Annotated in this window: 56 protein-coding genes (1 of these 56 running past the window's edge); 55 read left to right on the top strand and 1 reads right to left on the bottom strand. The window is 29.5% G+C overall.

What is annotated here, in order from left to right:
* From rpmF to rnhB, 17 genes are all read left to right on the top strand, one after another.
* Window positions 1-179: 50S ribosomal protein L32 (gene rpmF / locus Q1J60_RS10630; RefSeq protein ID WP_300262168.1), on the top strand; the 179-nt coding region annotated here is incomplete at its 5' end.
* Window positions 180-234: 55 nt separating this feature from the next.
* The gene (gene plsX, locus Q1J60_RS10635; RefSeq protein ID WP_300261953.1) at window positions 235-1,254 is read left to right on the top strand and encodes a phosphate acyltransferase PlsX; all 1,020 of its coding nucleotides are present in this window, start codon (window positions 235-237) and stop codon (window positions 1,252-1,254) included.
* Window positions 1,255-1,330: 76 nt separating this feature from the next.
* A complete protein-coding gene (acpP, locus tag Q1J60_RS10640; protein WP_003458423.1) occupies window positions 1,331-1,561 on the top strand; it encodes an acyl carrier protein in 231 nt (76 codons plus the stop codon).
* Between the two features lie 98 nt (window positions 1,562-1,659).
* On the top strand, window positions 1,660-2,373 hold the full coding sequence (rnc, locus tag Q1J60_RS10645) for a ribonuclease III (RefSeq protein WP_423249130.1): 714 nt from the start codon (window positions 1,660-1,662) through the stop codon (window positions 2,371-2,373).
* Entirely contained in the window at window positions 2,352-3,425 is a 1,074-nt protein-coding gene (locus Q1J60_RS10650; RefSeq protein WP_300261958.1) for an elongator complex protein 3, read from the top strand. Before rnc ends, Q1J60_RS10650 begins: the two co-directional genes overlap by 22 nt.
* 92 nt (window positions 3,426-3,517) lie before the next feature.
* A complete protein-coding gene (locus Q1J60_RS10655; RefSeq protein ID WP_300261961.1) occupies window positions 3,518-3,613 on the top strand; it encodes a DUF4044 domain-containing protein in 96 nt (31 codons plus the stop codon).
* A 16-nt stretch (window positions 3,614-3,629) separates the two neighbouring features.
* Window positions 3,630-7,187 carry a chromosome segregation protein SMC gene (smc, locus tag Q1J60_RS10660; RefSeq protein ID WP_300261964.1) on the top strand — a complete coding sequence of 1,186 codons (3,558 nt, stop codon included), beginning with the start codon at window positions 3,630-3,632 and terminating at the stop codon, window positions 7,185-7,187.
* Between the two features lie 13 nt (window positions 7,188-7,200).
* On the top strand, window positions 7,201-8,115 hold the full coding sequence (gene ftsY / locus Q1J60_RS10665; protein WP_300261967.1) for a signal recognition particle-docking protein FtsY: 915 nt from the start codon (window positions 7,201-7,203) through the stop codon (window positions 8,113-8,115).
* 166 nt (window positions 8,116-8,281) lie between these two features.
* A complete protein-coding gene (locus Q1J60_RS10670; RefSeq protein WP_300261969.1) occupies window positions 8,282-8,620 on the top strand; it encodes a putative DNA-binding protein in 339 nt (112 codons plus the stop codon).
* 11 nt (window positions 8,621-8,631) lie between these two features.
* On the top strand, window positions 8,632-9,990 hold the full coding sequence (gene ffh / locus Q1J60_RS10675; RefSeq protein WP_300261972.1) for a signal recognition particle protein: 1,359 nt from the start codon (window positions 8,632-8,634) through the stop codon (window positions 9,988-9,990).
* 33 nt (window positions 9,991-10,023) lie between these two features.
* Window positions 10,024-10,269, top strand: a complete 246-nt coding sequence (gene rpsP / locus Q1J60_RS10680) for a 30S ribosomal protein S16 (RefSeq protein ID WP_300261974.1) — start codon at window positions 10,024-10,026, stop codon at window positions 10,267-10,269.
* Window positions 10,270-10,312: 43 nt separating this feature from the next.
* Window positions 10,313-10,540, top strand: a complete 228-nt coding sequence (locus Q1J60_RS10685; protein ID WP_300261977.1) for a KH domain-containing protein — start codon at window positions 10,313-10,315, stop codon at window positions 10,538-10,540.
* Window positions 10,541-10,595: 55 nt separating this feature from the next.
* On the top strand, window positions 10,596-11,093 hold the full coding sequence (rimM, locus tag Q1J60_RS10690) for a ribosome maturation factor RimM (RefSeq protein ID WP_300261979.1): 498 nt from the start codon (window positions 10,596-10,598) through the stop codon (window positions 11,091-11,093).
* Window positions 11,083-11,793: a tRNA (guanosine(37)-N1)-methyltransferase TrmD gene (gene trmD, locus Q1J60_RS10695; protein ID WP_300261980.1), complete on the top strand. Its 711-nt coding sequence runs from the start codon at window positions 11,083-11,085 to the stop codon at window positions 11,791-11,793. Before rimM ends, trmD begins: the two co-directional genes overlap by 11 nt.
* Window positions 11,794-11,913: 120 nt before the next feature.
* Window positions 11,914-12,261, top strand: a complete 348-nt coding sequence (gene rplS / locus Q1J60_RS10700; RefSeq protein ID WP_003449446.1) for a 50S ribosomal protein L19 — start codon at window positions 11,914-11,916, stop codon at window positions 12,259-12,261.
* Window positions 12,262-12,406: 145 nt separating this feature from the next.
* Window positions 12,407-13,252: a ribosome biogenesis GTPase YlqF gene (gene ylqF, locus Q1J60_RS10705; protein WP_300261982.1), complete on the top strand. Its 846-nt coding sequence runs from the start codon at window positions 12,407-12,409 to the stop codon at window positions 13,250-13,252.
* 15 nt (window positions 13,253-13,267) lie between these two features.
* Window positions 13,268-14,086 carry a ribonuclease HII gene (rnhB, locus tag Q1J60_RS10710; RefSeq protein WP_300261984.1) on the top strand — a complete coding sequence of 273 codons (819 nt, stop codon included), beginning with the start codon at window positions 13,268-13,270 and terminating at the stop codon, window positions 14,084-14,086.
* Here rnhB and Q1J60_RS10715 read toward each other — a convergent pair whose 3' ends face one another.
* Window positions 14,087-14,455, bottom strand: coding sequence for a YraN family protein (locus Q1J60_RS10715; protein WP_300261987.1), 369 nt, complete (start codon window positions 14,453-14,455; stop codon window positions 14,087-14,089).
* Between the two features lie 128 nt (window positions 14,456-14,583).
* Between Q1J60_RS10715 and Q1J60_RS10720 the strand changes: the two genes are divergently transcribed.
* From Q1J60_RS10720 to Q1J60_RS10905, 38 genes are all read left to right on the top strand, one after another.
* Window positions 14,584-16,107, top strand: a complete 1,524-nt coding sequence (locus Q1J60_RS10720) for a YifB family Mg chelatase-like AAA ATPase (RefSeq protein WP_300261991.1) — start codon at window positions 14,584-14,586, stop codon at window positions 16,105-16,107.
* The gene (dprA, locus tag Q1J60_RS10725; protein ID WP_300261994.1) at window positions 16,108-17,190 is read left to right on the top strand and encodes a DNA-processing protein DprA; all 1,083 of its coding nucleotides are present in this window, start codon (window positions 16,108-16,110) and stop codon (window positions 17,188-17,190) included. It abuts the gene before it with no gap.
* Window positions 17,191-17,234: 44 nt separating this feature from the next.
* Window positions 17,235-19,337 (top strand): type I DNA topoisomerase, encoded by a 2,103-nt coding sequence (topA, locus tag Q1J60_RS10730; protein WP_300262004.1) that lies wholly within the window; start codon window positions 17,235-17,237, stop codon window positions 19,335-19,337.
* Between the two features lie 140 nt (window positions 19,338-19,477).
* Window positions 19,478-20,254: a GTP-sensing pleiotropic transcriptional regulator CodY gene (gene codY, locus Q1J60_RS10735; protein WP_300262006.1), complete on the top strand. Its 777-nt coding sequence runs from the start codon at window positions 19,478-19,480 to the stop codon at window positions 20,252-20,254.
* A gap of 379 nt (window positions 20,255-20,633) precedes the next feature.
* The gene (gene rpsB, locus Q1J60_RS10740; RefSeq protein ID WP_300262008.1) at window positions 20,634-21,335 is read left to right on the top strand and encodes a 30S ribosomal protein S2; all 702 of its coding nucleotides are present in this window, start codon (window positions 20,634-20,636) and stop codon (window positions 21,333-21,335) included.
* An 80-nt stretch (window positions 21,336-21,415) separates the two neighbouring features.
* The gene (gene tsf, locus Q1J60_RS10745; protein WP_300262009.1) at window positions 21,416-22,327 is read left to right on the top strand and encodes a translation elongation factor Ts; all 912 of its coding nucleotides are present in this window, start codon (window positions 21,416-21,418) and stop codon (window positions 22,325-22,327) included.
* 92 nt (window positions 22,328-22,419) lie between these two features.
* The gene (pyrH, locus tag Q1J60_RS10750; protein WP_300262011.1) at window positions 22,420-23,133 is read left to right on the top strand and encodes a UMP kinase; all 714 of its coding nucleotides are present in this window, start codon (window positions 22,420-22,422) and stop codon (window positions 23,131-23,133) included.
* A 13-nt stretch (window positions 23,134-23,146) separates the two neighbouring features.
* Window positions 23,147-23,704 (top strand): ribosome recycling factor, encoded by a 558-nt coding sequence (gene frr, locus Q1J60_RS10755; RefSeq protein ID WP_300262013.1) that lies wholly within the window; start codon window positions 23,147-23,149, stop codon window positions 23,702-23,704.
* Window positions 23,705-23,769: 65 nt separating this feature from the next.
* The gene (gene uppS / locus Q1J60_RS10760) at window positions 23,770-24,531 is read left to right on the top strand and encodes an undecaprenyl pyrophosphate synthase (RefSeq protein ID WP_300262015.1); all 762 of its coding nucleotides are present in this window, start codon (window positions 23,770-23,772) and stop codon (window positions 24,529-24,531) included.
* A gap of 13 nt (window positions 24,532-24,544) precedes the next feature.
* A complete protein-coding gene (locus Q1J60_RS10765; protein WP_300262017.1) occupies window positions 24,545-25,339 on the top strand; it encodes a phosphatidate cytidylyltransferase in 795 nt (264 codons plus the stop codon).
* Between the two features lie 361 nt (window positions 25,340-25,700).
* Window positions 25,701-26,855 (top strand): 1-deoxy-D-xylulose-5-phosphate reductoisomerase, encoded by a 1,155-nt coding sequence (locus tag Q1J60_RS10770; RefSeq protein ID WP_300262019.1) that lies wholly within the window; start codon window positions 25,701-25,703, stop codon window positions 26,853-26,855.
* Window positions 26,856-26,866: 11 nt separating this feature from the next.
* Window positions 26,867-27,874, top strand: coding sequence for an RIP metalloprotease RseP (gene rseP / locus Q1J60_RS10775; protein ID WP_300262021.1), 1,008 nt, complete (start codon window positions 26,867-26,869; stop codon window positions 27,872-27,874).
* Window positions 27,875-27,893: 19 nt separating this feature from the next.
* A complete protein-coding gene (gene ispG, locus Q1J60_RS10780; protein ID WP_300262023.1) occupies window positions 27,894-28,943 on the top strand; it encodes a flavodoxin-dependent (E)-4-hydroxy-3-methylbut-2-enyl-diphosphate synthase in 1,050 nt (349 codons plus the stop codon).
* A 78-nt stretch (window positions 28,944-29,021) separates the two neighbouring features.
* The gene (locus Q1J60_RS10785) at window positions 29,022-33,371 is read left to right on the top strand and encodes a PolC-type DNA polymerase III (RefSeq protein WP_300262026.1); all 4,350 of its coding nucleotides are present in this window, start codon (window positions 29,022-29,024) and stop codon (window positions 33,369-33,371) included.
* Between the two features lie 232 nt (window positions 33,372-33,603).
* Window positions 33,604-34,068, top strand: a complete 465-nt coding sequence (rimP, locus tag Q1J60_RS10790; RefSeq protein ID WP_300262028.1) for a ribosome maturation factor RimP — start codon at window positions 33,604-33,606, stop codon at window positions 34,066-34,068.
* A gap of 18 nt (window positions 34,069-34,086) precedes the next feature.
* Window positions 34,087-35,187, top strand: coding sequence for a transcription termination factor NusA (gene nusA, locus Q1J60_RS10795; protein ID WP_300262031.1), 1,101 nt, complete (start codon window positions 34,087-34,089; stop codon window positions 35,185-35,187).
* A 27-nt stretch (window positions 35,188-35,214) separates the two neighbouring features.
* Window positions 35,215-35,481, top strand: coding sequence for an RNase P modulator RnpM (rnpM, locus tag Q1J60_RS10800; protein WP_300262034.1), 267 nt, complete (start codon window positions 35,215-35,217; stop codon window positions 35,479-35,481).
* The gene (locus Q1J60_RS10805; RefSeq protein WP_300262036.1) at window positions 35,474-35,776 is read left to right on the top strand and encodes a ribosomal L7Ae/L30e/S12e/Gadd45 family protein; all 303 of its coding nucleotides are present in this window, start codon (window positions 35,474-35,476) and stop codon (window positions 35,774-35,776) included. Before rnpM ends, Q1J60_RS10805 begins: the two co-directional genes overlap by 8 nt.
* Window positions 35,777-35,805: 29 nt before the next feature.
* Window positions 35,806-37,845, top strand: a complete 2,040-nt coding sequence (gene infB, locus Q1J60_RS10810) for a translation initiation factor IF-2 (protein WP_300262039.1) — start codon at window positions 35,806-35,808, stop codon at window positions 37,843-37,845.
* Window positions 37,846-37,866: 21 nt separating this feature from the next.
* Window positions 37,867-38,217, top strand: coding sequence for a 30S ribosome-binding factor RbfA (gene rbfA, locus Q1J60_RS10815; protein WP_300262042.1), 351 nt, complete (start codon window positions 37,867-37,869; stop codon window positions 38,215-38,217).
* A 2-nt stretch (window positions 38,218-38,219) separates the two neighbouring features.
* A complete protein-coding gene (locus Q1J60_RS10820) occupies window positions 38,220-39,173 on the top strand; it encodes a DHH family phosphoesterase (RefSeq protein ID WP_300262045.1) in 954 nt (317 codons plus the stop codon).
* A 3-nt stretch (window positions 39,174-39,176) separates the two neighbouring features.
* Entirely contained in the window at window positions 39,177-40,061 is an 885-nt protein-coding gene (truB, locus tag Q1J60_RS10825) for a tRNA pseudouridine(55) synthase TruB (protein ID WP_300262048.1), read from the top strand.
* 3 nt (window positions 40,062-40,064) lie between these two features.
* A complete protein-coding gene (locus Q1J60_RS10830) occupies window positions 40,065-40,994 on the top strand; it encodes a bifunctional riboflavin kinase/FAD synthetase (RefSeq protein WP_300262051.1) in 930 nt (309 codons plus the stop codon).
* A gap of 115 nt (window positions 40,995-41,109) precedes the next feature.
* Entirely contained in the window at window positions 41,110-41,373 is a 264-nt protein-coding gene (gene rpsO, locus Q1J60_RS10835) for a 30S ribosomal protein S15 (RefSeq protein WP_300262054.1), read from the top strand.
* A 92-nt stretch (window positions 41,374-41,465) separates the two neighbouring features.
* Window positions 41,466-43,574: a polyribonucleotide nucleotidyltransferase gene (locus Q1J60_RS10840; RefSeq protein WP_300262057.1), complete on the top strand. Its 2,109-nt coding sequence runs from the start codon at window positions 41,466-41,468 to the stop codon at window positions 43,572-43,574.
* A gap of 133 nt (window positions 43,575-43,707) precedes the next feature.
* Complete coding sequence (locus Q1J60_RS10845) at window positions 43,708-43,983, top strand: YlmC/YmxH family sporulation protein (RefSeq protein ID WP_003459765.1); 276 nt, start codon at window positions 43,708-43,710, stop codon at window positions 43,981-43,983.
* A 13-nt stretch (window positions 43,984-43,996) separates the two neighbouring features.
* Window positions 43,997-45,193 carry an aspartate kinase gene (gene dapG / locus Q1J60_RS10850; protein ID WP_300262060.1) on the top strand — a complete coding sequence of 399 codons (1,197 nt, stop codon included), beginning with the start codon at window positions 43,997-43,999 and terminating at the stop codon, window positions 45,191-45,193.
* Between the two features lie 53 nt (window positions 45,194-45,246).
* A complete protein-coding gene (locus Q1J60_RS10855) occupies window positions 45,247-45,936 on the top strand; it encodes a ClpP family protease (RefSeq protein ID WP_300262064.1) in 690 nt (229 codons plus the stop codon).
* Window positions 45,937-46,066: 130 nt separating this feature from the next.
* Window positions 46,067-48,457 (top strand): FtsK/SpoIIIE family DNA translocase, encoded by a 2,391-nt coding sequence (locus Q1J60_RS10860; protein ID WP_300262067.1) that lies wholly within the window; start codon window positions 46,067-46,069, stop codon window positions 48,455-48,457.
* Between the two features lie 68 nt (window positions 48,458-48,525).
* A complete protein-coding gene (rimO, locus tag Q1J60_RS10865; RefSeq protein ID WP_300262069.1) occupies window positions 48,526-49,863 on the top strand; it encodes a 30S ribosomal protein S12 methylthiotransferase RimO in 1,338 nt (445 codons plus the stop codon).
* Complete coding sequence (gene pgsA / locus Q1J60_RS10870; RefSeq protein WP_300262072.1) at window positions 49,847-50,437, top strand: CDP-diacylglycerol--glycerol-3-phosphate 3-phosphatidyltransferase; 591 nt, start codon at window positions 49,847-49,849, stop codon at window positions 50,435-50,437. The genes rimO and pgsA overlap by 17 nt, the downstream gene beginning before the upstream one ends.
* Before the next feature lie 135 nt (window positions 50,438-50,572).
* Entirely contained in the window at window positions 50,573-51,631 is a 1,059-nt protein-coding gene (recA, locus tag Q1J60_RS10875) for a recombinase RecA (RefSeq protein WP_300262075.1), read from the top strand.
* 338 nt (window positions 51,632-51,969) lie between these two features.
* Window positions 51,970-53,505: a ribonuclease Y gene (gene rny / locus Q1J60_RS10880; RefSeq protein ID WP_300262078.1), complete on the top strand. Its 1,536-nt coding sequence runs from the start codon at window positions 51,970-51,972 to the stop codon at window positions 53,503-53,505.
* Between the two features lie 218 nt (window positions 53,506-53,723).
* Window positions 53,724-53,984 carry a stage V sporulation protein S gene (locus Q1J60_RS10885; protein ID WP_003459803.1) on the top strand — a complete coding sequence of 87 codons (261 nt, stop codon included), beginning with the start codon at window positions 53,724-53,726 and terminating at the stop codon, window positions 53,982-53,984.
* 153 nt (window positions 53,985-54,137) lie between these two features.
* Window positions 54,138-55,325, top strand: coding sequence for a pyridoxal phosphate-dependent aminotransferase (locus tag Q1J60_RS10890; protein WP_300262081.1), 1,188 nt, complete (start codon window positions 54,138-54,140; stop codon window positions 55,323-55,325).
* A 104-nt stretch (window positions 55,326-55,429) separates the two neighbouring features.
* Window positions 55,430-55,690 carry an HPr family phosphocarrier protein gene (locus Q1J60_RS10895; RefSeq protein ID WP_300262084.1) on the top strand — a complete coding sequence of 87 codons (261 nt, stop codon included), beginning with the start codon at window positions 55,430-55,432 and terminating at the stop codon, window positions 55,688-55,690.
* 242 nt (window positions 55,691-55,932) lie between these two features.
* Window positions 55,933-57,363, top strand: coding sequence for an adenylosuccinate lyase (gene purB, locus Q1J60_RS10900; protein WP_300262087.1), 1,431 nt, complete (start codon window positions 55,933-55,935; stop codon window positions 57,361-57,363).
* 258 nt (window positions 57,364-57,621) lie between these two features.
* Window positions 57,622-57,671: the start of a single-stranded DNA-binding protein gene (locus tag Q1J60_RS10905; protein ID WP_300262090.1), read on the top strand. The gene runs 280 nt beyond the window's last position; 50 of the gene's 330 nt are visible here — the first part of the coding sequence; it begins with the start codon at window positions 57,622-57,624; the stop codon falls past the right edge of the window.

Raw genomic sequence — 57,671 nt, forward strand, 5'->3', positions numbered from 1 at the left:
GAAATCCAGCTAGAAAAACGTTCAGAGCAAAAAGAGATTCAAGAAGAGCTCAAACTTTCAAGGCAAGCTTACCAGGTATCGTAGAATGCCCACAATGTCATGAAATGAAAATGGCTCATAGAGTATGCAAAAACTGCGGACACTACAAAGGTAAAGAAGTAGTATCAGTTGAAGAATAAAAGAAAGTCTTATGACTTTCTTTTCTTTATATATAGGAAAAAAGGAGTGAAACTGATGAGAGTTGCTGTAGATGGAATGGGTGGAGATCATTCCCCAGGTGCAGTAGTTGAAGGGTGTGTTCAGGCATTAGAAGAATTTAAAGATATAGAAATATATATAACTGGACAAGAAGATGTCTTAAAAGAAGCTTTTTCTAAGTTTAAATATGATAAAGAAAGAGTTACTTTTATAGATGCTAAAGAAGTAATAAGTACTAATGAGCATCCTGCTATGGCTATTAAGAAGAAAAAAGACTCAAGTCTTGTTAAAGCTCTTAGACTTGTTAAAGATAATGAGTGTGAAGCAGTTATATCAGCTGGAAGTACAGGTGCATTTTTAACAGGATGTACACTTATTGTAGGAAGAATAAAAGGAGTTGAAAGGCCTGCTTTAGCGCCAGTTATGCCAGGTGAAAATGGTCCTTTTATGATAATTGATGCAGGAGCTAATGTTGATTCTAAACCTTCTTATTTAGTTCAATTCGCTAAAATGGGTGAGGTTTACTTTAAGTCTGTTATGGATGTTAATAACCCTAAGGTAGGACTAGTTAATATTGGAGAAGAAGAAGAAAAAGGTAATGACCTTACAAAGGCTACTTATCAACTTTTAAAAGAAGAAAAAGATATTAACTTTATTGGAAATGTTGAACCAAGAGAAGTTTCAACAGGAGATGTTGATGTTTTAGTTTGTGATGGATTTGTTGGAAATACTGTTTTAAAAATGTATGAAGGTGTAGCTTCTACAATATTAAGTATGATTAAATCAGAAGTTAAATCATCATTTTTAGCTAAATTAGGAGTACCATTCTTAGCGCCAGCTTTAATGAATCTTAAGAAGAAAATGGATTATAAAGAATATGGTGGGGCTCCGTTCTTAGGTGTAAAGGGAATATGTGTAAAAGCACATGGTAGTTCTGATGCAAAAGCTTTTAAGAACGCAATAAGACAGGCGAGAAAGTTCTATGAAAATGATTTGATTGGAAAATTAAGTAATGAAATTGTGAAAAAAAGCTTTGATAATCAAAAAAATATTTAAAAATTATGTCATTCGTATTGACTATACATTTTATATATAATAATATTTTATTAGATTAACTTAGGAGGTGAATTGAATGTTTGATAAATTAAAAGAAATTATTGCTGATAAATTAAGCGTAAACGAAGATGAAATAACTATGGAATCAACATTTATAGATGACTTAGGTGCAGATTCTCTTGATATAGTTGAATTAATAATGGCTCTTGAAGAAGAGTTAGAGATGGAAATCCCAGATGAAGATGCTGAGGGCTTCAAAACAGTAGGAGATGTAGTAGAATACATTACAGAGCATACAGAGAAGTAATAAAGTCCCGCAATAAGCGGGATTTTTAATTTAAGTTTATTCTTGAAGTTGTTTCAAAAACAACTTGAAGAATAAACCTTAAGGAGATGAATTTTAAGGTGAAAGATATAAATTTAATAGAAGTTGAAAAACTTATAGGAATTGAGTTTGAAAACAAAGGGGTGCTTATAACAGCATTAACGCATAGTTCATATGCAAATCAATTTAAAGATGTAAAATATAATGAAAGATTGGAGTTTTTAGGAGATTCAGTTTTACAGCTTTGTGTTACAAAATATTTGTTTAATAATTACAAAGATAAATCTGAAGGTGAATTAACAAAAATAAGAGCTTTAGTAGTTTGTGAAAATTCTTTGCATAAAATTTCAAAAAAATTATCACTAGGTAAGTATATAAGAATGAGTAAAGGTGAAGAACTAACTGGAGGAAGAGAAAGAACTTCAATACAAGCTGATGCATTAGAGGCAGTAATTGCTGCAGTTTATTTAGACAAAGGAATTGAAGTTGCAAATGACTTTATTTTAAAAAACTTTAAAGATGTTATAGATAAGGCTATAAATCAAGAAATAATCTTAGACTTTAAAACTAGATTACAAGAAGTTCTTCAAAAAAATGGAGAAGTTAATATTGTTTATAATTTAGTTAAGCATGAAGGACCTCCTCATAGAAGGAAATTCTTTACAAATCTTTTAATTAATAATGAGATTATGGGTCAAGGGGTTGGATTTAGCAAAAAAGAATCAGAGCAAAATGCAGCTAAAGCAGCACTGCAAAGGTTAGGTGAAATTAAATGGGAAAAAGACACTATATAATCCCAATTTTTGTTCCTCATGAAGGATGTCCTCATGATTGCGTATTTTGTAATCAAGGAAAAATAACTGGAGAAAATAAAGAGATTATATTAGGACCAAAGTACAAGCAAGAAAACAAGGTTAATAGTGATTTTGTAAGAAAGACAATTGAAGAATATATAGAAACAATTGGTCAAGGTGATAGAATATTAGAGGTTTCTTTTTTTGGAGGAACTTTTACTGCTATTGATATAAATAAGCAAAGAGAACTATTAGCTGTCGCAAAAGAATATAAAGACAAAGAAATTATAGATTATATAAGGTTATCTACTAGACCAGATTATATTGATGAGTTCATTTTAGATCATTTAAAAAGTTATAAAGTTGACATAATAGAACTTGGAGTTCAGTCTTTAGATAAGGAAGTATTACATAAATCAGGTAGAGGTCATGGTTACGATGAAGTTTTAAAAGCTTCGAAGTTAATTAAAGAATATGGCTTTACTTTAGGGCATCAAATAATGGTAGGTTTGCCAGAGGACACTTTTGAGAAGGATATAAAAACAACAAAAGAGTCTATAAAGATGAAACCTGATATATGTAGAATATATCCTGCCCTTACAGTGAAAAACACTCCTATGGAGGATATGTACTTAGAGGGAACTTATAAGCCATATACTTTAGAAGAGGCTGTCTCTATAAGTGTTAAACTTTATAAGCTATATAAAGAAAATAATATACAGGTTATAAGAATTGGTTTGCAGCCTACAGATAATATAGCTTTAGGTAAGGATATTGTAGATGGACCTTTTCATCCTGCTTTTAGAGAATTAGTAGAGAGTAGTATTATAAATGAAAATATATATAATATCTTAAAAGATAAAAGTGGAGAGGTAACTATAAGAATTAGTAATAAATCAGTTTCTAAGCTTTATGCTGATAAAAAGAGATACTTCAATGAACTTAAAGACAAGGCACAAAATTGTAATTTGAAGGTTAAAGTAGATAATTCTATGGAAGTAGATAAAATAAATATAGAAGTAGAATCAAAAGTATATAAAATAGATTTATAATTATTATATGCCTTGGAGTTAATCTCTAAGGCTTTTTTTATTGATATTTTAATTAGCATAATATAAACTTATACCATGAGGAGTGAAGTAAAGTGAGAAAAACTACGAGAGACAGAGTTATAAAAATTACTATTATTTTTGTTGTTATATGCTTTTTAGCAACTTTATTACCAATTATGTTTATATAAGGATAGGAGTGAATATATGTTTTTAAAATCTCTTGAGATAAGGGGATTTAAATCATTTGCTGATAAAACAGAATTAAATTTTAAAAAAGGAATAACGGCTATAGTTGGGCCTAATGGAAGTGGAAAAAGTAATGTATCAGATAGCGTAAGATGGGTTTTGGGAGAACAAAGTGCTAAAACCTTAAGAGGAGCTAAGATGGAAGATGTAATCTTTACTGGTACAGAATATAGAAAGCCTATAGGATATGCACAGGTTTCTTTAACTTTAGACAATTCTTCAGGGGAACTCCCTTTAGATTATTTAGATGTAAAAGTTACTAGAAAATTATTCCGTTCTGGAGAAAGCGAATATTTAATAAATAATTCTCCTTGTAGATTAAAAGATGTTGTAAACCTATTTATGGATACGGGAATAGGAAAAGAAGGGTATTCGCTTATTGGTCAAGGTAAAATAGATAGTATTTTAAGTGGCAAGCCAGAAGAGAGAAGAGCTATTTTAGAGGAAGCTGCAGGTATTGTAAAGTTTAAATCTAGAAAAGTTGAAGCTGAGAAAAAGTTAAAGAATACAGAAGAAAACTTAGTTAGAATAAATGATATAATTTTTACTTATGAGGAAAGATTAGGGCCTTTAGAAGATGAAAAAAATAAAGCTTTAAGATATTTAGAGCTTTCTAATGAATTAAAGAACAAAGAGATATCATCTATTATGAGTGAATTACATAATATTGATGAGGTTATATTAAAGCAAAAAGAAAAGATAAAAGATTTAATAGCTTTTAATGATAAGCAAAAAGAAAAATATAAAAAAGAAAGAGAGAAAATGTTTGTTTTAAAGGAAGAGTTAGACTCTTTAGAAGGCAACCATTCTAAAAAGCAAGAAGAATATTTTGATAAAAAGGAAGAAATAAATAAAAGTTTAGGAAAAGTAAATCTTTTAAATGAAAGAATTAAAAATATAGATGAATCAATTCTTAAAAACAAAGAAGAGTTAGAAGAAAATAAGAAGAAATTAAATACATTAATGAAGGAAAAAAAATCTATAGAGAAAGATTTTTTTTCAAACAAAAATAATTTTGAAAAAGAATTACAAGAAATTGATATTTTAGAAAAAGAAGTTGATGAACTTAATTTAAAATTTATTTCCAAGGAAAAAGAAATTAAAAAGATAAAGGATGAGGAATTAGAACTTTTAAAAAAGATTTCTTTATCTAAAAATAAAATGATAATGTTAGAAAGTGAATTAAGTAACATAAATGAAAAACTTGATTCATCAAAAAGCAAACAGATAAATTATGATAATTCATTAAAAATTAATTTAGCAACTAAATTAACTCTTCAAAAAGAGTTTCAAATTATAGAAGAAGAAAAGAAAGATAAAGAAAGAGAATTAAGGGAAAAAGAAGAGCAATTTAGAGAAGGCTTAAAAGTTATTAAAGAAACTCAAGCTAAACTTAATCAGATTTTATTAAAGGTAAATAAGATTGAAGCTAATAAAGAAATGTTAAATAAGCTAGAAAAGCAATATGAAGGATACAACATTTCAGTAAAAAAAATAATGGCTAGTGTAGATGCTGGACGTGTTAAAATAAATAAAAACAAATGCAAAGTTTTAGGAGAGGTTGTGGAAACTAAGGCTGGATATGAAACTGCCATTGAAGTAGCCTTAGGTGGAAGTATTTCTAATATTATAACTGAAGATGAGGAAGTTGCCAAAGTGCTTATTAATCATCTTAAAGAAAATAAGTTAGGAAGAGCTACATTCTTACCATTATCAATAATAAGTGGTAAGAAGTTAGAACTTAGCAAAAATATAGTTGAAAGCAAAGGATTCTTAGGAGTAGCTTCAGATTTAGTAAATTTTAAAGAGCTTTATAGCAATGTAATAAATTATGTATTAGGTAAAACCATAATATGTGATAATATAGATAATGCTATAAAAATTGCTAAAATGCTTAATTATAGACATAAGATTGTTACGCTGTCTGGTGAGGTTGTAAATGCTGGTGGAGCACTTACAGGTGGTAGCCTTTATCAAAAAAACACAGGTATAATGTCTAGAAAAAATGAAGTTAAAGCTTTAGAGGATGAATTAGGTAGAGTAAAAAATGATGAACATATACTAACTAAAGAATTAGAAAAGTTAAATAAGGATCAAGAAGAATTAAGTAGTAAAAAACAAGAATTTATAGATAAAATATATGAAAAAAATTTAGAATTAGCAGACTTAAATAACAAGATTAAAAATATTAATGATGAAACTTTTAAAATAAAAAATTCTATAAAATCTTTAGAACTAGAGCTTAAGGATATTGATTCAAGAAAGATTAAGCTAGTTAAAGAAATTGAAATTGTTAATGAAAAAATTAGTGAATTTGAAAATAAAGAAGTAACTAATTTAGAAAAAGTGAAAGAATTAGATAAGAAACGTGAAGAACTTTCAAAAACTCTTTCTAAATATAAAGATAAGCTTACTAATATGAAAATAAATAAGGCTAAACTTCAAGAGGTTATTGAAGGAAGAGAAAAGGAAGCTAATAGAATAAATTCTTCTATAGAAGAAGTAGAAAATAAACTTCTAAATATTATTAAATATTTAGAGGATATAAAATCTAATAAGGAAGAAAGTAAAAAAGAAATAGTTTTATGTGAGAAGTTTATAAAGAAAGAAGAAGTAAATATAATTACTCTTGAAGAGAATTTTAAATCCTTTGAACTTAAAAAAGGTAAGTTAAAAGAGACAATAAGCTCTGTTGAAAATATATTGGAAGTTCTTTCAGTTGAAATAGCTAAAAAGGAAGAAGAAATTCATAAAAATGATATAACTTATACAAAACAAGAGAATGAAAAAAATATTTTAAATAAAAGACTTTTAGAGGAATTTAATACAAATTTTGAAGGTGAGAAAAATAGATTTAAGCCTATTGAAGATATGGATTCTCATAAGGTAAGAATATCAACTCTTAAAGCTAGAATAACTGCTTTAGGAAATGTAAATGTAAATGCCATTGAAGAATTTAAAGAAATATCAGAGAAGTATAATTTTATGGCAACAGAAAGAGATGACTTAGAAAAGGCTAAGGAAGAACTTTTAAATGTTATAGAAGAAATGACATCTAAGATGAGAGTGGTGTTTAGACAAAACTTTAATATATTAAATAAGCTATTTGATGAAACCTTTAAAGAATTATTTAAAGGTGGTAGTGCAAAACTTGTTTTAGGTGATGGTGATGAACTTACAGGAAATATAGATATAAATGTTCAGCCTCCAGGAAAGAAGCTTCAGAATATTAATCTTATGTCTGGAGGAGAGAAGGTTTTATCGGCTATAGCCTTATTATTCTCCATATTAAAGATGAAACCTACACCATTTTGTATTTTAGATGAAATTGAGGCTGCCTTAGATGATGCCAATGTAAGAAGATATGCAGAGTTCTTAGGCAAGTTTAGAGAGAATACTCAGTTTATAGTAATAACACATAGAAAAGGTACTATGGAAGCTGCTGATGTTATGTATGGAGTTACTATGGAAGAGAAAGGTATATCTAAAATTGTTTCAGTAGATTTAGATAAATAGAGGAGGACAAAAAATGTTTGGAAAATTATTTGATAAATTAAAAACTGGATTAACAAAAACAAGAGATAACTTAACAGATAAAATAAATGAGGCTTTAAATTTAGCTGTAACTATAGACGATGATATGTATGAGGAACTTGAAGAAGCACTTATAATGTCAGATATAGGAATGGATACTACTGTTGAAATAATTGATAGATTAAAAGCTAAAATAAGAAAAGAAAAGATAAATGATGTTGAAATGGTTAAACCAGCCTTAAAAGAAGTTATTGCAGAAATGATGCTAGAAGGAGACTTTGAAGAGGAAGATGAGGATAACGAAAAGAAAGTTATGCTTATAATAGGAGTTAATGGAGTTGGTAAGACTACTTCAATAGGTAAGATAGCAGCTAGAAATAAAAATAATGGTAAAAAAGTATTATTAGCAGCTGCAGATACATTTAGAGCTGCTGCCATAGATCAATTAGATATATGGAGTCAAAGAGCTAATGTAGATATAGTTAAGCATCAAGAAGGATCAGACCCTGCGGCAGTAGTTTTTGATGCCGTACAGGCTGCTAAAGCTAGGGATATAGATTTACTAATATGTGATACTGCTGGAAGACTTCATAATAAGAAAAATCTTATGGATGAATTAGCTAAAATAAATAGAATAATAGATAGAGAATTAGGAGATAGAAAAAAAGAAACTCTTCTAGTGTTAGATGGTACAACAGGTCAAAATGCAGTTATACAAGCAAAACAATTTATGGAAGCTTGTCCTATTGATGGAATTATATTAACTAAGTTAGATGGGACAGCTAAGGGTGGAGTTGTTATATCAATAAAAAATACTTTAAACATACCAGTTAAATATATTGGTGTTGGAGAAGGTGTAGAGGATTTACAAAAATTCAATGCTAAGGAATTTGCAGAAGCATTATTATAAGAAAAAATATTTAGAAAAATTATTAATCATAAATGAATAGATAGTATTTTATATAAGTAATCATCAGCTTTTTAAGTATAAATATCCAAAAAATAAGTGTTAAGTAAAAATACTTGACACTTATAAAATTATTTGTTATTATCTTATTCGTGAGCAAGGTGATTATATGGAAAATAGATTTGAAATATCAATGTTAATAGATTACTATGGAACATTGCTTACGGAAAAGCAGTTTAATGTTATGACCCTTTATTACAATGAAGATTTGTCACTAGCAGAGATTGCTGAAATCAATAAAACCAGTAGGCAAGCAATTTATGATTTAATCAAAAGATGTTGTAAGCAACTTCATTCTTATGATGAAAAACTTAAATTATCAAAAAAAATTGATAAAAGGTATAGAATTAAAGAAGAGCTTATGGCAGAATTAAATAAGAACTCTAATTTAGATTATTATATTAAAAAATATATAGATGAGAAATTAGAGGAAATTATAAACGCTTAGGAGGGTTAAGCATGGCTTTTGATGGATTAGCGTCTAAATTACAAGATACGCTTAAAAAATTAAAGGGTAAAGGTAAGCTAACAGAAAAAGATATAAAAGAAGCCATGAGAGAAGTAAAGCTTGCACTTTTAGAGGCAGATGTTAACTTCAAGGTGGTAAAAAAGTTTATATCAAGTGTTAAAGATAAATGTGTTGGTGAGGAAGTATTAAATAGTTTAACTCCAGGTCAACAGGTTATTAAAATTGTTAATGAAGAACTAACAACTCTTATGGGAGAAACTGAGAGTAAATTAAAATACTCAGATAATGGACCAACTGTTTTCATGTTGGTAGGTCTTCAAGGTGCAGGTAAAACAACTATGGCTGGAAAACTTGCATTGCACTTAAGAAAGAAAAACAAAAAGCCATTACTTGTGGCTTGTGATATATATAGACCTGCAGCTATAAAGCAATTGCAGGTTGTAGGAAAACAAATAGACATACCAGTGTTCTCAATGGGAGATAAGGTGAAGGCTGTAGATATTGCAAAAGCTGCAATAGAGCATGCCAAAGACAATGGAAATAACGTTGTTATAATAGATACTGCTGGTAGACTTCATATAGATGAAGATTTAATGCAAGAGTTAAAAGATGTTAAAGAAGTTTCAAATCCTAGTGAAATATTATTAGTAGTTGATGCTATGACAGGTCAAGATGCTGTTAATGTAGCAGAGACATTTAATAACTCATTAGATCTTTCAGGAATAATATTAACAAAATTAGATGGTGATACAAGAGGTGGTGCTGCTCTTTCAATAAGAGACATTACTGGTAAGCCAATTAAATTTGTTGGTGTTGGTGAAAAGATGAGTGATATTGAAGTGTTCCATCCAGATAGAATGGCTTCAAGAATATTAGGAATGGGAGATGTCCTTTCTTTAATAGAAAAAGCTCAACAGGCTATTGATCAAGATGAAGCAAGTAAATTAAGTGAAAAAATGTTAAATCAAGAATTTAACTTTGATGATTACTTAGCAGCTATGGATCAAATGAAAAAGCTTGGACCTATAAATAAATTGATAGAAATGATTCCAGGTGTTAATACAAAGGAGCTTGAAGGTATTGATTTTTCTCAAGGAGAAAAACAAATGGATACAGTTAAGGCAATCATACAATCAATGACAGCTAAAGAAAGAAAACAACCTTCTTTAGTAATAGGAAATGGTTCAAGAAAAAGAAGAATAGCTAAAGGTTCTGGTACAACAGTACAAGAAGTAAATAAAATATTAAAAGGTTATGAAATGATGAAAAAGCAAATGAAGCAAATGAAATCATTACAAAAAAATGTTAGCAAAAAGGGATTTTTAAGTAAACTTCCTTTTATGAAATAAATTGAACACACTTTTGAAGGAGGTGAAAATATAATGGCAGTTAAAATAAGATTAAGAAGAATGGGTGCTCACAAAGCTCCTTTCTACAGAGTAGTTGTTGCTGATTCAAGAAGTCCAAGAGACGGAAGATTCATCGAAGAAATAGGATACTACAACCCAATCGCTAAGCCAGAAGCTGAAGTTAAAATAGATGCTGAAAAGGCTGCTAAGTGGTTAGAAAATGGTGCACAACCAACTGATATAGTTAAAAAGTTATTCAACGAAGCTGGTATAAAATAGTTTTCCTAGGGGGTGAATCTACTTATTTTTAAGTGGGAATAATATGAAAGAATTAGTTGAAATAATTGCTAAGTCACTTGTAGATAAACCTGAGGATGTTCATGTAAATGAAATCTTAGGAGAAGAATCAATCATATTAGAACTAAAGGTATCACCTGAAGATATGGGAAAAGTTATTGGAAAGCAAGGTAGAATTGCAAAATCTATCAGAACAGTAGTGAAAGCTGCTGCAATTAAAGAGAATAAAAAAGTTGTAGTAGAAATCATTTAATAAGAGTTAGGTATTTCCCTAACTCTTATTTTATATACAGAAAAGGGGTGTAATAATGGAAGATTTATTAGTAATTGGTGAAATAATAAACACTCATGGTTTAAGAGGCGAAATGAAAGTTATGCCTTTAACTCAAGATATGAGAAGATTTGATTATTTAGAATATGTTATTTTAAAAGGAAAAAAAGTTAAAGTAGAGGGCGTAAAATACTTTAAAGATAAAATTATACTTAAATTAGAAGGAATAAATTCAATAGAGGAAGCTGAAAAATTAAAGAGAACTTATTTAGAAATAGAACGTGAAGATGCTATAGAACTTGAAGAAGATGAATATTTCATAGTTGATTTAGTTGGATGTACTGTTATTGATACAGAAGGATTTGAGTATGGAAAAATCAAAGATGTAATTCAAACGCCAAGTAATGATGTTTATTGGGTTCAAGGAAAGAAGGAAATATTAGTTCCAGTACTAAAGGATATAGTTTTAGATATTAATATGAATGAAAAAATAATTACTATAAGACCTTCTGGAGAGTGGCAATATGAAGATTAATATTCTTACGTTGTTCCCAGAGATGTTTGATATATTTAAATATAGCATAATAGGAAGAGCTAGGGAAAATGGTTTTCTAAATATAGAGACTGTAAATATAAGAGATTATACTTTAAATAAGCATAAAAAGGTAGATGATTATCCTTATGGTGGAGGAGCGGGAATGGTTATGACTCCTCAGCCAGTTGTAGATGCTATAAAGGCTGTTAAAGAAAAAAATAAGGGTAAAGTTATATTTTTAGGACCAAGAGGTAAAACTTTTAATCAAGAAATGGCTAAGGAACTTTCTAAAGAAGAAGAGCTAGTTTTTGTTTGTGGACACTATGAAGGTATAGACCAGAGAGTTTATAAATATTTTGATTTAGAAATTTCTCTTGGAGATTTTGTGTTGACAGGTGGAGAAATGGCATGTATTCCAGTTATTGATAGTATATCTAGATTAGTGCCAGGTGTTTTAGGAAGTGAAGAAAGTTTCCAAGATGAAAGTTATTATGATGGGACTTTAGAATATCCACAATACACAAGACCTTTTGAATTTAAGGGAGAGAAAGTTCCTGAGATTCTTATGTCAGGTCATCATGAGAATATAAGAAAGTGGAGAAGAAAACAATCACTTCTTATAACTAAAGAAAGAAGACCAGATATGTTTGAAAAAATTAAACTTTCAAAAGAAGACATAAAATTGTTAAAATCAAAATAAATATATTGATTAAAGTACACAAGTATGATAAAATAAAATTTGTGCTAGTACCGGCGGTCCTCTGTCACAGAGTGTGTTAAGAACGTCAAAATTTTAGAAGATATCAAGGAGGAATGCACAATGAACGAAATAATAAGAGCAATCGAAAAAGAACAAATCAGAGAAGATTTAACTCAATTCAACATAGGTGACACTATAAAAGTTCACGTTAGAATTAAAGAGGGTAATAGAGAAAGAATCCAAGTATTTGAAGGAACTGTTATCAAAAAACAAAACGGTGGATTAAGAGAAACTTTTACAGTAAGAAGAGTTGCTTACGGTGTAGGTGTTGAAAGAACTTTTCCAATAAACGCTCCAATCATCGATAAGATTGATGTTGTAAGAAGAGGTAAAGTAAGAAGAGCTAAATTATTCTACTTAAGAGACAGAGTAGGTAAAGCTGCTAAAGTTAAAGAGTTAACTAGATAATTTAAACATAAACTGGGACTAGTGAATAGTCCCATTTTTTGTTTGTATAAAAATATTAGAATTTTACTTTAAACAATATTGATTTAATTTGTTTACGATATACATTGAATATAACCTAAAATAAAAAATAGAAAGGTGATTTATTATGGCAATAAACTGGTTCCCTGGCCATATGGTCAAAACGAAGAGAGAAATACAAAATAATTTAAAGCTTGTAGATGCTGTTATAGAAATTAGAGATGCTAGAATACCTAAATCTTCTAAAAATCCAGATATAGATGTTCTATGTGCTGGTAAACCTAGAGTAATACTTTTAAATAAGAGTGACTTAACTGATCCTAAAGTAACTAAAGCTTGGAAAGAAAGTCTAACTAATGATGAAACAATTGTTTTAGAAGTAAACGCTTTAAAAGGTGAAGGATTAAATGATATAAAACCTGCTCTTTTAAAACTTTTAAAAGAGAAACATGATAGATTGAAAGCTAAAGGGTTAGCTAAAATAACTACGAGAGCTATGGTTGTTGGAATTCCTAATGTTGGTAAATCAACATTTATAAATAAAATGGCTAAAAACAATATAGCTAAAACTGGAGATAGACCTGGTGTTACTAAGAATAAACAATGGATAAAAACTAAATTAGGTATAGAATTAATGGATACACCAGGAGTTTTATGGCCTAAATTTGAGGATGAGACTGTTGGATTAAATTTAGCATTTACTGGAGCTATAAAAGACGAAATAATGGATACTGAAGAATTAGCTCTTAAACTAGTTGAAAGGCTTCAAGAGACAAATCCAGAAGAATTAATGACTAGATATAAACTTACAGAACTTCATGAAAATCCATTAGATAATTTAGATGCTATAGCTAGAAAAAGAGGTGCTATAATGTCAGGTAATCAAATTGATTATAATAGAATTGCAGGAATAATTTTAGATGAATTTAGAGGCGGAAAAATAGGAAAAATATCTTTAGAAAAACCAGAATAGGAAGTAGGGTTTATTATGGATAATTTAATAAAAGATATGAGAGAAAATTTAAATTCATACTCTTTTAAAGTAGTAAGCGATTTAGTAAAAGAGTTAGGTGTAAACAGAGCCAATAAAGCACAAATAAAAGAACTTGCTGATTTGTTAAAAGAGGATAAAAGAAAAAATGTATCATCCTTAGGAAATAGATTAGAGAAAAAACTAAACAATCTTATTAAAGAAGAAGAAAGAGTAAAAAATATGTATCTTTTTGATAAGAGTTTTGGTGATTATAATTATGTAGCTGGAGTTGATGAGGTTGGAAGAGGACCTTTAGCTGGTCCTATAGTTTCAGCAGCGGTGATATTAGATTCTAGTGATTTAGATGATATAATTTTTTACATAAATGACTCAAAAAAATTATCAGAACATAAAAGAGAAGCGTTAAGTGAGATCATAAAAGAGAAAGCCTTAAGCTATTCTATTTCAATGTGTGATAGCAAGGAAATAGATGAAAAAGGTATAGGATACTGTAATAATGAAGTATTCATAAAAGCTTGTGAAGGACTAAGCATAAAGCCAGATTTAGTTCTTTCTGATGGATATTTAATAAAGAACTTTAATGGAGAAAATAAGCATGTTATAAAAGGTGACACAAAAAGTGCTTGTATAGCTTGTGCTTCAATAATTGCAAAAGTTTATAGAGATAATATTATGAAAAAATATCATAAAAAATATCCACAATATGATTTTGAAAAAAATGTTGGTTATGGAACTAAGACTCATGTAGATACTTTAAAAGAATTGGGACCTACAGAAATTCATAGAATGAGTTTTTTAAAGAATATCCTGTAGTTATACTCTAAAAGCATCTTTTAAAAAGTTTAATTCGTACTTAGAACTATCAATATGAAAGTTAATTTCAATAACATCAAATCTAATATAATAATTGTAGAGTTTTTTTATATGTACATAGTATTTTGCTACATTTATTATTCTACGTTGTTTAGAGCAGGTTACTGATTCTTTGGGATTACCAAAGGAGTTAGAAAACCTGCTTTTTACTTCTATAAAAGAAATTATTTCATTTTTAATAGCAATAATATCAATTTCTCCAGAGGAACAAATAAAGTTTTTTTCTAAAATTGAATATCCCTCTTTTTCTAAGAATTTTGCGCTTAAATCCTCTCCATAAAAACCTATAGATTTATTATATTTTTTCATTTAAATCACCTCTATTAAATTTTTAACAATTAAGTGAAAGGTTAAACATTTTAAAATTTTAATGATTAAAAAATTTTTTTATGGTTAGTATGATTTTTGAAAGTATATCTTTTAAAGAAGGTGATTATATGTCTGTAAGTTTAAAAAGTTCAACTTTAATAGGAATAGAAGGTGTAATTGTTAATATAGAGGTTGATATAAGTAAAGGGTTACCAAGCTTTACCTTGGTTGGCTTAGCTGATGCTTCCGTTAGAGAGGCTAAGGAGAGAGTAAGAGCGGCTATTTTAAACAGTGGTTATGAATTTCCTTTAGGGAGAATAACAGTGAATTTGGCTCCAGGTAATTTAAGAAAGGTAGGAACTGGATTTGATCTTCCTATAGCTTTAGCTATATTAATTGAGAGTGGTCAAGTTAAAAGTGGAATTTTAGAGAATACTGTTTATTTAGGAGAATTGTCTTTAGATGGTCATCTTAGGGCTGTCAATGGAGCTTTGTGTTCTGTTATATCTGGGGTTGAAAATAACAATGATAAGTTTATTATACCAATGGAAAATTTAAGAGAATGTTCTTTTGTTGATAATATTAATTTATATGGTTTCTCTCATTTAAAAGAGGTAGTTGGATTTTTAACTTATAGAGATGTGCTACCTTATAAAAGAGAAGATGAAATTTGTATGTCAGAGGAAGATGATTCCTTTAATGAGATTTGTGGGCAAGAAAGTGCAAAGAGAGCTATGATAATTGCAGCAGCAGGAAATCATAATGTTATTTTACAAGGTCCTCCAGGTTCAGGTAAAACAATGCTTGCTAAAGGGATTAAATCTTTATTGCCAGAACTTAATAAAAAAGAAATGCTAGAAACAACTAGGATATATAGTGTTTCAGGTCTTTTAAATAATATTCAAGGAAAAATTGAAAGACCATTTAGAAATCCTCATCATACTGCAACAAGGGTATCTCTTATAGGTGGAGGAAGAGATTTAAGGGTAGGAGAAGTTACTTTAGCTCATAATGGTATTTTGTTTTTAGATGAACTTTTAGAATTTGATAGAAGAACATTGGAATGTTTAAGGGAACCTATGGAAAATGGAGAGATAACTATATCTAGGAATTTAGGAAGTGTAACATATCCAGCTGAAGTCATGCTCATAGGAGCCTTTAATCCATGTCCATGTGGAAATTACTTAAGTGGTTATGAAGGAAGAATATGTACTTGTAGTGAATATGAAAGGATTAAATATAGAAATAGACTTTCTAAGGCTATGTTAGATAGAATAGATATTTTTACTTCTGTTAGATATGCTTCCTATAATGAATTGAATTCAAATAATAAAAAAGAAAATTTAGATGATATAAGAAATAAAATTAAGGAAGCAAGAGAAAGACAAAAATTTAGATTTAAAGACTTAGAAATAACTTATAATTCTCAGATGAAACATAGACATATTCAAAGTTTAATAAGATTAGATCAAGAATGTCATGAAGTTTTAAATAATATATATACAAGATTTTCTTTAAGTAGTAGGGCTTTAGACAGAATTATAAAATTATCTAGAACCATAGCAGATATGAATGGCAGTGAAGATATCAAAAAAAGTAATATTTATGAAGCTCTTAATTATAGAAAAAATTTAGAGGGAGAGGTTATATAAATGAAAGAGGTTGATTTAAATTATAAAATATGGTTTGGAAGTTTAAAGATTTCAAACAATATAAAAATAGAACTTTTAAATCAATTAGGAAATGAAGAAAATATATACATACATAGAAAAGATATAGAGGAAACAGGAATTAAATGCGCTAGTAAATTTAAAAATGAGATTGATATTGATTTGAATAGTAGAGTAATTAATGATATAAATAATAAAGACTATAAAATAGTAACATATTTAGACAAAGACTATCCCAAAAGACTTAAAAATATAGATGAACCTCCATACATTCTTTTTTATAAGGGAGATTTAGAAAGAGCTGAAGATACCAATGTTGCCATTGTTGGATCAAGGAAATGTGATTCATATGGCAAAAGATGTGCTAACCTTATAGCTTCAGGAGTGGGAAAAGCAGGAGTTGGAATAGTAAGTGGTGGAGCCTTTGGGGTTGATACTGAAGCACATAAAAAGTGTGTTGAAGAAAATTTTTATAATATTGCTGTTTTTGGTTGTGGAATAAATTTAGATTATCCTGTATATAATAGAGAATTGTATAAAAAAATAATTAAAAATGGATGTATAATTAGTGAATTTTTTCCTGATACACCACCTCTTAGATATAATTTTCCTCAAAGGAATAGAATAATAAGCGGATTATCTGAAGCAGTTATAGTGGTTCAGGCTGGAGAAAAAAGTGGGTCTTTAATAACTGCAAATTATGCTATAAATCAAGGGAAGGATGTTTTTGCAGTTCCTGGAGATGTATTTTCTTCTCAGAGTAAAGGTTGTAATAATCTTATAAAAGATGGAGCAGGTATATTTACTAATATAGGTGATTTATTAAATTCAATACCTTTTAAAATGAAAAAAGAAGGAAAATGTAATAAAGATGGCAAAAAAGAGGAGAATTCAGATATTAATCAGTTGCTTTTAAGTATATTAGAGAATAATATTCTACATATAGACGATATTATAAGAGTAACAAATATTGACACATCTATCATATATGAGTTATTATGTGAATTGCAATTTGAAAATAAAATAGAAGTTATACCAGGAGATTATTATACAAAAATAATATGATAGTTTGAGGGGGTGAACACTCTGGATTTAATTCAGAGTTTACGATGGGTCAAAAATTAGTAATTGTTGAGTCACCAGCTAAAGCAAAGACAATAGAAAAATATTTAGGGAAAAATTATGTAGTCGAAGCTTCCATGGGACATGTAAGAGATTTGCCAAAAAGCCAATTAGGCGTTGATATAGAAAATGAATATAATCCCAAATATATAACAATAAGAGGAAAAGGTGAACTTTTAAGCAAACTTAGAAAGTTAGCTAAAAAAAGTGATAAGATATATCTTGCAACTGACCCTGATAGAGAAGGGGAAGCAATATCTTGGCATTTAGCTAATGTTCTTAAGATAGATGAAAACGAGAATTGTAGAATAGAATTTAATGAAATAACAAAAGGTGCTGTTAAAAATTCAATAAAGCATCCAAGAAAAATAAATTCTAATTTAGTAGATGCTCAGCAAGCAAGAAGAGTGTTAGATAGATTAGTTGGATATGAAATAAGTCCAATTCTATGGAGAAATGTAAAATGGGGATTGAGTGCTGGAAGAGTTCAGTCAGCAGCATTAAAGCTTATATGTGACAGAGAAGAAGAAATAAAGAAGTTCAATCCAGAAGAGTATTGGACTGTTGATGTTAAACTTAAAAAAGGTAAGAAGTCTTTTCCTGTTAAGTTAACAACTAAAAATAAGAAAAAGATAGAAATAAAAAATAAAGAGCAAGCAGATCAAATAATAGATGAACTTAAAGAAGATGAATATATAGTAAGCAAGATAAAAAAAGGAACTAAAAATAAAAATCCTTTAGCCCCATTTACTACAAGTACTCTTCAACAAGAGGCAAGTAAAAAACTTAACTTTATGACAAAGAAAACAATGTCAGTAGCTCAACAACTTTATGAAGGAGTTGAGGTGAAAAAATTTGGAACTGTAGGTTTAATAACTTATATGAGAACTGATTCAGTTAGAATATCAAAGGAAGCTCAAGAAAAAGCACTTAACTTTATAGATGAAACATATGGGAAAGAGTATGTGCCAGAGGAGCCAAGAGTATATAAAGGAAAGAAAAATATACAAGATGCGCATGAAGCTATAAGACCTACATATGTTGAAATAACACCAGAGATTGCTAAGGCAAACTTAAGTAATGATCAATATAAGTTATACACTTTAATATGGAAAAGATTCATAGCAAGTCAAATGGCTACATGTATATTAAATACACATAGCTTAGAGATTAAAAATGGAGATTATACATTGAGAGCTAGTGGATCTACTATAAAATTCGATGGTTTCATGAAAGTTTATGAGTATATATCAGGAGAAGAGGAAGAATCAGTACTTTTACCTGAATTAGAAGAAAATGAAGTTTTAAAAGAAGAATCAATTGAAGGTAAACAACATTTTACTCAACCACCTGCTAGATATTCAGAGGCTGCTTTCGTTAAGCTTTTAGAGGAAAAAGGTATTGGAAGGCCAAGTACTTACGTTCCAACAATATCTACATTGATAAGTAGAAAATACGTAGATAGAGAGAAAAAGATTCTTATACCTACAGAATTGGGTTTTATAGTAAATGATATACTTTCAAATTATTTTAAGCAGATAGTTGATACTGACTTTACTGCAGAAATGGAAGTTAAACTTGATAATGTTGAAGCTGGAAAAGAAAGTTGGACTCATATAGTAGATGAATTCTTTACTCCATTAAAAGAAGATATAGAAAAGGCAGAAAAGGAGATATCTAAGATTATTATAGAAGATAAAGTTAGTGATGTACCTTGTGATAAATGTGGAAGACTTATGGTTATTAAGCATGGAAGATTTGGAGACTTCTTAGCTTGTCCAGGGTATCCTGAATGTCAAAATACAAAACCTATAGTTGAAGAGGTTGATGCAAATTGTCCATTATGTGGAGGGAAAATTTTAGTTAAGAGAAGTAAAAAGGGAAATAGGTTCTATGGATGTAGTAATTATCCAGAGTGCAATTTCGTAAGTTGGTATGAACCAACAAATGAAAAATGCCCAGAATGTGGTTCATATATGGTTAAGAGATATTCTAAGAGTAAAGGTGAATATTTACAGTGTAGTGATAAAGAATGTAAATATGAAAAAATAATTGAAAAAAGCAATGATGAAAATAATTTAGAAAAGTAGTTTTTAGTCCTTATCTCCATTAGCATTACTGGTTGAAATGAAGTATTTACTATGTTAATATTTAAATAATGAGGTTAATATAGAATATTTTAAAAATTCTGAAATTTACATCTTTTGTAAAATGGTGCGAGGAGGATATAATGTCAACACTACTTAGTAAAACTAGAAGATTAAATAAGATTTTACAAAAATCAGGTACTGAAGCTATAGATTTTGGAGATATATGCCAATTATTGAGTGATGTTATGGTGTGCAACGTATATTTAGTTGGAAGAAAAGGTAGAATATTAGGTTATTCTTTTTCTGAAAAATTTGAATGTGACATAATGAAAGAGAAAGTTGTTGTTGATAGAAAATTTCCACAAGACTATAATAATAAATTAATAAACATTCAAGATACAATTGCCAATATACCTAATAAAGGTATATGTGTTTTTGAAGGGGTAGGAGAATGTTTAATATCTAAAAAAATATCAACTATTGTTCCTATAGTTGGCAATGGAGAAAGATTAGGTACTTTATTATTAGCTAGGTTTGGGGAAGAATTTAATGAGGATGACTTAGTTTTAGCAGAATATAGTGCTACAATAGTTGGGATGGAGCTTCTAAGAGTTAGACAAGGTGAAATAGAAGAAGAAGCTCGTAAAAAAGCAGTAGTTCAATTAGCTATTGGAACTTTATCTTACTCAGAGTTAGAAGCTGTAGAACATATTTTTAATGAATTAAATGGAGATGAAGGATTATTAGTAGCTTCTAAGATAGCTGATAAAGTTGGAATAACTAGATCAGTTATAGTAAATGCTCTTAGAAAATTTGAGAGTGCAGGAGTTATTGAATCAAGAAGTCTTGGAATGAAGGGTACTCATATAAAAATATTAAACGAAAAGTTAATGTATGAACTTAAAAAGATAAAATAATATTTGAAGAAGGTGTTTATTACATCTTCTTCTTTTTTTTATATAATAAGCTAATAATACATGAAATAAACATAAATTTATTACTTACATATTTCATAAGAAATTTAATAGAAATAAGTAATTCTTTATAATTAATTAGTCTTTTTGAGTATATTTATAGATAATTTGATATAAAATTTAATTATATGAAAAGTTTAATGGTGACATAATATTATTTTATAAAACTTTGAAAAATCTTGTTGATACTTTTATAACCCTATGTTATACTATCAAAGGTAACAAATACACACATTATCGAATCTATAAGCTGGTGCTACTTTAAGTAGTGCTTATAGTAAAGAAGATAGTGGAGGAAATAACCAATCTAGGAGGAAAAATAATGTCAGTAATTTCAATGAAACAATTATTAGAAGCTGGTGTTCATTTCGGACATCAAACAAGAAGATGGAACCCTAAAATGGCTCCTTACATCTTTACAGAAAGAAACGGTATATACATAATCGATTTACAAAAAACTGTAAAGAAAGCTGAAGAAGCTTACAACTTTATAAGAGAAGTATCAGAAGCTGGTAAAGACGTAATATTCGTTGGTACTAAGAAACAAGCTCAAGAAGCTGTTAAAGAAGAAGCAGAAAGATCAAACATGTACTTCGTTAACCACAGATGGTTAGGAGGAATGTTAACAAACTTCGCAACTATAAAAACAAGAATAAACAGATTAAACAAATTAGATGAAATGGAACAAGACGGAACATTTGACGTTTTACCTAAAAAAGAAGTAATAAAGTTAAAACTTGAAAGAGAAAAATTACAAAGAAACTTAGGTGGAATCAAAGAACTAGACGCTTCAAACATAGGAGCTATGTTTGTTGTTGATCCAAGAAAAGAAAAGAATGCAATAGCAGAAGCTAAAATATTAGGAATCCCAGTAGTAGCTATAGTTGATACTAACTGTGATCCAGAAGAAGTTGACTACGTAATTCCAGGAAATGACGATGCTATAAGAGCAGTTAAATTAATAGCTAGCAAAATGGCAGACGCTATAATTGAAGGAAGACAAGGCGAGCAATTAGCAGAGTAATATTAAGATAAATACTGAAAAGGTAGATGAGGCTCTCTGCTTCGTTTACCTTTTTAATTAAATAGTCAGGAGGAATTTCAATGATAACAGCTAAAGCAGTTAAAGAGTTAAGAGAAAGAACTGGCGCAGGAATGATGGATTGTAAAAAAGCGCTAACTGAAACTAATGGAGATATGGAAAAAGCAGTTGAAATTTTAAGAGAAAAAGGATTAGCAGCTGCAGCTAAAAAAGCTGGAAGAGTAGCAGCTGAAGGTATCGTTAAAACTTACGTATCAGAAGATATGAAAAAAGGTTCAATAGTTGAAATCAACTGTGAAACTGACTTCGTTGCTTTAAACGAAGAGTTCGTTGGATTTGCAGGAAGAGTAGCAGAATTAGTTGCTAACTCAAATGTAAACACTGTAGAGGAATTATTAGCAGAAAAATTAGACGGAGACAAGACTGTTCAAGAAGTTTTAACTGAATTAATCGCTAAAATCGGTGAAAACATGAGCGTAAGAAGATTCGAAAGATTTTCTGTTGAAAATGGATTAGTTCAAAGCTACATTCACGGTGGCGGAAGAATAGGTGTTATGGCTGAATTAGCATGTGAAGCTTCATCACCAGTATTAGCTGAAGTTGCTAAAGATGTTTGTATGCAAATAGCTGCTGCTAACCCATTATTCTTATCAGAAGCTGATGTTGATCAAGAATCTTTAGAAAAAGAAAAAGAAATATACAGAGCTCAAGCTCTTAATGAAGGTAAACCAGAGCACATCGTTGATAAGATGGTAATGGGAAGAATCAAAAAATACTGTAAAGAAGTTTGTCTTTTAGATCAAGCTTGGGTAAAAGATGGCGATAAGTCAATAGCTAAATTATTAGAAGAAAAATCAAAAGAAGTAGGTTCTCCAATAACTATAATTAAGTTCGTAAGATTCGAAAGAGGAGAAGGAATCGAAAAGAAAGAAGAAAACTTCGCTGAAGAAGTAGCTAAAATGGGCGGAAAATAATAACATAAGAGAACACATTGTGTTCTCTTTTTTTAGAATATAGATATAAAAAATTAACAAAAATAGAGAATTCAGCTTTTTGGAGGTTTAAGATGGGAAGTTGTAAATACAAAAGAGTTATGCTTAAGTTATCAGGTGAGGCTTTAGCAGGTGAAAATGGTTTTGGGATAGACTTTAACATAGCAATGGACATAGCAAAAGCTGTAAAAGAGCTTGTTGATATGGGAATAGAAGTAGGTGCAGTTGTCGGTGGAGGAAACATATGGAGAGGTAGAAGTGGAGAAGGTATGGACAGAACTACTGCTGATTATATGGGAATGTTAGCTACTTCAATAAATGCTTTAGCACTTCAAGATTCATTAGAATCTTTAGGAGTAGACACTAGAGTACAAACTGCTATAGAAATGAAGGAAATAGCAGAGCCATATATCAGAAGAAGAGCTATGAGACATTTAGAAAAAGGTAGAGTAGTAATATTCGGAGCAGGAACAGGAAATCCTTATTTTTCAACTGATACAGCTGCAGCATTAAGAGCAGCTGAAATAGAAGCTGATGTAATATTATTAGCTAAAAAAGTTGATGGAGTTTATGACAAAGATCCACATAAATACGATGATGCTAAAAAATATGATGAATTGTCATATATAGAAGTACTTGAGCAAGGATTACAAGTAATGGATTCAACTGCAACATCACTTTGTATGGATAATAACATACCTATATTAGTATTTGCTTTAGATAATCCTGAAAACATCAAAAGAGTTGTTTTAGGAGAAAATATAGGAACAATAGTAAGCAAAAAATAAGGAGGAGTTTTAAATGATTAAGGACGTTATAAAAAAATCAGAAGAAAAAATGAATAAAACTATAAATTCTTTAAATTCAGAATTAGCTACAATGAAAGCTGGAAGAGCTAACCCAACTATGTTAGATAGAATTCAAGTTGAGTATTATGGAAGTATGTGTCCTTTAAATCAAGTAGCTAATGTTTCATCACCAGAACCGAGATTGTTAGTTATAACACCTTGGGAAAAACCGATGCTTAAGGAAATAGAGAAAGCTATCTTAAAATCAGATTTAGGAATCAATCCTAATAATGATGGTGCTATAATAAGACTTTTAGTTCCAGAATTAACTGAAGAAACTAGAAAAAATTTAGTTAAAAATGTTAAAAAAGTTGGAGAGCAAGCTAAAGTTGCTATAAGATCTATAAGAAAAGATGCAAATGATAAAGTTAAAAACTTCAAAAAAGAAGGAACTATAACTGAAGATGAAATGAAAAAGGGTGAAGATGACATTCAAAAATTAACAGATAAGTTTGTTAAAGAAATAGATAGTATAGTGGTAGCTAAAGAAAAAGAGATTATGTCAATTTAATTTAAAAAAACCTGCTCTTTAGCAGGTTTTTTATTTTATAATTGAATTATAAGGAGGAACCTTCTATGTTAGATTTTTTTGGTAAAAAAGTAAATGAAGATTCAGAAGAAATAGTTCTAAGTAAAGAGAAAATGCCAAAACATATTGCTATAATAATGGATGGTAATGGAAGATGGGCAAAAAAAAGAGGGCTTCCAAGAACTATGGGACATAGAGCTGGTGTTAAGACTATAAAAACTATTGTAAAAGAATGTGATAAATTAGGAGTTAAATATCTAACTTTATATGCTTTCTCTACTGAAAATTGGAAAAGACCCAAAGATGAAGTCGATGCTCTTATGAAGTTAGTTGTTGAATTCATAAAAAATGAAATTGATGAACTTCATCAAAACGGAGTAAAGGTACAAACTATTGGTGATTTATCAAAATTCCCGGAAAAACCCAAAAAAGCTATAATTGGGGCTATGGAAAAGACCAAAAATAATAATGGTGTAGTTTTAAGTTTAGCATTAAATTATGGGGGAAGAAATGAAATAGTTAAAGGTATAAAGTCTGTAATAGAAGATGTTCAAGCTGGTAAAATAAGTACAGAGGATGTAAATGAAGATATGTTTAATGAATATCTTTATACTAAAGGAATGCCAGATCCAGATCTTATAATAAGACCAAGTGGAGAACAAAGACTTAGCAACTTCTTATTATGGCAATGTGCATACTCAGAATTTTGGTATTCTCAAATAAACTGGCCAGATTTTAATGGCAAAGATTTAAGAAAAGCTATTTTTGATTATCAAAATAGAGATAGAAGATTTGGTGGAATTAAATAATGAGGTGATTTGGGTGAAATCTAATAGCAGATATGTAGGAGCACTTATAATGGCTCCGTTTATTGCTTTTATATTCCTAGGAGGAATTTGGCTTAAGTTATTTACTATTGTTCTGTCTTTTGCAGGATTATATGAATATTATAAAACTGTTAAAGTAGCAAAATTAAAGCCTATTTCTATAGCAGGATATATATTATTAATATTATATTACTTAACTTCAAATAATTTTGAAATGTTATCATTTTTAATAATACTAGCTACATTTATATTACTTTGTGTTCCTATACTTGATATTGAATACACATTTATAGATGTTGCAGTTACTATTTTAGGATTTATATATGTAGGAGTTTTCTTTAGCTTCATACACTTAGTAAACATCAAAGAAGGTGGACAATACCTAGTTTGGTTAATATTCCTATCATCATGGCTTTGTGATACTACTGCATATTATTCAGGTAGATTCTTTGGTAAACATAAATTATGCCCAAAGGTTAGTCCTAAGAAGACTATAGAAGGTTCTATAGGAGGAATATTAGGAAGTACATTAGCTTGTGGAATATTTGGTATAATAATATATAATAGTTTTTCTCTAATACCTATATATCATTACTTTATAATAGGTATATTATGCGGAGTATTCTGTCAGTTTGGTGATTTAGTTGCTTCATCAATAAAGAGATACGCAGGAATAAAAGATTATAGTAATTTAATACCAGGACATGGTGGAATATTAGATAGATTTGACAGTATATTATTTGCTGGAACAATAGTATTCTTTTATTTAACACTTGTCTTAAAATTTTAATGCTTTAGATTTTCTAAAGCATTTTTTTATAAAATTTTTTATTTATATTTATTTTTAGAGATAAATATTTTCATTATATATTTAATTTAAAAAGAAAAATATAAGGTTATTGATAGAATATTAAGTAATAACTTGAGTATATTTATTATGTAGATATATTTATAAAGATGGGAATGGTTTTAAAGAAAAAAATCTAATTTAGAAAAAAAGGTTTATCAATGAATAGACAACTTTCTGTTAAAAGAATACATAATAAATGTGTATTATTGTATTTAGAGATATAATGATATAAAATAATATAATAGGTTAAATAGATAATTTTAGTCTATTATGTTTAAGGAAGAACTTAGGAGGAAAGAATATGAAAAGAGTATCTATACTAGGTGTAACTGGTTCTATAGGAACTCAAACTTTAGATGTATTAAGATTTCATAAAGAGGATTTTGAATTAGTTGGTATAACAGCTAATAGAAATATAGAATTAACATTGGATATAATAAAAGAGTTTTCACCTAAATACGTTGCAATAAATCATAAGGAGTCTTACAAAAGATTTGTAGATTTGGTGAAAAGTGAAGGGTTAAAATGTGAAGTTATCTACGGTATGGAAGGATTAGTTAAAGTTGCTACTTTAGATGAAGTTGATATAGTTGTTACTTCAGTTGTTGGTATGATTGGATTAAAACCAACTGTTGAAGCTATAAGAAAAGGAAAAGATATCGCTTTAGCAAATAAAGAAACTTTAGTAGTAGCAGGTGAACTTGTTATGAGAGAAGCTAAAGAAAATGGAGTGAAAATACTTCCGGTAGATTCAGAGCATAGTGCTATATTTCAATCATTACAAGGAAATGCACATAACAAAATTGATAAAATACTTTTAACGGCTTCTGGAGGACCTTTTAGAGGATTTACTATAGATGATTTGAAATCAGTAATTCCAGAAAGAGCTCTTAAGCATCCAAAATGGAATATGGGTCAAAAGATATCAATAGATTCATCAACTCTAATGAATAAAGGATTAGAAGTTATAGAGGCTCATTGGTTATTTGATTGTCCTTATAAAGATATAGAGGTTGTAGTTCATCCACAATCAATAATACATTCTATGGTTCAATATACTGATGGAGCAGTTATAGCTGAGTTAGGTGTACCAGATATGAAGTTACCAATTCAATATGCTTTAAATTATCCAAATAGAGAAGGAAATATTAGTGAAAAATTAGACTTATTCAAGATTAGAGAGTTGACTTTTGAAAAGCCAGATTTAGATACATTTAAATGCTTAAAATTAGCTTATGAAGCAGGAGAAAAAGGAAAGCTTATGCCAACAATTTTAAATGGGGCTAATGAAGTGTGTGTTGAACTATTCCTAAATAAAAAGATAACATATTTACAAATACCAGAGATAATAGAAGAGTGTATGAATGATTTTGATTACAACAAAGAGGTTACTCTTGATAATGTAATAAATTTAGACAAAGAAGTAAGACAATATATATATGAAAAATATAACTAGGAGGGAAAAGAGTGTATATAATTTTTGCTTTATTAGCATTTAGTGCTTTAATCTTAGTTCATGAGCTTGGACATTTTATTGTAGCTAAATTAAATGGAATTTATGTTGAGGAATTTGCTATTGGTATGGGACCAAAGCTTTTTGGTGTAAAAGTTGGAGAAACAGAATATAATTTAAGAATTCTTCCTTTTGGTGGATTCGTTAAAATGCTTGGTGAAGATGATGAAAGTGATGATTCAAGAAGCTTAAATGCAAAAACTCCTATTCAGAGAATACTTGTTATGGGAGCAGGTGCATTTATGAATTATGTATTAGCCCTTATAATATTTATTGGGCTAGCTATGAGCTCTGGCTTTGTAGAAAATAAAGTAGCAAGTGTAGTACCTAATTCACCAGCACAAGAAATAGGAATTGAAAAGGGAGATGAATTCCTAAAAATAGATGGAAATAAAATTCATACAACTAATGATTTTGTAATGGGATTAGCCTTAGCTAAGGGGAATCCAGTTGAATTAGAAATAAAAAGAGGCAATGATGTCTTAACAAAAACAGTAAAGCCGATTTTAAATGAGAGTGGAATTTATCAAGTTGGAATAGGATATGATTTTATTAAAAAGCCTACTTTGCTTCAAGGAATAAAACAAGGATTTAATGAAACAAGAAGTCTTGTATCTCAGTCTTTTATTGCATTAAAAACTATTTTTACAGGAGAAGCAAATTTAAAAACTGATGTAGGAGGTCCTGTTACAATAATTAAAATGTCAGGGCAAGCAGCAAAGGCAGGAGCAAATACTCTTTTATGGTTTATGGCATTTTTAAGTGTTCAATTAGCAGTATTTAACCTTTTACCATTCCCAGCTTTAGATGGTGGAAGAATATTTATAGAGCTTATTCAAATGATAACTAGAAAAGAAATACCTGCCAAGTATATTGAAGCTGTAAATACCGTTGGATTCATGTTGCTTATGGGACTTATGGTATTAGTTACTATAAAAGATATAATATTCCCGATACTATAGAAATTTGGAGGAATTAATCGTGAATAGAAAAGAAACTAGAAAAGTTAAAGTTGGAAACATATATGTTGGAGGAGATTTTAGAGTTTCCGTTCAATCTATGACCAATACAGATACAAAAGATGTAGAAGCTACGGTTAAACAAATAAAAGAGCTTCAAGAAGCTGGATGTGATATTGTTAGATGTGCAGTTTTAGATATAGATGCAGCTTGTGCTATAAAAGATATAGTGGCAAAAATAAATATACCACTAGTTGCAGATATTCATTTTGATTATAGATTAGCTTTAAAAGCAATAGAAAATGGAGTTTCTGCAATAAGAATAAATCCAGGAAATATTGGATCAAGAGAAAAGGTAGAGGCTGTAGTAAAGGCTTGTAAAGAAAAAAATATTCCTATAAGAATAGGGGTTAATTCAGGATCATTATCAAAAGAGCTTTTAGCAAAATACGGAAAGCCTACCCCAGATGCTCTAGTTGAAAGTGCACTAGAACATGTTAAAATATTAGAAGATTTAGATTTTCATGATATAGTAATTTCAATGAAATCATCAAATGTTGAAACTATGATAGAAAGTTATAGAATAGCTTCACAAAAAACAAATTATCCACTTCACTTAGGGGTTACTGAGGCTGGTACTCCTTGGAGAGGAACAATAAAATCTGCTATAGGAATAGGAACTTTACTTGCAGAAGGAATTGGTGATACTATAAGAGTTTCTTTAACAGGAGATCCTGTTGAAGAGATAAAAGTAGGTAAAGAAATTCTTAAAAACTTTGGATATGTAAAAGAAGGAGTAGAGTTTATATCATGTCCTACATGTGGAAGAACTCAAATAGACTTAATAAACATAGCTAAAGAAGTAGAGGAAAGACTAAGTTCTTGCAAGAAAAATATAAAGGTTGCAGTAATGGGTTGTGTTGTAAATGGACCAGGAGAAGCAAGAGAAGCAGATATTGGAATAGCTGGAGGTAAAGGTGAAGGTCTTATATTTAGAAAAGGTGAAATAATTAAAAAAGTAAAAGAAGAAGACTTGGTTGAAGAGCTTATAAAGATAATAGAAACAATATAGTTTAAAGGAGGGATTAATATCCCTTCTTTATGTCGTATAGGGATAAATTAAAATAAAATTCAAAGGGAGGCTTAGATTTTGAGTAACGAGTTTGTTAAACAGATTAACAGATCTATAAAATCAGATGATAATCTTAATGATTTAGAGTTTGAAATAACTAAGTTTCAATTGTTGAAAAGGAGTAATACTTTAAGAACTATAATAAAAAGTAAAGATCAATTGTCAGAAGAACAAAAGAAAATAATTAAGAATTACATAAAGAAAGCTATAGGTTTTGAAATAAATATAGAAATTATGTACTATATAGATATTTCTGATATAACTTTAAAACAGGTAGTAGATCAGCATTGGAATCATGTTTGCGAAAAAATTATAGTGAAGCATCCTGTTTTAAAAGAAGTTTTACTTAATTCTTCTATAGTAATTGAAGAAGAAAAAATAATTATAAAAAATGGTTCTGAATTTTTATGTACTTTTGTCAATAGAAAACATATAGATAGAGATATTAAGGGATATATAAAATCATTCTTTGGAATAAATTCTTTGGTAGAAGTTAAATATGATGAAAGTTTAGCTAATAAGAATTATAATGATGAAAAAATAAATGAAAATAAAGAAATTGCTAAAAAAGCTATAGAAACTATGAAAGCTAAAGCTTCTCAAGAAAAGTCTGTTAAAAAAGAAAATAATGACAATAAACATAAATCAAAGGGCGGGAATAAAGGCAATTATGAGAAGAAAACTTATAAAGATGAGCCAAGGAATGAAAATACTGTACTGGGAAGAAATATTCAAGGAGATACTATAGATATAAGTAGTATAGATATGGGATCTGGAATTGTTTCTATTTCAGGAGATGTGTTTAAAACTGATATTTTTGAAACTAAGACAGGTAGAATAATACTTACATTCTTTATAACTGACTATACAAGTTCTATAGCTGTTAAATGCTTCTTAAGAGATAAAGATAAAGAACATGTTTTAGAAAATGTGAAAAAAGGTCTTTATTGTAAGGTTAGAGGAGAAGCTACTATGGATCCTTATGCTAAGGAAGTTGTAATAATGGCTAGAGATATAAATAAGCTTACAAAAATAGAGCGTATGGATACAGCAGAGGAAAAAAGAGTAGAACTTCATATGCATACAACTATGAGCTCAATGGATGCCGTAACTGCTGCAAGTAAAATTGTTGAGAGAGCAGCAAAGTTTGGACATAAGGCTGTAGCTATAACAGACCATGGTGTTGTTCAGGCCTTTCCAGATGCTCAAATAGCTGCTAAAAAGAATAATATAAAAGTTATTTATGGAGTAGAGGGATATTTAGCGGATAATGGAACTCCTATAGTTATTAATGGAAATAATGAATCTTTTGATGATGAATATGTAGTTTTTGATATAGAAACAACAGGGTTTTCAAGCAAAAATGATAAGATTATAGAAATTGGTGCTGTTAAGTTAAAGGGTGGAGAAATAGTGGATTCCTTTAGTGCTTTTGTTGATCCAAAGGTAAATATTCCATATAAGATTACAGAACTTACAAGCATAACTCAAAATATGGTTAATGGACAGCCTACTATAGATGAGGTGCTTCCTAAGTTTATGGATTTTGTAGGAGAATCTGTATTGGTAGCACACAACGCTTCATTTGACGTTGGTTTTATAAAAAAGAACTTAGCCGATATGGGAAAAACTTTAAAGAATCCTGTAATGGATACTGTACCTTTAGCTAGATATCTTTATCCAGATTTAAAAAAGGTTAAGTTAAATATAGTTGCTAAACATTTAGGGATTAGTCTTGAAAATCATCATAGAGCTGTTGATGATGCAAAGGCTACTGCCGAAATATTAAAGTTTTCTTTCAAAAAGATGAAAGAAGAAATGGATATTCATGATGTTAAGACTTTAAATGAGAAGTATCTATCAAATATAGATATAAAAAAACTTCCACTACATCACATAATAATATTGGCTAAAAATCAAATTGGAATTAAGAATTTATATAAATTAGTTTCTATGGCTCATTTAGATTACTTTGCTAGAAGACCACGACTTCCTAAAAGTATAATAACTGAGTATAGAGAAGGATTAATAATTGGGTCAGCTTGTGAAGCAGGACAATTATATAAGGCAGTTTTAGAAGGAAAGACAGATGCGGAATTAAAAGAAATAGCATCTTTTTATGACTACTTAGAAATTCAACCAATACAAAATAATGAATTCCTTATACGAAAAGGAAATGTAAAAGATGAAGAAGAACTTAGAGAGTTGAATAGAAAAATATATGATTTAGGAAAGGAAATGGATAAACCGGTAGTAGCAACATGTGATTGTCATTTCTTAGATCCTAATGATGAAGTGTTTAGAAGAATAATAATGGCTGGTCAAGGATATGGAGATGCAGATAATCAACCACCTTTATATTTTAGAACTACTAATGAAATGATGAAAGAGTTTGAATATTTAGGGGAAGAAGCTTGTAAAGAAGTTGTAGTAGAAAATACTCAGAAGATAGCTAATATGGTTGATATTGTAAAACCTATACCAGATGAAACGTTTCCTCCTAAGATAGAGGGGGCTGAGGAAGATATAAGAAATATGACTATGAATAAGGTTCATAGTATATATGGAGAAAATCTTCCAGAAGTTGTTCAAAAAAGATTGGATAAAGAACTTAATTCTATAATAAATAATGGATATGCAGTACTTTATCTTATAGCGCAAAAATTGGTTGCTAAATCTTTAGAAGATGGCTACCTAGTTGGTTCAAGGGGGTCTGTTGGTTCATCTTTCGTTGCAACAATGTCAGATATAACAGAGGTTAATGGATTACCTCCTCATTATGTTTGTCCAAATTGTAAGAAATCAGAATTTTTCTTGGATGGTTCTATAAGTTCAGGAGCAGATTTACCAAATAAAAATTGTCCTGATTGTGGAGCTGAGTATATTAAGGATGGTCATGATATTCCTTTCGAAACATTCTTAGGCTTTGAAGGGGATAAAGAGCCAGATATAGACCTCAATTTCTCAGGAGAATATCAAGCTGTTGTACATAAGTACACAGAGGTTCTTTTTGGAAAAGGGTATGTATTTAAAGCTGGAACTATAGGTACAGTAGCTGAAAAAACAGCATATGGTTTTGTTAAAAAATATCTTCAAGAAAGAGGATTAGTTGTATCTCAAGCAGAAATAGAAAGACTTACTATTGGATGTACAGGAATAAAAAGAACTAGTGGACAGCATCCAGGGGGAATCATGGTTGTTCCGAGTGACAATGAAATATATAATTTTTGTCCAATACAACATCCAGCTGATGATGTTAGCACAGATATTATAACCACTCACTTTGATTACCATTCAATAAGTGGTAGACTTCTTAAGCTTGATATACTTGGACACGACGATCCTACCGTTCTTAGAATGCTTCAAGACTTAACTGGATTAGATCCTAAGACAATACCTTTAAATGATCCTAAGGTTATAAGTTTATTCACATCACCAGAGGCGTTGGGGGTAACTAAAGAAGAATTAGGATGTGAGGTTGGTAGTTATGGACTTCCTGAGTTCGGTACTAAATTCGTTAGGCAGATGCTTGTGGACACTCAACCTAAGAGTTTTGCAGACCTTGTGAGAATATCTGGACTTTCACATGGTACTGATGTTTGGCTTAATAATGCTCAGTACTTTATTAAAGAAGGTTATACTACATTAAAAGACTGTATAGCAACAAGAGACGATATTATGGTTTATCTTATGTATAAAGATCTTCCTCCTAAGACCGCATTCACTATAATGGAAAAAGTAAGAAAGGGAAAAGGTCTTAGTGAAGAGGATGAAGCTTTAATGAGAGAAAAAGAGGTGCCGGATTGGTACATTGAATCTTGTAAAAGAATAAAATACATGTTCCCTAAAGGCCATGCTGTTGCATATGTTATGATGGCAGTTAGAATAGCATATTATAAAGTTTATTATCCAGAAGCTTACTATACAACATATTTTACAGTAAGAGCTGATGATTTTGATGCTGACTTGATTTGTAAGGGTGAAGAAGCAATAAAGGCAAAAATGGAAGAATTAAATTCTATGGGAAATAATATATCAGTAAAAGAAAAGGGGCTTTTAACAATTTTAGAAATTTCTTATGAAATGTATAAAAGAGGATTAAATTTCTTGAAAGTTGATTTATATAAATCAGAAGCAACTAAATTTAAGATAGAAGAAGATGGTATAAGACCTCCATTAAATGCTCTTCAAGGAGTTGGAGATAATGCAGCAAAAAGTATAGTTGAATGTAGAATAAACGGAGAATTTATTTCAAAGGAAGATTTAAGACTTAGATCTAAAGTTTCAAAGACTGTAATAGAAACTTTAGATAATCATGGATGCTTAGAAGGAATGCAAGAAAGTAACCAACTTAGTTTGTTTGGCTAATTTTAAAAATTTCTTGTAATATAAAATATACTATGTTACTATATAAGTAGAAGTTTTTTACTAATAGTTTGAGGTAAAGGAGTGGGACAGAAAAGCCCGCTCTTTCTATTTGTAACGCAACTTAGAATAAAGTTGCGTTTTTGCATACCTATTATTATATAAATTAATAGGTATTTACTTTATTGGGTACAATAAAGTAAATATTTAAAACTTAATAAGGGAGGGAAGTATAATGAAAAAAGAACAACTTGTAGCTGATCTTGAAGCACTTTGTGCTCCTATAGTTAAAGAAAAGGGATATGATTTATATCATATTGAATATGTAAAAGAAAATAATGAATATTATTTAAGATTATATATAGAAAATCCAGAGGAAAGAATTTCTCTAAGAGATTGTGAAATTGTAAGTAGAGCATTAAGTGATATGCTTGATATAGAAGATCCAATAAAAGATGCTTACTTCTTAGAAGTTTCATCACCAGGATTAAATAGAAAGTTATATACTGATAAGCATTTTAATAGATTTATAGGAAAAGAAGTTTTTGTTGGATTTAAGAGTTCTTTAAGCGGAAGAAAAAATGTAAAAGGAATTCTTAAAGATGTACAAGAAAATGAAATAATAGTTGAATGTGAAGGAAATGAAATAAAAGTTCCTAAAGATAAAATTAAGACAGCTAACCTTGAAGGGGAGATATAATTTAAGGAGGGTTTAAAAATGAATGAAGAATTTCTAGGGGCATTATCTGAAATAGTAAAAGAGAAAGGAATTTCAGTAGAGGCTTTATTAGAAACTATAGATGATGCTATAATAGCAGCTTATAAGAAAAATTTTTCTAATTCAGGAACGACTGCACAAAATGTAAAGGTAAAACGTGATGAAAAATCAGGAGAAATCCATGTTTATGCTCAAAAAGTTGTTGTTGAAGAAGTTTATGATGATGTAACAGAAATAAGTTTAGAAGATGCAAAGGATATTAGTGCTATTTATCAATTAGATGACATAGTAGAAATAGAAGTAACACCTAAAAACTTTGGAAGAGTTGCAGCACAACTTGCTAAACAGATGGTTATCCAAAGAATAAAAGAATCTGAGAGAAATGTAATTTACTCAGAATTTGTAGAAAAAGAATTTGACATATTACCTGGTACAGTAATAAGAAAAGATAAAGGTAATGTATTTGTAGACTTAGGAAAAATAGAAGGTGTTTTAGGACCAAATGAACAAATGCCTACAGAAAAATATAACTTCAATGAAAAATTACAATTATATGTAGTTGAAGTTAAGAAAACATCTAAAGGGGCTTCAGTTTTATGTTCAAGAACACATCCAGGTTTAGTTAAAAGATTATTTGAATTAGAAGTTCCAGAAATATATGAAGGAATAGTTGAAATAAAAAGCATAGCTAGAGAAGCTGGATCAAGAACTAAAATAGCTGTTTATTCAAATGATGAATCAGTAGATGCTATGGGAGCTTGTGTTGGACCTAAGGGTGTTAGAGTTCAAAATATAGTTAATGAACTAAAAAATGAAAAAATTGATATAATAAAATGGAGTAATACTCCATCTGAGTATATAGAAAATGCTTTAAGTCCAGCTAAGGTTATAAGCGTAGAAGCTGATGAAGAAACTAAATCAGCTAAGGTTATAGTTGATGATAGTCAATTATCATTGGCTATAGGTAAAGAAGGACAAAACGTTAGATTAGCAGCTAAATTAACTGGTTGGAAAATAGATATAAAGAGCAAATCTAAAGCAGAAGAATTATTACAAGAAGAAAATATTGTTGTTGAAGAAGATACTATAATAGAAGAATAATAACTTCTAGACTTTGGAGGTGACAAGATGAAACCTAAAAAAATTCCAATGAGAATGTGCAATGGTTGCATGGAAATGAAGCCTAAAAAAGAATTGATAAGAATAGTTAAAAATGCTGAAGGTGAAGTTTCAGTAGATTTAACTGGTAAAAAATCAGGAAGAGGGGCTTATATTTGTAAAAGTGTTGAATGTTTAGAAAAAGCATTTAAAGCAAAAAGATTAAATAAAAATCTTCAATCTAACATTGGAGATGAAGTCTATGATAGATTGAGGGATGAGATAATAAATGGATAAATTTCTTAATTTTTTAGGACTTACAAAAAGAGCTGGTAAACTTTTGGAGGGTTATAATAAATGTGAAGAGGAAATGAAAAGAAGTAAGATCTACTTATTTATTTTCTCAAATAGCATTTCAAATCGTTCAAAAGATAAATTCGTTAAGTACTGTAAACAGTATGATATACCATACATAGATGATTTTTCAAAGGAAGAATTAGGATATAGTATAGGTAGATACGAAATAAATATATTAGGAGTAACTGATGAGAATATGGCAGAAAAACTTTTGTCATATTCTAATAATAATTAGTTCATCTAAAAATTTTCGGAGGTGAATATATGTCAAAAATAAGAGTTTATGAATTGGCAAAAGAGTTAAGAGTTCCAAGTAAAGTTCTTATAAACGTATTAATGGATGAGTTTGGCGTTGAGGTTAAAAACCATATGAGCGTTATAGAAGATGAAGATGCTGCATTAATAAAAGAGCTTTTAGCAGGAAGTGAAACAAACAGTGAATTGGTTGCTGAATATGAAGCTGAATTAGCTGAAGAAGTTAATAATGTTGCTAAGAAGAAAAAGAAAAAGAAAAAAAGTAGCGAAGATGATGCTTTAGAACAAGGTGTTGAAGTTATAGAAATTGGAAAAACTATAACAGTTAAAGAATTAGCTGAGAAATTAAATAAACCAGTTAATGATGTTATAAAAACTCTTATCTTCACAGGAGTAATGGCTGCTATAAACCAAGAAATAGATTTTGAAACAGCTGAAAAAGTTGCTGAAAAGTACGAGGTTGCAGTTTATGAAAAAGAAGAAGAGAATACTTTAGAAGAGTTCGAAGAAGATACTGATGTAGAAGAAGAAAATCTAGCTAAGAGACCACCTATCATAACAGTAATGGGTCACGTTGATCATGGTAAAACTTCATTACTTGACGCTATAAGAAAATCAAAGGTAACAAGTACAGAAGCAGGTGGAATAACTCAACATATAGGTGCTTATACTGTTGAAGTAAACGGAGAAACTTTAACATTCTTAGATACACCAGGGCATGAAGCTTTCACAGCAATGAGAGCTAGAGGAGCTCAAATAACAGACGTAGTTATTTTAGTTGTTGCAGCTGATGATGGAATAATGCCACAAACAGTAGAAGCTATAAATCACTGTAAGGCAGCTAACGTTCCAATGATAGTTGCGATAAACAAAATGGATAGAGAAGGTGCTAATCCAGATAGAGTTAAACAAGAATTAACTGAGCATGGGTTAGTTGTTGAAGACTGGGGTGGAGATATCATAGCAGTACCAGTTTCAGCTAAAAATAGAGAAAACATAGATACTCTATTAGAAATGGTTCTTTTAACTTCAGAAATGCAAGAATTAAAAGCAGATGCTGGAAGAAAAGCAAAAGGAACAGTTGTAGAGGCTAAATTAGATAAAGGTAGAGGTTCTGTAGCAACATTACTAGTTCAAAATGGTACTTTACACATGGGAGATTCAATTATAGTTGGTAGCACTTACGGAAGAATAAGAGCTATGTTTGATGACTCAGGTAAGAAGATAAAATCAGCTGGTCCATCAATTCCAGTTGAGGTTTTAGGTCTTTCAGAAGTACCAGCTGCTGGAGATAGATTCACAGTTGTTAAAGATGAGAAGACAGCTAGAAATATGGCTGAAGCTAGAAAAGAAAAAATAAGACAGGAAAGTTTCGCAACTTCACATAGGGTTTCATTGGAAGATTTATATAGCCAAATTAAAGAAGGTTCAGTCAAAGAACTTTCAGTTATAGTTAAAGCAGATGTTCAAGGTTCTGTTGAAGCTATAAAAGCATCATTAGAAAAATTATCAACTGATGATGTAAAGGTAAGAGTTATACATGGAGCTGTTGGTGCTATATCAGAAACAGATATAACATTAGCTGCTGCATCTAACGCTATAGTAATAGGATTTAATGTTAGACCAGATAACAATGCTGTAGTAGCTTCAGAAAGAGATGGAGTTGAAGTTAAAACATACAGAGTAATATACGACGCTATAGAAGATATTAAGTCAGCCATGATTGGTATGTTAGATCCTGAATATAAAGAAGTTATATTAGGTACCGCTGAAATAAGAGCTACTTATAAAATTTCTAATGTTGGAACAATTGCTGGAGGATATGTATTAACTGGTAAATTAGTTAGAAATGCAGATGTAAGAGTTATAAGAGAAGGTATTGTAATATTTGAATCTAAGTTAGCATCATTAAAGAGATTTAAAGATGATGTAAAAGAAGTAAATGCTGGATATGAGTGTGGATTTAGTGTAGAAAAGTTCAATGATATTAAAGAAGGCGATATAATAGAAGCATATACTATGGAAGCTATTCAAAGAAAAGAACTTTAATTTTATAAAGAGGTGATTTACATGACTAACTTCAGAGGTAAAAGAATAAATGAAGAAGTAAAAAAAGAAGTAAGTGATATAATAAGAAATCAAATAAAAGATCCTAGACTAACAGCAATGGTGAGTGTAACTCAAGTTGAAGTTACTAAAGATTTAAGATATGCTAAAGTTTTTGTTAGTCTATTCGCTAAAAGTGATGAAGAAAAAGAGGAAAGTTTAAAAGCTCTAAAAAGTTCAGCTGGCTTTATAAGAAAAGAAGTTGGAAATAGAGTTAAGCTAAGAAGTACTCCTGAAATATTATTTGAAGAAGATAATTCTATAGATAATGCAATGTATATTGAATCATTGCTAAACAAAATCAAGGAGAAATAAAAATGAGATTTCATGATGTAATATCAATTATAAATAAAAGTAAGAAAATTGGTATAACATATCATGTATCTCCAGATGGTGATGCCTTAGGTAGTGTTTTAGCACTACTTCAAGGCATTAGAATTTATGGTAAAGAAGCTTATGTTATCTCTAAAGACTTAGTCTCAGATAACCTAAGCTTTCTGCCTTATGTTGAGGAAATAACTGGAGAAGTTATAAAACCATCAGAAGATACTGATTGTGTTATAGTATTAGATTGTGGAAATATTGAAAGAATTTCTGCAGATTTAAGTGGATTCAAAGGAAATTTAGTTAATATTGATCATCATTTATCAAATGATAAGTATGGTGTTGTTAACTATGTAGATACAGAGGCTTCAGCAACAGCTGAAATAATATTTATGTTGCTTAAGGAGTTGAAGATTGAAATTAATGAAAATATAGCTAAATGTTTATATACATCATTAATAACTGATACCGGTTCTTTTAGATATTCAAATTCTACTGAAAGAACTCATATAATAGCAGGAGAATTAGTTAATTATATAAAACATGATGAAATTCATAGAAATATATTTGATAATAAACCTTTTGCTAAAATGAAACTAATGTCTTTAGTTTTAGGAGATATGGAACTAGTTTGCAATAACAAAATAGTTCTTATGAGAATTACTAAAAATATGATAGATTCTATTGGTGAAGAAGTTCAAAATAGTTCGGATGTTGTATCATTAGGAAATCAAATAAAAGGTGTAGAAGGATGCATACTTCTTAAAGAGGTAGATGAAGGAGTAAAAGTTAGTTTTAGATCTAAAGATACATTAGATGTTAGAAAGATTGCAGAAAACTTTGGTGGCGGAGGTCATACAAAAGCTGCAGGAGCATTCATTAAAAATGTAAGTATAGATGAAGCTAAAAATAATATATTAGAAATACTTGCAAAAGAGATGGTGTAATATATGAATGGGGTAATTAATATATATAAAAATACAGGAATGACTTCATTTGATGTTGTAGCCATAGTAAGAAGGATTTCAAATATGAAAAAGGTTGGACATACAGGAACTTTAGATCCATCAGCTTCTGGAGTTTTACCTGTATGTCTTGGAAAAGCTACAAAAATTATAGATTATATAATGGAAAATAAAAAAGTTTATAGAGTGAATTTAAAACTTGGTATGGTTACTGATACATATGACTTAGAAGGAGATATTTTAAGAAAGAAGAATGCATCACATATAACAAAGGATGAAATATTAAATTGTATAAACTCCTTTTTAGGAACAATAGATCAAGTTCCACCAATGTATTCTGCTTTAAAACAAAATGGAGTAAGATTATATGAATTAGCGCGTCAAGGAATAGAAGTTCACAGAGAAGCTAGAAAAATTACTATTTATTCTATTGAAAATATAATAATAGAATCAAATGATAATATACAAATGGATGTTTGTTGTTCTAAGGGGACATATATAAGAAGTCTTTGTTATGATATTGGTGAAAAATTAAATGTTGGAGCAACAATGACTGCCTTAGAGAGAATACAAAATGGTCCATTTACTAAAGAAGAATCAATAAATATAGAGGATTTAACAGAAGAGCTTTTAGAAAATCATATTATTTCTATTGAAAAGGCTTTAGATGCTTTTGAAAAAATCACAGTAAATGAGAAGTTTAGTAAGCTTTTAATAAATGGAGTTAAAGTATTTGATACTAGAATGTATAGTGATGAAGTTGAATTTAATAAACTATACAGAGTATATGAAGAAAATGGAGCTTTTTTAGGATTAGGGAAGAGAGATGAAAAAGGATTTAAATTGGAGAAATTACTGATAGAGGAGTAGTCAATGATTTTAATAAATAATGATTTTAAGAGAGTGGTTCAAAAAGGCACCTATGTAGCTTTAGGGAGTTTTGATGGAATTCATAAAGGTCATTTAGCTTTAATAAATAAAATTAATGAATTATCTAAAAAGAATGATTCATTAAGTATGGTATATACATTTAAAAATCATCCAAGAACATTTATAAACAAGGAAGGAGCTCCAAAACTTTTAGTAACTTTACATGAAAAGGTAAAAATTCTTGAAGATTTAAAAGTTGATTTGAGTAGTTTTGTTGAGTTTGATAAAAAGTTTATGGAGTTGGAGCCAGAAGAGTTTATAGAAAATCTTATAAAAAACTATAATTTACAAGGAATTGTTGTTGGATTTAACTATAGATTTGGGCATAAAAACATGGGTGATGTTAAGTTACTTAAGGAATTATGTGATTTAAAAGGATTAGAGCTTTATGTTATAGATCCATTTACATATAAATCAGAAGTAGTTAGTTCAACAAGAATAAGAAAAGCTTTATCAGAAGGAGATTTAGAGGATGCTAATAGTATGTTAGGTAGATATTTTTCATTAATTGGTGAAGTGGTAAGTGGAAGGAAAATAGGGAGAACAATTAATTTTCCAACAGCTAATTTAAAGATCAATGATGAAATAATACTTCCTAAGATAGGAGTTTATTATACTAATCTGGAAGTTAACGGAGAAATTTATAAAGGTATAACTTCAATTGGGAATAATCCTACTGTAAATGGTAAGAATATTACAGTAGAGACTCACATACTAGATTTTGATGAAGATATATATGGAAAGTATATAAAACTTTATTTTATAAGTAAGATAAGAAATGAAAAAAAATTTAATTCTTTAGAAGAATTAAGAGAACAATTAATTAAAGATAAAAAATTTGCTGAAGAAAGTAACATAAAAATTTCTTTGTAATAAAGATTTACAAGAAAAGCGAATTTTGATATAATTATATAGAACCTAACTCTAAGATTTAAGGGTAACCGTCTTTTTTCTTGGAACTAGGGGATAAATTTTCGGAGGTATAACAATGGATAAAATAAGAAAACAAGAAATAATAGCTAAACATGCAAGACATGAAGGAGATACTGGTTCACCAGAAGTTCAAATTGCGTTATTAACAGAAAGAATAAACTCTTTAACTGATCACTTAAGAACACATAAAAAAGACCACCATTCAAGAAGAGGGCTTTTAATGATGGTTGGACAAAGAAGAGGTTTATTAAACTACTTATATGATCAAGATATTGAAAGATACAGAGCTATAATCAAAGAATTAGGATTAAGAAGATAATTTAGTAGAGCGGGTTTTTTACCGCTCTATTATTTTAAAAATATTAATATTTTTAAAAATTTAGCCTTTATATACCGAAAGGAGGTATTTATATGAATCATATCCATGAAACTATCATAGCAGGAAGACCAATGAAAGTTGAGTTCGGAAAATTAGGAATGCTTTCAGATGCTGCTATATTAATGAGTTATGGTGATACAGTAATATTAACAAATGTAAATGCATCAGAAAAACCAAGAGAAGGAATAGATTTTTTTCCATTAAGTGTTGAATACGAAGAGAGATTATATTCAGTTGGTAAAATACCAGGTGGATTTATAAAAAGAGAAGGAAAGCCTTCAGAGAAAGCTATACTAAATGGTAGAGCTATAGACAGACCTTTAAGACCTTTATTTCCAAAAGGATATAGAAATGATGTTCAAGTAGTCTGTACAGTTGTTTCAGTAGAAAATGATAACCTTCCTGAAATATTAGCTATAAATGCTGCCTCAATGGCATTATGTTTATCAAGCATACCTTTTACTACTCCAGTAGCTGCAGTTCAAGTTGGATTAATAGGAGAAGAATTTATACTAAATCCTAATTCAAAGGAAAGAGAAGAAAGTTCACTTCAATTAACTGTTTGTGCAACTAATGAAAGAGTTATGATGATTGAAGCTGGTGGAGATGAAATTCCAGAAGACACAATGATTAATGCTATCAAATTTGGGTTTGATAAGTGTCAAGATATAATAAAATTCCAAGAAGAAGCCGTAAGTATGTTTGGTAAAGAGAAAAAAGTACCAGAACTACATAAAGTATCAGAAGAAATAGAGGATGCTGTAAGAGAATTTGCCTTTGATATGATTAGTGAGTCAATGCACATTACTGATAGAGATGAAAGAAATGCTGCAATGGATGAAGTTAAAGCTAAAATCAATGAAGAATTTGAAGAAAAATATCCAGATAATATGTCTGATATTGGAGAAGTTGTTCACGATACACAAAAAGAAGTGGTAAGACATATGCTTTTAAAAGAAGGAAAAAGACCAGATGGAAGAGCTTTTGATGAAGTAAGAAACATTGGTTGTGAAGTTGGATTACTTCCAAGAACTCATGGAACAGGACTATTTACAAGAGGACTTACTCAAGTAATGACTGTTGCAACTTTAGGATCAATAAGTGAAATTCAAATATTAGATGGTATTGGTGAAGAAGAATCTAAGAGATATATGCATCACTATAACTTCCCATCATATAGTGTTGGAGAAGTTAGACCATTAAGAGGACCCGGTAGAAGAGAAATTGGTCATGGAGCTTTAGCTGAAAGAGCTTTAGAACCACTTATACCTTCAGAAGCTGAGTTCCCATACACAATAAGATTGGTATCAGAAGTATTAAGTTCAAATGGATCTACTTCACAGGCTTCAGTTTGTGGTAGTACATTAGCACTTTTAGATGCTGGTGTTCCAATAAAGAGACCGGTAGCAGGTATAGCTATGGGATTAATAACTTCAAAAGATTTAACTGAGGAAGAAGTTTTAACTGATATCCAAGGTTTAGAAGATTTCTTTGGAGATATGGATTTTAAAGTAGCCGGAACAGAAAAAGGAATAACTTCAATTCAAGTAGATACTAAAATAAAAGGTTTATCAGAAAAAGTTATACATGATGCTATACATGGAGCAAGGAAAGCAAGATTAATGATTTTAGATAAGATTAAAGAATGCATACCAGCTCCAAGAAAAGAAGTTTCAAAATATGCACCTAAGACATCAACTTTACAAATAGATCCTGAGAAAATCAGAGATGTAATTGGTGCTGGTGGAAAAGTTATAAATAAGATTATAGCTGATACTGGTGTTAAAATAGATATAAAAGAAGATGGATTAGTTTATGTTTCATCAGCTGAATTAGAAGGTGTTAAAGAAGCTGTTAAAATAATAGAAGGCTTAACTAAAGAAGTTAAAGCTGGAGAAATTTATTTAGGTAAAGTTACAAAAATTGCTCAATTTGGTGCTTTTGTTGAGGTGTTACCTAATAAAGAAGGATTAGTTCATATTTCTAAGTTAGATAATAAAAGAGTAGAAAAAGTTGAGGATATAGTATCTGTTGGAGATGAGATATTAGTTAAAGTAACAGAAATTGATTCTCAAGGTAGAATAAATCTTTCAAGAAAAGATGCAATAAAAGAGGCTGAAGAAGAAAATAAACAGCAATAGTAAAAGGCAATTATTATTGCCTTTTTATTTTTTTCTTATTCATAAAGTCTACATCTTTTAATGAGAATTGACATATATTATTTATAAGCAACATATTATTTATTGTTTTAATAAATAAGTGGAGGTATGTTTTATGAGTAATAATGTTAGGTATTTAAGCGAAATAGAAAGATATGAAATTATAAATATAAATGATGGTGAAAAGTATAGTGGACTTATAAATAATGATGTTATTATAGATGAAGAAGGAAAACTAAAATATTTAATAGTAAATTTAGGTGGAGGCAAGTTTAATCTTTTTAACTCAGATGAATATTTAGAAATTGAGTGGGAAAATGTAAAAAGAATAGGAGCTAAAACCATAATACTAGATGTAGACAGTGACATGATAAAAAAAACTAAACTATAGGAGTGTGGGGATTTTGAAAATAGTAGTGCAAAAATTTGGTGGTACTTCTGTATCAACAAAAGAAAGAAGAACTATGGTTGTAGAAAAGGTAAAAGGGGCAATCAATAAAGGATACTTACCAGTGGTTGTTGTATCTGCTATGGGAAGAAACGGAGAACCTTATGCAACTGATACACTTTTAGGATTAGTGTCAGAAGAGTTTAAAAAAGAAAATAAATTAGCTACTGATTTACTTATGGGATGTGGAGAAATTATAAGCACTGTTGTTTTGAGTGATGAATTAAGAGGGGAAAAAATAGAAGCAATTCCGTTAACAGGAGGAAATGCAGGGATACTTACAGATGATAATTATTCAAGTGCTGATTTTATAGATATAAATCCTAAATTAATATTAGAAGTTCTCAAAGATGGAAAAGTGCCTGTTGTTGCTGGATTCCAAGGGATTGATAGAAATGGATTCTTAACTACTTTAGGAAGAGGCGGAAGTGATACTACAGCGGCAGTTTTAGGAGTAGCATTAAAGGCTGAAGAAATTGAAATATATACAGATGTTGATGGAATAATGACTGCTGACCCAAGAATAGTTGGAGATGCTGAACTTATTAATAAAATAAGTTACAATGAAGTATTTCAATTAGCAGACCAAGGGGCTAAGGTAATTCATCCAAGAGCTGTAGAAATAGCAATGAAAGGTAATGTTGCCTTAGTAATAAAAAATACTATGAGTACTTGTACTGGTACAATTATAGATAATTTAGGAGATGTAGATAATAATAAGTTTATAACTGGAATAACTCATCAAGGAAATAGAATTCAAGTTTCTATAAAATCTGATGAAAATAAGAATAATATAAATTATAAGACCATTTTAGAAAGTCTTGCAAATAATAAGATAAGTTTAGACTTAATAAATATTTTCCCTAAAGAAAAAGTATTTACAATAGATTCAAGTGTTAAAGAATTATTTGAAGATATTATGAGGAAAAATGATTTAAAATATAGTTTAGTAGAAGACTTAAGCACTATAGCTATAGTTGGTTCAAGAATGAGAGGACTTCCAGGAGTTATGGCTAAAATAGTAGGTGCTTTAGATAGTGAAAACATAGAAGTTTTACAAACAGCAGATTCACATATGACAATTTGGTGTCTTGTTGAAAGTAAAAATGTAAAAGAAGCGATAAAAGCACTTCATAAAGCTTTTATGAAATAATGTATATAAATTTTCTTTCTGTGCAAAATAAAGTTAGTACAGGAGGGAGATATATGGAACATAATAAAGAAAATCAAAATAAAAGTATAGACGAAATAAAAGAAATAGGAGCAGTTTTACCTGAACATAAGAAAGAAGATTCTAATATACAGGTTTTAACCATAATAGGGCAAATTGAAGGACATAGTGTTCAACCGCCACAAACTAAAACAACTAAGTATGAGCATATGATTCCTCAATTAATTGATATAGAACAAAATGATAGAATAAAAGGTATATTATTTGTTTTAAATACTGTTGGAGGGGATGTTGAAGCAGGATTAGCAATTGCTGAGATGATAAGAAGCCTAAAAAAACCAACAGTATCATTAGTTATTGGAGGAGGTCATTCTATAGGAGTTCCTCTAGCAACAGCATCTCAATATTCTTTTATTTCTCCATCAGCTACTATGATAATACATCCAATAAGAATGAATGGACTTGTAATAGGAGTTCCTCAAACATTTAAATATTTTAATAAAATGCAAGAGAGAATAAATGATTTTATAACAAGGACATCAGGAATTAAATTAGATGTACTAAAAAAAATGATGATGCAAACAGATGAACTTTTAAACGATATGGGAACAATATTAGTTGGAGAAGAAGCAGTTAAATGCGGATTAATAAACGAAGTTGGCGGTGTTAAAGAAGCCTTAGATAAGTTAAATAGCTTAATAGAAGCTTATAATTTAGAACCATAGGATATCTATGGTTCTATTTATGTAATATAAAAATATTTTGACAATTTATAGTCATTTATGTATATAATATTTTTTGGTACAAGTATTTTACCATTTTTAAATTAAAATAGGTGAGGTGATTTATTTTAGTATGGCTGGGGCAAAGAAGAAAACCGCAACTAAGACTCAAAAAAAGAAAAATCAAAGCAAAATTAAAGTTACAGAAGAAATATATGCTTTAATAGCAATATGTGTTTCTTTAATTGTTATGTTTAGTTTATATACTGATAAAGCAGGATATTTAAGTGTTATATCAAGAACTCTCTTGATAGGATTTTTTGGAATTGGAGCTTTTTTTATTCCGATTTACATAATATATTTATGTACAAAGCTTTTCTTATTTAAAAGAGAGGTGTTATTTTCAAGAATAGGATTGGGGATAACAATAGCACTTATAACTAGTGTGCTACTTATTCAGACTGTGAATATAAACGATTATTATGTACAAGGAAGTATATGGAGATCTATAAAAACTATATGGAATTCTCAAAGTGAATGGCATGGAGGTATAATAGGATTTTTAATTGTATTACCTCTATATAAATTAGTAGGTAAAATAGGACTTTTTGTCATTTTTATAACATTATATCTTATAGCTTCAATGCTTATATTCGATTATAATCTAGTTTCAATAAGAAATTTCTTTGGAGGTTTTAAGGAAAAAGCTTTTAAAGTTAAATTTGTTGATAAAAAGTATGAAAAAGATGATTATATTAATTTGAAGAAAAAAGATAATAGTTATGAAAGAAATAAAGATTATAAAAAAGATGAGACTTCACATGATAACAGTAAGATAAAAATATTAGACTTTATGAAAAATTCCTCTTTGAATGATATAGAGGATAATAAAAAAGAAAAGGACAATCAATTAAAGGATAATATTAAAATAAACCAATTTAAACCAGAGTCTAAAATGCCTAGGGACTTAAGTTTAGATAATACCATAATAGAACAAAGAGGATTCAATTCAGAAAATGCTAAAAATGAAGAATCTATAAATAAAGAAATATCAAATAATATGGCTAGTAAAAATTCAAGTGTAGGGGCTAGTTATATTGCACCAAATGCAGAGTTATTAAATTTAAATAATAATAATGAATTAGATAAAGATGATAAGAAGGCATTATTAGCTAATGCAGCTAAACTTGAAGAAACTCTTATGAGTTTTGGAGTAGAGGCAAAAATACTTCAAGTAACAAAAGGACCATCTGTTACTAGATTTGAACTTCAACCTAAGGCTGGTATAAAGGTTAGTAAAATAGTTAATTTAGCTGATGATATAGCTTTAGGATTAGCAGCTAAAGGGGTTAGAATAGAGGCACCTATTCCAGGAAAGTCTGCGATAGGAATAGAGGTTCCAAATAAAGAACAAACACCAGTTTTCTTTAGAGAAATTGTAGAATCTAAAGAATTTTTAGATAATAAATTTAAGGTAGCTTGCGCTTTAGGAAAAGACATAACAGGTAAGGCTGTTGTTACAGATTTAAGTAAGATGCCTCATGTGCTTATTGCAGGAGCAACTGGTTCTGGTAAGAGTGTATGTATAAATACATTAATAGTAAGTATACTATATAAGTATTCTCCAGATGAGGTTAAGCTTTTAATGGTAGACCCAAAAGTTGTTGAATTAAATGTTTATAATGGAATTCCTCACTTACTAATTCCAGTAGTTACAGATCCTAAGAAGGCTGCTGCGGCATTAAACTGGGCTGTAAATGAAATGACTAGAAGATATAAACTTTTTGCAGACAATGGAGTAAGAAATATAGAATCATATAATGCTTTATATAATAAAGGAGAAGTTCCAGAGAAACTTCCTTATATAGTTATTATAGTGGACGAGCTTGCAGACCTTATGATGGCTTGTCCTCATGATGTAGAGGATTATATTTGTAGACTTGCTCAAATGGCTAGAGCAGCAGGGATGCACTTAGTAATAGCTACCCAAAGACCATCTGTAGATGTAATTACAGGGGTAATTAAGGCTAATATACCTTCTAGAATATCTTTTGCAGTTTCAAGTCAAGTTGACTCTAGAACAATATTAGACTCAGCAGGAGCTGAAAAACTTTTAGGTAGAGGGGATATGTTATTCTACCCAGTTGGAGAGTCTAAGCCTCAGAGAGTTCAAGGGGCTTTTATTTCAGAGGAAGAAGTTGAACATGTTGTATCATTTATAAAAGAGTCACAAAAGGATGCTCAATATGAAGAGGATATATTAGAGCATATAAATTCAGCAACTCTTGCTTCAGATGGAAATGGTGATAGTGATAGAGATGAACTTTTAGATGAAGCTATAGAAATCGTAGTTGAAAGTGGTCAAGCTTCAGCATCATATTTACAAAGAAGATTAAGAATAGGATTTAATAGAGCGGCAAGAATAATAGAAGAACTAGAAGAATGTGGGGTTATTTCTAGAAGAGATGGAAGCAAACCAAGACAAGTGCTTGTTAGTAAAGAGCAATTAGAAAATATGAAATAAAAACTTGTTTAATTTAAAAAAGAGTTTTAAAATAAGAAATATATATTTAAACGTAGGAGGAAGTAGATTTGGCGAAATATAAGGTAGGAATGGTGAGTTTAGGTTGTGATAAAAATAGAGTTGATTCAGAAATCATGCTTGGTATGGTTCAGAATGAGTACGAACTTACTAATAATCCAAAGGAAGCTGACATAATAATAGTAAATACTTGCGGATTTATAGAAAAGGCTAAACAAGAATCCATAAACACAATATTAGATATGGCAAAATATAAAACAAGTCACAACTGTAAGTTACTTATAGCTACAGGCTGCTTAACTCAAAGATATGGTGATGAATTATTAGAATTAATGCCTGAAATAGATATAATGTTAGGTGTTAATGATTATGCTAAAATAAATGAAGCTATAATGAACTTTATAAATGGAAATAATGAAAAAGTAAAAGCTACAAATTACAGTGATATATCAATTAATGAAGGATTAAGGTTGATAACAACTGATAAAGCTACTGCATACTTAAGAATTGCAGAAGGATGCGATAATTTCTGCACTTATTGTATTATTCCTAAAATCAGAGGTAAGTTTAGAAGTAGAACTTTAGAAAGTATTGTAGAAGAAGCGAAGAAATTAGCTGAAAATGGAGTTAAAGAGTTAATATTAATAGCTCAAGACACAACTAATTATGGTATAGATATATATGGCGAAAAGAAACTTCACTTAGTTTTAAGAGAATTAGCTAAGATTGAAGGAATAGAGTGGATAAGAGTTCTTTATTGTTATCCAGAAGCTATATATGATGAACTTATAAAAGAGATTTCAGCAAATGATAAGGTATGTAATTATCTTGATTTGCCTATACAACATATTAGCAATAATGTTTTAAAAAGAATGGGTAGAAAGACAACAAAAGAAGAAATAATAGGAAAAATTAATGAACTAAGAAAAAATGTTCCTAATATAGTTTTAAGAACTTCTTTAATAGTTGGATTCCCAGGAGAATCTGAGGAAGATTTCAATGAATTAAAAGATTTTATAAAGACAGTAAAATTAGATAAAGTTGGAGTCTTTACTTATTCAAGAGAAGAAGGAACACCTGCTGCCATAATGGAAGATCAAATAGATGAAGAGGTTAAAAAAGCTAGAGAAGAAGAAATAATGTTACTTCAAAAGGCAGTATCAGAAGAAATTAATAAAAACAAAGTAGATAGAGAATATGATGTTCTTATAGAAAAGTTTAATGGAGAATACTATATAGGAAGAAGCTATGAGATGGCTCCAGATATAGATGGATATATTTATGTGAAAGGAAATGGAGCTAAAAAGGACCAGTTCTGTAAAGTTAAAATTGAAAAGGCCTTAGAATATGATTTGGTAGGAGTTGTATGCAATGAATCTTGCAAATAAATTAACTTTAATTAGAATAATTTTAGTGCCAATATTCTTAGTATTTATAGCTTATCAGGACTTACCTTATGGTAGTTTAATAGCAACGCTTATATTCATAATAGCATCTATTACAGATCAACTAGATGGATATATTGCAAGATCAAGGAATCAAGTTACTAATTTTGGTAAGTTTATGGATCCTCTGGCAGATAAGTTGTTAGTTACGGCTGCTCTTATATCTTTAGTTGAATTACAATTAGTTCCTGCATGGGCAGCTATTGTAATAATAGCTAGAGAGTTTGCTGTTTCGGGTTTAAGAACCATAGCTGCATCAGAGGGATTGGTTATAGCTGCTAGCTGGTGGGGGAAAATTAAGACTGTAATACAAATAATTGCCATAATTCTTTTGTTGTTACAAGTAAATATAATTAATTCACCAGGAATTAATGAGTTAGTTGCAGGAAGCAGTTTTTTAAGAAATTTCTTTATATATGTTCCTGATATATTCTTATATTTAGCTGTTGCAATAACAATAATTTCTGGAGTGGATTACTTTAGAAAAAATAAAAATGTTATAAATACTTATAAATAATGTTTTAAAAGTTAAAAAACAGTCAATTATTAAGACATGGAGTTCTATTAAGAACTTCATGTTGATGTTGACTTTTTTTTTGTATATATTATAATGGTAGTAGAACTTATGTTCGGTTATTTAAGGAGGTTAAGTATGGCAAATATAGATAAAGATAAATTAAAAGCTATTGAGATGGCTATGGGGCAAATAGAGAAGCAATTTGGAAAAGGATCAGTAATGAAACTTGGAGAGCAAGGAGCTCCTCAAATGGATGCTGTTTCTACTGGATGCTTAGATCTTGATATAGCTTTAGGAATAGGTGGAGTACCAAGAGGAAGAATTATTGAGATATATGGACCAGAGAGTTCTGGTAAGACAACGGTTGCTTTACATGTAGTAGCAGAGGCACAAAAATTAGGTGGAGCAGCAGCGTATATAGATGCAGAACATGCTTTAGATCCAGTTTATGCAAAAAGATTAGGGGTTAATATAGATGATTTAGTGGTTTCACAACCAGATACAGGAGAACAAGCTTTAGAGATAACAGAAGCATTAGTTAGATCAGGAGCTATAGATGTTTTAGTTGTGGATTCGGTTGCAGCTTTAGTTCCAAGAGCAGAAATTGAAGGAGAAATGGGAGATTCTCACGTTGGTCTTCAAGCTAGATTAATGTCACAAGCTTTAAGAAAATTAACAGGAACAATTAATAAATCAAACTGTGTAGTAATATTCATAAACCAATTAAGAGAAAAAGTTGGTATAATGTTTGGAAATCCAGAAACAACACCAGGTGGTAGAGCATTAAAATTCTATGCTTCAGTTAGAATGGATATAAGAAGAATTGATTCAATAAAACAAGGAGACGGAATAACTGGTAATAGAACAAGAGTTAAAATAGTTAAAAATAAAGTTGCTCCTCCATTTAAGCAAGCTGAGTTTGATATTATGTACAATGAAGGTATATCAAAAGAAGGTAATATAGTAGATGTTGGAGTAAAAGAGAATATAGTGCAAAAGAGTGGTGCTTGGTTCTCATATGGAGATATAAGATTAGGCCAAGGTAGAGAAAATGCTAAACAGTATTTAAAAGAGAATCCAGCAGTTGCTTTAGATATAGAAAATCAAATAAGAGAAAAATATTCACTTCCTTTAGCTAAGAATGTTGAAGGAGTAGATATGGAAAAAAATACAGAAGAATCTGTTGAAAGTTAAAAAGATAAGGATTTCCTTATCTTTTTTTATTTTACTAATATTGATTAATTTTAATGTGTGAATTTAAAATTTTATAAATATTTTAACATTAATAAAATTTTATAGTTTTTTTAAATACAAAAAAACTATGAAAGCGCAATATATCTTGTATTATGAGAGAATAATTTTTGTTTTTTAGCATAGAATATACGCAAGGGGTAATCTTGACATAAGTTTAAAATTACTATACAATAATAACAAATACTGGTTTATCATATTCAAAAAAATTACAGTGAGAATAGTATGACACCTTTCTACGCGAAGTGTTTTTATAGAGAGAATAGCGAGGAGGTGTTTATATGGTAGTAGGAATACTTATAGGAATAATAATATTAGGAGTAGTAGGTTTTATTCAATACACTCTTATACAAAAAGCTTCAAAAAATAGGGTGGAAAGCTTAGAAAAAGAAGCTAATTTAACACTTGAGGAGGCTAAAAGAGAAGCTGAATCAATAAAGAAAGAAGCCATATTAGAAGCTAAAGAAGAGGTGCACAAACTAAGAGAAGATCTTGATAAAGAAACTCGTGACAGAAGAAATGAGATTCAAAGGTTTGAAAGAAGACTTATCCAAAGGGAGGAGTCATTAGATAAAAAAGGTGAAATGCTTGAAAAAAGAGAAGATGGCATGAATAAAAAATCTATAGAGATTCAAGAGCTTGAAGAACGTGTACAAAATTTATACGGTGAACAAAGAACTGAACTTGAGAGAATTTCAAATCTTTCAAGTGAAGACGCAAGAACATTGTTATTAGATGAAATAAGAAGAGAAATAAAACATGAATCAGCTATGCTGATCAAAGAACTTGAGACTAAGGCCAAAGAAGAAGCTGATAAAAAATCAAGAGAAATAATTACTACTGCTATTCAAAGATGTGCAGCAGATCATGTTTCTGAAACTACAGTACATGTTGTTGCTCTACCTAATGACGAAATGAAAGGAAGAATCATTGGTAGAGAAGGTAGAAATATAAGAACTTTAGAAACATTAACAGGAGTTGATTTAATAATAGATGATACTCCAGAAGCTGTTATTCTTTCAAGCTTCGATCCAATAAGAAGAGAAGTTGCTAGAATAGCTTTAGAAAAATTAATTGTAGATGGAAGAATTCATCCAGCTAGAATTGAAGAAATGGTAGAAAGAGCTATTAAAGATGTAGAAAATGACATTAAGGAAGAGGGAGAACAAGCAACTTTCGAAACTGGTGTTCATGGATTACATCCAGAAATAATTAAGCTTCTAGGAAGACTAAAGTACAGAACAAGTTATGGTCAAAATGTTTTAAAACATTCAATAGAGGTTTCATATTTAGCGGGATTAATGGCATCTGAATTAGGTTTAGATGTAAATCTAGCTAGAAGAGCAGGACTTTTACATGATATAGGTAAAGGTGTTGACCAAGAATATGAGGGACCTCATGCTGTTATAGGTGGAGAACTTGCAAAGAAATATCATGAGTCACCAGCTGTGGTAAATGCTATAGCAGCCCATCATGGTGATACAGAGATGCAAACTCTTGAAGCAGTACTTGTTCAAGCAGCAGATGCTATATCAGCAGCTAGACCTGGTGCAAGAAGAGAAACTTTAGAAGCTTATATTAAGAGATTAGAAAAATTAGAAGAAATAGCTACTTCATATGAAGGTGTAGAAAAGTCATATGCCATTCAAGCTGGAAGAGAAATTAGAATTATGGTTAAACCAGATCAAGTTGACGATGCAGGGGCAATTGAGATGGCGAGAAATATTGTTAAGAAGATAGAAGAACAATTAGAGTATCCAGGTCAAATCAAGATAAATGTAATAAGAGAAACTCGTGCAGTTGACTATGCTAAATAAATGAATATGTAAAATATATTTTGGATATAAAATGTATTGTTTTAATTAACTCTACTGAATAATTTCAGTAGAGTTTTCTTATTATTTTAAATAAAAATTAAAAATATTTTATCTATTTAAGAAGGAATTAGAGAGTTTGTATAGAAATATTATATGGTAAAGGAAACGTTAACTATTAAATGTAAACGTATCCTAAAAAGGTCTAGGAGGTTTATATAATGGAAGTATTAAAGGTATCAACTAAATCAAATCCTAATTCAGTAGCAGGCGCACTAGCAGCTATAATAAAAGAAAGAAATACTGTGGAGATACAAGCAGTAGGAGCTGGAGCTATAAATCAGGCTGTGAAGGCTATAGCTATAGCAAGAGGATTTGTAGCTCCAAGTGGAAAAGATATAGTTTGTATTCCTGCATTCACAGACATCGAAATTGATGGTGAAGAAAGAACAGCTATAAAGCTTATAATACAACCAAGATAAAGTTTATAGAGGAACTAAATTTGGTAAATAAATAGATACTGCTATTAGTATTCTAACTTATAGCAGTATTTTTTTATTGGTTTACTTTAAATAATAAAAATGATATATTGTAAGCGTAATAAAATAAATTTAAAGCAGTAAAGAGGGGATTAGATGATATTATCTAGAAAAGCACAAAACATAGGGGCATCACTAACTTTAGCATTAACAGCTAAAGCAGGTGAATTAAAAAAAGAAGGAATAGATGTAGTAAGCTTTGGAGTAGGTGAGCCAGATTTTAATACACCTAAGAATATAATAGAAGCTGCTACTAGAGCTATGGAAGAAGGAAAGACAAAGTACACAGCTACATCTGGAATAGTAGAATTAAAAGAAGCTATAGCAAAAAAATTACGTTATGATAATGGACTTAACTATGGAATTAAAAATATAATTATATCAACAGGAGCTAAACAATCTTTAGCTAATGTATTTATGGCAATTTTAAATCCAGGAGATGAGGTTATAATACCAGTACCATATTGGGTAAGTTATCCTGAATTAGTTAAATTAAGTGATGGAGTTCCTGTTTTTATAGAAACAAAAAAAGAAAATGATTTTAAAGTCACTTATGATGAATTAAAATCAGCTTTAAGTGAAAATACAAAGGCAATAGTAATAAATTCACCAAATAATCCAACAGGAACTGTATATTCAAAAAAAGATTTAGAAGTTATCGCTAAGTTTGCTAAAGAAAATGATATTATAATAATTTCTGATGAAATATATGAAAAACTTATATATGGAAAAGAAGAACATATAAGTATTGCTTCATTAAGTGAAGATGCTTTTAAGAGAACAGTAGTTATAAATGGATTTTCAAAGGCTTATGCAATGACTGGATGGAGAATTGGATATGCAGCTTGTTATAATGAAGAGCTAATTAAAGTAATGAATAATGTTCAAAGTCATATGACATCAAATACAAATAGTATAGCTCAATTTGCGGCCTTAGAAGCTTTAAATGGAGAACAAGAAACTTTAAAGACTATGGTTAAAGAATTTAGTTTAAGAAGAGAACTTATGATAGAACTTATAAGTGATATTGAAGATGTTACTTTTATAGAGCCTAAAGGTGCATTTTATGTAATGGTTGATGTGTCTAAAGTTCTAAGAAAAGCTAATATAAAAGGCTCAATGGAATTTGCAAATTTATTACTAAAAGAGGAAAATGTTGTTGTAATACCAGGTGTAGCTTTTGGAGAAGATAACTTCATACGACTATCTTATGCTACATCTAAAGAAGAAATAATTAAAGGATTAAAAAGAATAAAGAAATTTGTTAATAAATTTCTTTATTAATAGAGGTTAATCTTTTCTTAAGTTGTTGAAATTCTTTTGAAAAATGAGTATAATTAAGAAGTTAGTATTGTTAAATAACAAATAAAAGTAAAGAGGTGTTTATAATGGTAACTAAAGAAGTTATAGTTAAAAATTCAACAGGATTACATGCTAGACCAGCAACTTTACTAGTAAAAAAAGCTTCAGCTTTCAAATCAGACATAAGCTTAGAGTACAATGGAAAAAAAGCTAATGTTAAAAGCTTAATTGGAGTTTTATCATTAGGAGTTTCTAAAGATGCTAATGTTAAAGTTATCGCTAGTGGTGATGATGAAGCTTTAGCAGCTGAAGAAATAGCTAATTTAATTGAAAATTTAGAAGAGTAATCTTCGTAAAAGGATTCCTAATGGGATCCTTTTATTTTTATAATTTTATTTTTATAATTTTTTATGATTTTTCAAAAATTACAAATAAGATACGTACGTTAAAGTCTAAATTACATGAAATTTATAAATAATAACCATGAAAACACGAATAATAGATAAAAGAATGATAAATTTATTTATAATACACTTATCTTATGATATAATAAAATTAAATTAGCATTTCTACTTTAGGAGGGTACAAAGTGAAAAATTTATATAGCACACCATTGAATTCAAGATATGCATCAAAAGAAATGTCATATATTTTCTCAGATGATATGAAATTTTCAACGTGGAGAAAATTATGGGTTGCTCTTGCAGAGGGTGAAAAAGAATTAGGATTAAATATAACTGACCAGCAAATAGAAGAGCTTAAAAGTCATATTTCAGATATAAATTATGAAGAAGCAATAAAAAAAGAAAAAGAAGTTAGACACGATGTTATGAGTCATGTTTATGCATACGGACTTCAATGTCCTTCAGCAAAAGGTATAATACATTTAGGAGCAACAAGCTGCTATGTTGGAGATAACACAGACGTAATAATAATGAGAGATGCATTATTATTAATAAAGAAAAAAATTGTTGCGGTTTTAAATAATTTAAAAAGATTTGCTTTAGAATATAAGGATATGCCTACTTTAGGATTTACTCATTTTCAACCAGCACAGCTTACTACTGTAGGTAAGAGAGCTACATTATGGATGCAAGATTTAGTAATGGATATTGAGAACATAGATTTCTTATTATCAACTTTAAAATTAAGAGGAGTAAAAGGAACTACTGGTACTCAAGCAAGCTTTATGAATCTTTTTGAAGGTGATGAAGAAAAGGTTAAGGCTTTAGATAAAATCGTTGCAGAAAAAATGGGATTTAAAAAGAGTTTTGGAGTTACAGGTCAAACTTATCCAAGAAAATTAGATTCTATAATTTTAAATACATTATCAGAGGTTGCACAAAGTGCATATAAATTCTCTAATGACTTAAGATTACTTCAAAGTATGAAAGAAATAGAAGAACCATTTGAAAAGAATCAAATAGGATCATCAGCTATGGCATATAAGAGAAATCCTATGAGAAGTGAAAGAATGGGAGCATTAGCTAGATATGTTATTGTAGATGCATTAAATCCAGCTATTACAGCTTCAACTCAATGGTTTGAAAGAACATTAGATGATTCAGCAAATAAGAGAATTGCAGTAGCAGAAGCTTTCTTAGCTTTAGATGGAGTTTTAAATCTTTATATAAATATTGCTGAGAATATGGTAGTTTATGATAAAGTTATTGAAGCGCATGTAAATCAAGAGTTACCTTTCATGGCAACTGAAAATATAATGATGGAATCAGTTAAAAAAGGTGGAGATAGACAAGAACTTCATGAAAGAATAAGAGTTCATTCTATGGATGCTGCTCAAAGAGTTAAAGGAGAAGGGCTTAATAATGACTTAATAGAAAGAATAATAAATGATAATTCATTTAATCTGTCTAAAGAAGAAATTATAGCAATAATAGATCCAGTTAAGTTTGTTGGTAGAGCTCCAAGCCAAGTTGTAGAGTTTATTGATGAATATGTAAACCCTATAATAGAAGCTAATAAGGATGCGGCTAGCTTAAGTAGTGATATAACAGTTTAATATAATGTAGAGCTATTAAAGAGAAATCTTTAATAGCTCTTTTTTAATGAAAATAATTCATGAAAAATTTTTATTTGAAGTTTTTAGGTAATCTTTTATTGTAGAAAATTTATATAAAATAAAAATTAATATTTTATAATTAGGAATAAACTTTTATGTTATATTAAATTAATTTGTTAAAAAATTAAAAAACACTTGTTTTAGATGCTTAAAGGTGGTCAATACTTTAGATAAATTATAATTAAGGAGATGGAAATTATGAATAAAGTTGATCTTGTTGGAAGAGTTGCTACTAAAATTGAAGTTAA

The sequence above is a fragment of the Clostridium sp. genome, from assembly GCF_029258205.1.
Lineage (GTDB): Bacteria > Bacillota > Clostridia > Clostridiales > Clostridiaceae > Sarcina.

What these genes read in the sequence shown, in the direction of transcription:
- plsX (WP_300261953.1), top strand. Translation starts at nt 235, where the DNA reads ATGAGAGTTGCTGTAGATGGAATGGGTGGAGATCATTCCCCAGGTGCA.
- acpP (WP_003458423.1), top strand. Translation starts at nt 1,331, where the DNA reads ATGTTTGATAAATTAAAAGAAATTATTGCTGATAAATTAAGCGTAAAC.
- Q1J60_RS10650 (WP_300261958.1), top strand. Translation starts at nt 2,352, where the DNA reads ATGGGAAAAAGACACTATATAATCCCAATTTTTGTTCCTCATGAAGGA.
- smc (WP_300261964.1), top strand. Translation starts at nt 3,630, where the DNA reads ATGTTTTTAAAATCTCTTGAGATAAGGGGATTTAAATCATTTGCTGAT.
- ftsY (WP_300261967.1), top strand. Translation starts at nt 7,201, where the DNA reads ATGTTTGGAAAATTATTTGATAAATTAAAAACTGGATTAACAAAAACA.
- Q1J60_RS10670 (WP_300261969.1), top strand. Translation starts at nt 8,282, where the DNA reads ATGGAAAATAGATTTGAAATATCAATGTTAATAGATTACTATGGAACA.
- ffh (WP_300261972.1), top strand. Translation starts at nt 8,632, where the DNA reads ATGGCTTTTGATGGATTAGCGTCTAAATTACAAGATACGCTTAAAAAA.
- rpsP (WP_300261974.1), top strand. Translation starts at nt 10,024, where the DNA reads ATGGCAGTTAAAATAAGATTAAGAAGAATGGGTGCTCACAAAGCTCCT.
- Q1J60_RS10685 (WP_300261977.1), top strand. Translation starts at nt 10,313, where the DNA reads ATGAAAGAATTAGTTGAAATAATTGCTAAGTCACTTGTAGATAAACCT.
- rimM (WP_300261979.1), top strand. Translation starts at nt 10,596, where the DNA reads ATGGAAGATTTATTAGTAATTGGTGAAATAATAAACACTCATGGTTTA.
- trmD (WP_300261980.1), top strand. Translation starts at nt 11,083, where the DNA reads ATGAAGATTAATATTCTTACGTTGTTCCCAGAGATGTTTGATATATTT.
- rplS (WP_003449446.1), top strand. Translation starts at nt 11,914, where the DNA reads ATGAACGAAATAATAAGAGCAATCGAAAAAGAACAAATCAGAGAAGAT.
- ylqF (WP_300261982.1), top strand. Translation starts at nt 12,407, where the DNA reads ATGGCAATAAACTGGTTCCCTGGCCATATGGTCAAAACGAAGAGAGAA.
- rnhB (WP_300261984.1), top strand. Translation starts at nt 13,268, where the DNA reads ATGGATAATTTAATAAAAGATATGAGAGAAAATTTAAATTCATACTCT.
- Q1J60_RS10715 (WP_300261987.1), bottom strand. Translation starts at nt 14,455, where the DNA reads ATGAAAAAATATAATAAATCTATAGGTTTTTATGGAGAGGATTTAAGC.
- Q1J60_RS10720 (WP_300261991.1), top strand. Translation starts at nt 14,584, where the DNA reads ATGTCTGTAAGTTTAAAAAGTTCAACTTTAATAGGAATAGAAGGTGTA.
- dprA (WP_300261994.1), top strand. Translation starts at nt 16,108, where the DNA reads ATGAAAGAGGTTGATTTAAATTATAAAATATGGTTTGGAAGTTTAAAG.
- topA (WP_300262004.1), top strand. Translation starts at nt 17,235, where the DNA reads ATGGGTCAAAAATTAGTAATTGTTGAGTCACCAGCTAAAGCAAAGACA.
- codY (WP_300262006.1), top strand. Translation starts at nt 19,478, where the DNA reads ATGTCAACACTACTTAGTAAAACTAGAAGATTAAATAAGATTTTACAA.
- rpsB (WP_300262008.1), top strand. Translation starts at nt 20,634, where the DNA reads ATGTCAGTAATTTCAATGAAACAATTATTAGAAGCTGGTGTTCATTTC.
- tsf (WP_300262009.1), top strand. Translation starts at nt 21,416, where the DNA reads ATGATAACAGCTAAAGCAGTTAAAGAGTTAAGAGAAAGAACTGGCGCA.
- pyrH (WP_300262011.1), top strand. Translation starts at nt 22,420, where the DNA reads ATGGGAAGTTGTAAATACAAAAGAGTTATGCTTAAGTTATCAGGTGAG.
- frr (WP_300262013.1), top strand. Translation starts at nt 23,147, where the DNA reads ATGATTAAGGACGTTATAAAAAAATCAGAAGAAAAAATGAATAAAACT.
- uppS (WP_300262015.1), top strand. Translation starts at nt 23,770, where the DNA reads ATGTTAGATTTTTTTGGTAAAAAAGTAAATGAAGATTCAGAAGAAATA.
- Q1J60_RS10770 (WP_300262019.1), top strand. Translation starts at nt 25,701, where the DNA reads ATGAAAAGAGTATCTATACTAGGTGTAACTGGTTCTATAGGAACTCAA.
- rimP (WP_300262028.1), top strand. Translation starts at nt 33,604, where the DNA reads ATGAAAAAAGAACAACTTGTAGCTGATCTTGAAGCACTTTGTGCTCCT.
- nusA (WP_300262031.1), top strand. Translation starts at nt 34,087, where the DNA reads ATGAATGAAGAATTTCTAGGGGCATTATCTGAAATAGTAAAAGAGAAA.
- rnpM (WP_300262034.1), top strand. Translation starts at nt 35,215, where the DNA reads ATGAAACCTAAAAAAATTCCAATGAGAATGTGCAATGGTTGCATGGAA.
- Q1J60_RS10805 (WP_300262036.1), top strand. Translation starts at nt 35,474, where the DNA reads ATGGATAAATTTCTTAATTTTTTAGGACTTACAAAAAGAGCTGGTAAA.
- infB (WP_300262039.1), top strand. Translation starts at nt 35,806, where the DNA reads ATGTCAAAAATAAGAGTTTATGAATTGGCAAAAGAGTTAAGAGTTCCA.
- rbfA (WP_300262042.1), top strand. Translation starts at nt 37,867, where the DNA reads ATGACTAACTTCAGAGGTAAAAGAATAAATGAAGAAGTAAAAAAAGAA.
- Q1J60_RS10820 (WP_300262045.1), top strand. Translation starts at nt 38,220, where the DNA reads ATGAGATTTCATGATGTAATATCAATTATAAATAAAAGTAAGAAAATT.
- truB (WP_300262048.1), top strand. Translation starts at nt 39,177, where the DNA reads ATGAATGGGGTAATTAATATATATAAAAATACAGGAATGACTTCATTT.
- Q1J60_RS10830 (WP_300262051.1), top strand. Translation starts at nt 40,065, where the DNA reads ATGATTTTAATAAATAATGATTTTAAGAGAGTGGTTCAAAAAGGCACC.
- rpsO (WP_300262054.1), top strand. Translation starts at nt 41,110, where the DNA reads ATGGATAAAATAAGAAAACAAGAAATAATAGCTAAACATGCAAGACAT.
- Q1J60_RS10840 (WP_300262057.1), top strand. Translation starts at nt 41,466, where the DNA reads ATGAATCATATCCATGAAACTATCATAGCAGGAAGACCAATGAAAGTT.
- Q1J60_RS10845 (WP_003459765.1), top strand. Translation starts at nt 43,708, where the DNA reads ATGAGTAATAATGTTAGGTATTTAAGCGAAATAGAAAGATATGAAATT.
- Q1J60_RS10855 (WP_300262064.1), top strand. Translation starts at nt 45,247, where the DNA reads ATGGAACATAATAAAGAAAATCAAAATAAAAGTATAGACGAAATAAAA.
- Q1J60_RS10860 (WP_300262067.1), top strand. Translation starts at nt 46,067, where the DNA reads ATGGCTGGGGCAAAGAAGAAAACCGCAACTAAGACTCAAAAAAAGAAA.
- pgsA (WP_300262072.1), top strand. Translation starts at nt 49,847, where the DNA reads ATGAATCTTGCAAATAAATTAACTTTAATTAGAATAATTTTAGTGCCA.
- recA (WP_300262075.1), top strand. Translation starts at nt 50,573, where the DNA reads ATGGCAAATATAGATAAAGATAAATTAAAAGCTATTGAGATGGCTATG.
- rny (WP_300262078.1), top strand. Translation starts at nt 51,970, where the DNA reads ATGGTAGTAGGAATACTTATAGGAATAATAATATTAGGAGTAGTAGGT.
- Q1J60_RS10885 (WP_003459803.1), top strand. Translation starts at nt 53,724, where the DNA reads ATGGAAGTATTAAAGGTATCAACTAAATCAAATCCTAATTCAGTAGCA.
- Q1J60_RS10890 (WP_300262081.1), top strand. Translation starts at nt 54,138, where the DNA reads ATGATATTATCTAGAAAAGCACAAAACATAGGGGCATCACTAACTTTA.
- Q1J60_RS10895 (WP_300262084.1), top strand. Translation starts at nt 55,430, where the DNA reads ATGGTAACTAAAGAAGTTATAGTTAAAAATTCAACAGGATTACATGCT.